Raw genomic sequence first — 56,561 nt, 5'->3', positions numbered from 1 at the left:
TTAGGGATCGACTGATAAATATCGTCGAGACGGTTTTCCCGCGCCGTATCGCGCGCCTCCACCGGGAAGCCGTTGGGTGCAGAAATGCTGGCAAATTTGTCCCATGGTGCAGAAATCCGCGCCTTTTCGCCCTGAATCACCATCTTCTGATCTTCGCCGTGATGCACCACCGAAGCGGTCAGCTGCGTCAGCGCGCCCGAGTCATATTTGAAAATTGCCGCCGAGAGATCTTCCACTTCGGCATTATCGTGAGCGGCATTCGTGATCATCGAAACCACTTCAGACGGAAAACCGAGCATCCACTGGATAGCATCGATATGGTGAACCGCATGGTTGAGCGTGCAGCCCCCCGCCTCTTTCTCCCAGGTACCACGCCACCACAAATCATAATAGGAGTGACCGCGCCACCAGAAGGAATCCACCTGTGCATGACAGACTTTGCCCGCTTCGCCGGAATCGATGACTTTTTTCAGCCGCCAGAAGGCATCGGTAAAGCGGTTCTGCGCGATAATAGACAGCGTTTTTCCGCTCTCTTTTGCCGCCAGAATCATGGCATCGCATTCCTGCAACGACGCCGCCATCGGTTTCTCGCACAATACGTGTTTGCCGGCTTTCAGCGCATCAATGGAAATTTCCGCATGTACGTATGGCGGAGTGCAGATATCAAACACGTCGATATCCGGATCGTTGAGGATCTCCTGATGGCTGGCATACACTTTCGCCGCCGCGAGACCGTAATGCCGTTTTTTCTCCTCTGCTTTTTCGGGATAAATATCGACCAGTGCGACTATCTGACAACGGTCAGCAAACTCTAAATATCCCTGAATATGATTGTGTGAAATATTACCAGTACCGATAATTGCTATTCTCAACATTATTTCATTCCTGATTTCAGACTGACGGGCAGCCGTCACCTTGCTGATTTAATGACGATTTTAATTAATCCATTATTAAATCAGGCGCGGATAAATACTTTATTTCTTTTCTGATACGAATTGGATTGAGAATAGTAATGACATTTTTTTCCAACAACCGGTATTTGTGACAGGAATTGCAGCGTGGCGTTTTGGATTTGATATGATGATGAATAGCTGATGATTTACAAACAGTTAACTGTGGTAATAAGTCCATAAGCTAATGAGGCATTGATCACAAAATGACAGGAAAATTAAAAATCAGGCAAATAGCCGAGTTAACGGGGCTTTCTCCCAGCACCGTTTCCAGGGTATTAGCAGGTAAAGCGAATGTCAGCCCGCAGGCAAAAGAGAAGGTATTTAACCATGCACGAAACATGGGTATCTTGCGTGACATTCCGGCCAGCCGGTTGTTAATGAATACCCTGTTAATTTGCGCTCCACCGGCGGCATTCTCTCCTCATGAAGATCTCTACTATTATGAAGCCATTCAGGAAATAACGGCTGAGGTCACCCGTTTCGATATCCACGTTCGTAAATGCGCGCTGGAAGTCAACGAACCGGATATCGCCAACTTTATGCAGGCGCTTAATCAGTCAGACGTGGATGGCATTATTATTATCGGCATCGACGACGTGATGCTCTACCGGCTGGCGGCAGAATCGAATAAACCGGTGGTGATGATCAACGCCAGGGACAACGAAATGCGCCTTGATTGTGTGTCGGCAGATCACTATTCCCTTGGCTACAGTGCCGCTAATTATCTGTTTCAGCGCGGCCACCGGCCGGTTTTACTGTTCACCGATCTGCGCAGGGAAACCATGATGCAGCGGCTGGATGGTTTTAAGCGTGCCTGTCTTGAGCATCATGTGGTGTTCGACGAAGCCACACATCTGCTGATTAATCATGGCAATGGCAAAGAACAGGCGCGGGAAAGTGTTGAAAAGTATCTGAAAATGCATCAACGTGAATCACTGCCTTCCGCCATTATCTGCGGCAGTACGCCCATTGCGCATGCGACGCTGGAAGCACTGACGGCACTTGGCATAAAAGTTCCGGAAGACATTTCGCTGTTAAGTATGGATTTTGAACACGAAATGAAAGTGGCGTCGCCGATGAATTTCAGCGCGATGCTTCTGCCCTGCAGGGAACTCGGTACCGAGGCCGTCTACATTCTGCAAAGCCGCCTGATGCGCGCCACGGGAGCGAAATTCAATCTGCTGTTACAGGGAAAAATATACCCCGGCCAGTCGGTGGCCGATGTGAAATGGAAGCGCAAAGGGCTTTATCCGCAGCAGGCCTGACATGTCACGCAGGGAGGCAGATCGCAGGGCACATTCTCAGCATCGCACATCGGGTTCTCCTGCTAGACTTTTTGTCTTATCCTCAAAAACCGATGTGGAGCTTTCAATGTCAGATAACTACCAGCCACCGAAAGTCTGGACGTGGAATAAAGACGAAGTCAGTAAGTTCTCGAACATCAACCGCCCGGTAGCCGGTCCGACGCATGAGAAGACGCTGCCAGTGGGTAAACATCCGCTTCAGCTCTACTCTCTCGGCACGCCGAACGGCCAGAAAGTAACGATCCTGCTGGAAGAGCTGCTGGCGCTCAGCGTAAGCGGCGCGGAATATGACGCTTTTATCATCCGCATCAATGAAGGCGATCAGTTCTCCAGCGGCTTTGTGGATGTAAACCCAAACTCAAAAATCCCTGCCCTGCTTGATAACTCCGCCACCCCGCCGATCCGCGTGTTTGAATCCGGCAACATCCTGCTGTATCTGGCAGAAAAATTTGGCAAGTTCCTGCCAAAAGATCTCGCTGGCCGCACCGAAACCCTTAACTGGCTGTTCTGGCTGCAAGGCTCCGCACCCTATCTGGGCGGTGGCTTCGGGCATTTCTACCATTACGCGCCGGTGAAAATCGAATACGCCATCAACCGCTTTACGATGGAAGCCAAACGACAGCTAGACGTGCTCGACAGACAACTTGCAGATCATCGCTATATCGCGGGTGAAGAATATACCATCGCCGATATCGCTATTTTCACCTGGTACGGCAGCCTGGCCAAAGGCGGCTTGTACGAATCGGGCGAGTTCCTCGACATTGCTTCATATAAGCATTTCCAGCGCTGGGCCGATGAAGTCGCCAGCCGTCCGGCGGTGAAGCGCGGGCGGATTGTCAACCGCACCTGGGGCGAGACCGATGAACAACTCGAAGAGCGTCACGACGCGTCCGATTTCGACGACAAACTGAAGTCATAACCAGTTTGCAGAACGGAAAAAGGGCGGGATCGATTCCCGCCCTTTTCATTGAAAACTCGTTTACGCCAGATATTTGTTGAACCACGCCACCGTTCTGTCCCACGCCAGATCCGCTGCCGCTTTGTCATAACGCGGAGTGGAATCGTTATGGAACCCGTGATTGACGCCGGGATACACATACCCTTCGTACACTTTGTGATTAGCCTTGAGCGCCGCTTCATACGCAGGCCAGCCTTCCGTAATCGGTTTATCCAGCTCGGCATAATGCAGCAATAACGGCGCTTTAATGCGTGGCACGTCTTCGACTTTCGGCTGACGGCCGTAGAAAGGTGCTGCCGCGGCCAGCTCGGGATAGGCCACCGCCGAGGCATTTGCCACGCCGCCACCGTAGCAGAAACCGGTAATCCCGACTTTGCCGGTCGCCGTTTCATGGTGCATCAGAAATTCAATCGCGGCAAAAAAGTCGTTCATGAGTTTGGTTGGATCGACGCTCTTTTGCAGTTCCCGCCCCTTTTCATCATTGCCGGGATAACCGCCGACGGAACTCAGCCCGTCCGGCGCAAGGGCGATAAATCCGGCCTTCGCCACGCGGCGCGCCACGTCTTCTATATAGGGATTCAGCCCGCGATTTTCATGCACCACCACCACACCCGGCACTTTGCCGGTGGCTTTTGCCGGACGCACCAGATATCCGCGCACGCTGCCGTGCCCCTGCGGCGAGGGATACTGGATATACTCGGCCACAATGTCCGGATCGGTGAATTCCACCTGCTCGGCGTAGGCGTAGTTCGGCGTCATCAGCGTAGTGAGCGCCGCAGCCGATAATCCACCGACCACAAATTTGGCCGAAAGATCGAGAAATTCCCGCTTGGTCATTTTGCCGTGCACGTAGAAATCAAAGTATTCGAGGAGTTCAGGAGGAAAGTCTTTGGCTGTCATTCGCGTCATCTTCAGGCTCCACTCAGTGCAAAAGAAGCCTGAATAATGACCTGACTTTGGCGATTTTGTAAACTAATTGTGAAATAACAGACCGGTGGCGTAGAGGAACCGCAGACATTTTCGCTGCGGGAGATGCTAAACTGCAGGGAAAAAAGGGGGGCATGATGAGCAATAATCTTAGGGAACCGGTGAAAATACACTTTGTTGAATGGAACTCAGAATACGAAAAAATGATGACTTCCGCGCTCAAAAAAGACTTCAACGTCGTTGAGATTTATCGCGTCAAACAGCATTTTAAATCTGTGCATAAATTGCTGCCGGGAAAAACGCTAAAGCGCTGGCATCGAAAACTGCAAATCGCGATAAAATTCCGGCACATTGCCGATGACGACATTGTTATTTCTAATGCTTACAGCGCCTTCCTGATGCTGGATCTGATTGCTCCTCTGCGCTGTAAAAAAATACTCGTACTGCGAGACTCCGTTGTAGCCCTGACATCCAAACGACGACGCCTGAAATTACTTTCTGATAATGAAAATTATCTGGACAGAGTGAGTTCTGTTTTCGACGTCATATACAGTTTCGATCCGCAAGATTGTCTTAAATATAATCTTTCGTACGTGGATCAGTTTTTACCTTTCACTCTCAGTAAAATCCGTGCCCACGCTGAAGAACCGCAGAAAATTTGTTCCCCACCCTCGTGTTTCTACGTGGGGGGATACGACCGTTATCGTGCAGAATTGCTTCGGGAACTGGCCCCCTTGTTGCAAAAAAATCATTGCCATCCCGATTTTTATCTGGTTGACGGCGACGAGAACAATTCCGACTATCCTTCTGTTTGCGTTAATAAAAAACTGACCTATCAGCAAAATATTGAAAAGCTCCAAAAGTCCTCCATTGTTGTGGAAATTAATAAACCTGGGCAAACCGGATTAACGTTACGCGCGCTGGAAGCAATGGCATTTAATAAAAAGCTGATCACAAATAATGTATCGGTAAAGACGCATGATTTTTATCACCCGGACCGGATATTCATTTGGGGGGAAGATAATGTCGAACGGATAACTGATTTCATTGAGGTCATCCCCCCCGGGATTGAGAGGGGGCTGTTAGATAAATATTGCGCAGATGGGATGCTAAAAACACTGGTTGGATCTGCGCTAAAATAAACCTTATTTACCGTTGCAGTTGAAGAATAAAGGAGACCCTATGAACAACACTCTCGCAGGTCTGAGTAAAGAAGAAATGGATAAAGTGAGTACCGGGCTGGCTGCCGGTACGGTGGCGGTGCGTGAGCGCAACAACCTGCCGGTGAACGCCGATCAGGTGGAGATGGAACAACCGGAACATCTGCGCACCTACTTCCGCGAACGTTTGGCGCACTATCGCCAGCAACCGGCAAAAAAGTAAACTTCTCTGCTCACTTCTTCAGGGTGAAAATAGTCGCGGTAAAAAAGTCGATAATCGCCTCTTTCAGATGCGTTGCGGCCTCACACGGCGGCGTTTCGCTCTGATGGAGGCTGATTCCGATATCCCCTGCCGCAGGCAGTTCCTCCAGGACCTGCAATGATTCAGGCTTTCCGAAATCAGTACGCAACGTCACCCCCAAACCTGCCGACATCGCCGCCCAGATCCCGCTCAGGCTACGGCTGGTAAAAGCAATGCGCCAGGAAATTCCCGCGCGGTCCAGCGCCGCCGTTGCCGCACTGCGCATCAGACATGGCGCCTCAAAGACCAGCAGCGGCAAGGGATCTTTGCTCGCCAGATAGTGGCTCAGCGGAAAGTTCTTCGCGCCTACCCAGCGTAAAGGCACGCGCCCAAGGGACTGGCTTGACGGGAAAAGCGGCGCGTCGTTTGTCTGCCAGCACACGGCCAGATCGAATTCATTGTGACGAATACCGTCGAGCAGTTGCCGGTTACGGGTAATGCTGGCAGAAACCTGCACCTGCGGATGCGCGCGGGTAAAGTTACCGAGGATCGCCGGTAACAGGGTTTCGCCGAAATCCTCCTGCATCCCCACATTCAGGCTTCCGCCCAGCGCGCTCGCCAGCAGTGCGGCGCTGGCCTCATCGTTCAGGCTGAGGATCCGCCGCGCATAGCTCAGCATCACTTCACCGCGTTCAGTGGGTATCAGATGCCGCCCTGATTTTTGTACCAGCTCCGTTCCCGCCTGCTGTTCGAGTTTTTTTAGCTGAGCGCTGACCGCCGAAGTCGAACGCCCCAGGCGGTCAGCGGCCAGGACAAAACTGCCGAGCTCAATCCCGGTGACAAAACTTCGCAACGCTTCAGCATCAAATGTTATCGGTCTTCTCGCCACATTCATCATCCCGTTTTAATGTATCAATGCTGCTGATATTTTCGATTTTACGGATAATCATAACGTCTTAGCTTCTTTTCACATCCATAAAAGGAGCCTGATATGAGCACAATTCCCTTTCCAATGAAGCCACCTGAAAACATGGTGCGCCTGACGCCAAAGCTGGCAGAACTGACCGAACAGGTGCTGTTTGGCGATCTGTGGAACAGACGCGAGCTGTCACCGCGTGACCGCAGTCTGATCACCGTTGCCGCTCTGGTAGCGCTGAACCGCGCTGAACAGTTGCCATTCCATCTGGAACTGGCGGTGAAAAACGGAGTCACGCACAGCGAAATGGGCGAACTGATCACCCATCTGGCGTTTTATGCAGGATGGCCTGCCGCCGCCTCGGCGCTCACCCGCTTTGCTGCGCTAAGTGAAGAATAAACAGAGGTTTTTTTATGCCGTTTACCCGAATTTCACTGCCTGCACATCGTCTGGAAGAGTGGCAGGCTGCGATCTCAGCCGTCCTGCAAAACGCGCTGGTGTATACCTTTTCAGTACCAAAAGACGACTGTTTCCAGCTGTTTGAACCCGCCAGCCCCAGCCAGAGAGTCATTCATCCGGGTTATCTGGCGGGTAACGATTGTTTACGTTCTGAGGATTTTTTGCTGTTTCACATCACCGCAGGCAAACCGCGCAACTCGTATCAGAAGCAGGCGTTGTACCGTCATCTGACCGAAAACCTTCACGTTACGCTTGGGATCTCGCCGGCCGACGTAATGATTGTCGTGAGCTTTACCCAACCGGAAGACTGGTCATTCAGCCATGGAGAAATGTTTCAGATAACATAGAAACAGGAAAGGCTGCCCGAAGGCAGCCTGAATCAGGTTTATTATCAGATTACGCGTCCAGAATCACATCGGCCATTGGCGGGATGTACCCGTAATCGTATTCGCCGACCACAAAAGTCTGTTCACCTTTCAGTTTGATTTTCACGGTCGGCGCTTCTGTGCCGCCGATGCGATAATCCATCCCGGTAGTGGCCTTATCAACCGGTACGCTGTCGATAAAAGACGTTACCAGACCGTTGGGCATCACATAGTGAGAATAAGTCTGGTATGGCTGAGATGGCGGGTTGCCGAGCACCAGACCGGAACCGTTCAGAGGCACATAAGGTCCGAAAAGTTCATCACTCACGAAACCGTAAACGCCGTCCGGACCGGTGACTCCCTCACCATAAGTGAATTTATGGCTGATGGTGAACAGGTAATATTTACCGTCCTGGAACACAAAGTGCGGGCGTTCGGTCTGATCATTAACGCCCACGGCGGTCAGCAAAGGGGGCAGCAGCGTCCAGCTGTCGCCATTCTCATCAGCCGCTTGCGCGATCCCAATGCAGGCGGTCTGATAGCGGGAGTTGCCGACATCTTCATAACCCGGCGGCACATCGCCGATCTCTTCCGGCCCGACCACGTGGGAACCGCGATCCCCCGCCACATTTCCTTCAAACAGCATATACAGCTTGCCGCTTTTCGGGTCACGGAACGGGAACGGGTCGCGAAAGCCCCAGTACGGGTTTTGCGTTTCGGTTTGATAAATTTTACCGTCGGCTTCAAACAACGGTTTTACCGAAATAAAATCTGCGACGTCGACACCCTGATTATGGGTAATCACGCGGCCACGGACTTTAACAATCGTCGCACCCGGTGTGACTGCCGTGTAATATAAATCCACTTCGCCCTTATTATTCACTAATACCGGCGAACCAGCCCATTCACGTACGGTTGGAGAAACACCTTCCGTCATAACACGGCCACCAAATACCCAATCCTTACCGGTATTAGAATACCAATAGCAAATTTTTGCGCGCCCGTGTCGGTTATTCCAGTCCAGCGTTATATCGTAATTCCCGTTGGCATCAATATTGGCGGGATCATTAGGCTGACGCTCAGCCGTCAGGGTAAAGATGACTGACCAGCCATCTACGGAAAGCACATTACCGTCAATATCGCGCAGCGGCATGGTATCCCAGATAAAGACCTCATTACTCATCACCGGGAAATCACCGTTCACCAAGGGCTGCGTGGTGGTCGGGTCATTCTCATTCACTTTGAGCGCATCAGCACGCGTCCAGACACTCGGTTTTTTCGCCGCCAGCGTTTTTAAACCACTTTCAGTTACATTATTCATAAACCACCTCATCATTATAAAATTAAAAAGACTTCAATTAAGTAACTTGCCGGTTTCACTGCGCTCATTTATATTCAAGACCGAAGCGTTGCCGACAAATCCAATACTGAAGCCAGTCACAGATTTGATAAAGTGATTGACGTCCGCTGGTAACTCACAGGACGTACTGATTAATAAATGCCTATTTTTTAAAATAAAAAAACCCTGACCTCATGCCAGGGTTTTACATTATTTTTAAGTTAAGATATTTATTATCGCGCCACTATCCCCAGCTTTTTCATTCGGGAGAGCAGTGTCGTACGCTTAAGCCCGAGACGCTGTGCTGCACCGCGCGGGCCGGCAACGACGCCGTTCGTTTCTTTCAGGATTGCGATAATGCGCTCACGTTCATCCTCTTCGCTGAGCGGTGTTTCGGGTTCTGGCCTCACCAGCTGAGCCGCCACTACCGGCAAGGTGATTTGCGGATAGTTCAGCTCAGGGAGTTGAAGATCCAGCACGGTGCCACGGGTCAGCAGGACGGCGCGCTCAATGACGTTTTCCAGTTCGCGCACGTTACCCGGCCACGGCATGCGGCTCAGCAGGCGCAAGGTTTCCGCCGGAATACTGTCGATGGTGCGCTTCATCCGTTTGGCGATTTTATAGGTGAGGAATTTTACCAGCTGCGGGATATCTTCCGGGCGTTCGCGCAGCGGCGGAATGATAATCGGGAACACGTTCAGGCGGTAAAACAGATCGCTGCGGAATTCTTTGTCAGCGACCATCTGCTGCAAATCGCGATTGGTTGCGGCGATCATTCGCACGTTCACTGAAATCAGTTTATTGCCGCCCACGCGTTCGAACTCTTGTTCCTGCAGGATCCGCAGCAGTTTGGGTTGCAGCTCAAGCGGAATTTCACCCACCTCATCAAGAAACAAGGTGCCTTTGTCTGCCAGTTCGAAACGCCCCATTCGTTGCGCAGTCGCGCCGGTAAATGAGCCTTTTTCATGGCCGAAGAGATCACTTTCCATCAGCCCTGCAGGCATCGCGGCGCAGTTCATTTTCACCATGCGCTGATCGCGGCGGTCGCCAAGATTGTGGATAGCCCGGGCGATCAGCTCTTTGCCGGTGCCGGTTTCCCCGAGGATCAGCACCGAGCAATCGCTTTTCGCCACGATCTCCACCTGTTTCAGCACCGCTGACATACTCTGGCTGCGTCCGACAATGTCGCTGAAATCCGGGTTGTTGCTGTTGATCTGCTCGGTCAGATACAGGTTTTCGTGTTGCAGTTTTTCCTTCAGGCTTTTGATTTCCTGATAAGCCAGCGCGTTATCCACCGCAATGGCTATACGTTCGGCGATTTGCTGCAACACCCGCAGATTGGCGGAATTGAAATTGTCCGGCTGGCACTGTGCCAGCTTAAGCACGCCCAGCGTTTTATGGCCGAAACGTAACGGCAGAATGCACAACGTTTTGGTTTGCTCGCGCCACAGAAGATGGAACAGCGTGCTCTCGTCGTTCTCCCCTTCGCTATCTGGCCGCAGGTTAGTCAGCAGCATCTCACCGCTTTTCATCACCTGCTGTTCCACGGTTCCGGCCAGCGCCATCCGCGACTGTTCGCGTTCTGCAACATGCGTCTGCACGTAATGCGTGGCATAAACGCTCGCCTGTTCACTCTCTTTTTCGCCATCGCACAGCACAATGCTGATGGCGTTGATGTGGAAGAAATGATGAATAGTTTTTGCGATTTCGCCGGTCAGTTCGTCCAGATCTAATTTTGAAAGTACGGCATTGGTGATATCCACCAGGATCCGAAAATCATCGCGTTCGTGGCGCAGCAGGGAGTGCTGAAACAGCGCATTTTCGCGCAGCTGGATCTGTTCCACCGCAATCGCGGCCAGCATACAGAGTTCATGCAATCCGGCTTTATCTTCCTCACTGAACGGATGTTCGTGCTGACGGGTAAATTCGCAGCCACCGAGCAGGCCGGAGGAGGCCAGCAACGGCACCAGACAGTAGTCGGTAAATGCCGGATAAAGATTCAGCGCCGTCAGCTGCGGATAACGCAGATTGAGCGCCTCACTACGCCAGACCTGCATTTTCGGGTTATTGAGCAGAGCATGCACCGGCCCGGTTGCCAGCAGAGTTTCATCTTCATAGCTGACCGGCTGATGATGCGGGTCGATCCCATAAAAACTGACGCGGTCGCTGTTGTTATCGAACAACACCAGCGTGACGGCTTCGGCGATACCGGCGCTTTGCACCACCTGCGTCAGGGTTTCCAGCAGCGATGTCATGGTCTGTTGCAGCAGCAACGTACGCGTCAGTTCCAGTAATCCTTTATGTTTTGTGATGCTCATTGTTGCACTCTGCATAGCGTTAGCTCTGGGAACCTGTTTTTTGAAAAAAGAAGATGAGTAACATGATTCTGGGTAACAGGAATTTCATCGAAGGGGCGATAAGCAAAAATTCTACCCCTTTCGTCGCAGACCACTCCCTGATGAGATCAACAAATACGAGGTAATGGCTCCGCATGAGGCAACATCAGCTGCCGGACAACACCCAGCGCCCCGCGTAAACAAACCTGCGGATGTTCAGTCACTTCACCGATAGTGGCTGCATCAGTCCCTAAATGATGGTCGCGCAGGATGTTCAGCACAGCGTCTTCTGCCTGCGGGGCGACCGCCACCACCAGCTTGCCTTCGTTGGCAAAATTCAAGGGCTCCAGCCCGAGCAGTTCGCAAATCCCGCGTACGGCCTCTTTGACCGGTAAGGCATTTTCGTCGATGCAAATCCCGAAACCGCTGGCATCACTGAATTCATGCAGGATGGCGTTCACGCCGCCGCGCGTTGCGTCGCGCAGAGCATGGACACCCGCCAGCATACGCAGTGGCGCAATCATCTGTGCCAGTACGGCGCAATCACTTTGCACACCGAGATCCATCCCCAACTGTTCGCGAAGGTTCAGAATTGCTGCACCGTGATCGCCAAGCGTACCGCTGACGATCACTTTGTCACCGGCCTGAACAGATTTCGCAGCCCACTTCACCGCCGTGGGTATCACGCCGATCCCGGCGGTATTGATGAAGATTTTGTCGGCTGCGCCGCGTTGCACCACTTTGGTATCGCCGGTGACAATCGCGATGCCCGCTTCCCTGGCAGTCTGCGCCATGGTGCTGACGATTTTCTGTAAATCGCCGAGTGGAAAGCCCTCTTCCAGAATAAATCCGCAGGAAAGATAAGCCGGTGTCGCGCCGCTGACCGCCAGATCGTTAGCCGTACCGCAAACCGCCAGTTTGCCGATATTGCCGCCGGGAAAGAAAATCGGATCGATGACGTAGCTGTCGGTGGTAAATGCCAGGCGATCGCCCTGACGGCTGAGATCGGCGAGGCTAATCCGCGCACCGTCTTCCCGTTCATTGAGCCACGGATTATCAAATGCGGCCAAAAACATCCGTTCGATTATCTGTTGCATCGCCCGTCCGCCGCTGCCGTGCGCCATTGTCACCACGTCATTGCTCACGCTCATCCTGCCACCTTCTGATTTTCTTCAAATTGCACGTATTGAGTTTCCTGATGCCGGTACTGATACCAGGCGGCGCAGGCACCTTCTGAGGACACCATCAGCGCGCCGAACGCGTTATGCGGGGTGCAACCGGCGCCAAACAGCGGGCACTGATGCGGTTTACAGCGCCCGGTCAGTACTTCGCCACAGCGTGCGCGAGGATCATCACAAACCGACTGCACCTGAGGATTAAAACGCCGTTCGGCATCAAAAGCCTCATAGGCGACGGTCAGTTGTATTCCTGAGTTCTCAATCAGCCCCAGCCCGCGCCATTCGCTGCTGCCGGAAAGCACAAACACCTCCCGCATCGCCTCCTGTGCCAGCAGGTTACCCTCTTGCGGCACCACCCGACGGTATTGGTTTTCGGTTTTACACGATGCCTCGCAAACTTGTTCCACCAGCATCAAAACGCTCTGCAATATATCCAGCGGTTCGAAGCCACTTATCACCAGCGGCTTGCCGAACTGTTCATTGATGAAGTGATAGGGCGAAGTGCCGATCACCATGCTGACGTGGCCTGGCGCGAGAAACGCATCGATGCGCACGTCGTCCTGTTGCAGCAGGCTGCGCAACGTCGGGATCAGGCTGATGTGCTGACAGAACACGCTGAAATTTGTCAGTCCTTCGCGGCGCGCCTGTTGCAGCATGACGGCAGTTACCGGCAGTGTGGTTTCAAAACCGAGGGCGAAAAACACCACGCTGCGCTGCGGATTTTCACGCGCCAGTTTCAGCGCATCGAGCGGCGAATAAACTACGCGCACATCCGCGCCGCGTTCGCGCGCTGTCAGCAGCGAGCCGCGCTTCCCAGGCACGCGCAGCGCATCGCCGAAGGTGCAGAAAATCACCTGCGGATGAGCAGCGATTTCACAACAGGCATCGATCCGTCCCATCGGTAAAACGCATACCGGACAGCCCGGCCCGTGAATAAATTCCAGCTGCGGCGGCAGCAGTTTATCCAACCCGAACTTGAAAATAGCGTGAGTATGGCCACCGCAGACTTCCATGATCTGCATCGGTTTTTCGGCGGTGTAAGGCAATTGCGCCGCCCGCTGATGCAAACGTTCGATCAGCGTTTTAGCGAGTTTGGGATCTCTAAATTCATCGACAAACCGCATTATCTTGCCTCTCCTTTGCCAAGAAACAGCGCGACGTCGGCTTCCACTTCTTCCATGTCATGTAACGCTGCCAGCGTATCCCGTGCCTCCTGTTCATCCAGCTTACTGAGCGCAAAACCCACGTGGATTAATACCCAGCAGCCGATCAACGCGTCCCGTTTCCCTTCACATACCAGCGCAATATTTACTTCACGACGCATTCCGCACACTTCTGCCCAGGCATGATCGGGCTGCTGTTCGTGCAGCGCGACAATTTGTCCCGGAATGCCTATGCACATCGCTGCTGCTCCAGCCACGCCAGCCATTGTTCCATGCCCTCGCCGGTGGTGGCCGAAAGCTGAATGACTTCAATTTGCGGATTCACCTGACGCGCATTGGCAATGCAGGTGCCAACGTCAAAAGTGACGTAAGGCAGAAGGTCGATTTTATTGAGAATCATCAGCCGCGACGCGGCGAACATATGCGGATACTTCAGCGGTTTGTCTTCGCCTTCGGTGACGGAAAGCACCGCGACTTTATGACGTTCCCCCAGATCGAAACTGGCAGGACACACCAGATTGCCGACGTTTTCGATAAACAGCAGGCTGTTATTTTTCGGTGCCAGCTGATGAACGGCATCGTGCACCATCTGCGCATCAAGATGGCAGCCTTTACCGGTATTGACCTGGACAGCCGGAACGCCCGTCGCACGGATGCGATCGGCATCGTTGGCGGTTTGCTGATCGCCTTCCACCACCGCGCACTCAAACTGCGCGGCCAGCCGGGTGAGCGTGCTGGTCAGCAACGTCGTTTTACCTGAGCCGGGGCTGGACACCAGATTCAGCGCCAGAATCGACGCCTGCGCAAAATGCTCGCGGTTATGAGCGGCGATATGATTGTTTTTCGCCAGCACGCCCATTTCGATATCAATCAGGCGACGCGGCGCGAACGGCAGCGCATGCGAATGATCGTGAATGTGAGAATGAGAATGCGGGGAAGCGTCGTCAGAAGAGTGATGATGAAAATGTTCGCTGCTGACGCCTTCAATCCGAAGCTCGCCGCTGGCACAACCACAGGTACTGCACATAGTTTTCTCCCCGGGCACATCGTGCCCGTTATTCGATTTCAATACGTTTGATTTTCATGCCATCGTCGGCAATGACCCGTAGATTGCGGCCTCCGCACTGCGGGCAGAGCAGCACGCCGGGGCTGAGCAAGCGGATATCCTGCTGGCAATCGTGGCACCAGCTAACGGCGGCGGGCGTCGCAAGATGCAACTCGCAGCCTTGTGCCAGCGTTTCGCGGCAAGCCAGTTCAAAGCAAAATGTCAGCGCCTCTGGTTCAACGCAGGAAAATGCGCCCACTTCAAGCCAGACGGCAGTAATTCTGCGCGCATTATTTTGCCGGCCAAATTCCTGCATGATTTCCACGGCATTCTGGCACAGGGTTATTTCGTGCATGATTTCCGCTCTTTTTGGAAAGTGATGAAAAGTGTTTGCAATATTAATGCCAGAGTTTTTAACGCGAATTAAATCCGTGACTGACGTTAAATTCACGTCCCGACATATATGTCGAAATAAGGTGTCATCGACATGTCATTTCTTTGCCTGCAGAAGACATTAAAAAGTTATTAACGCATCAAACTGTTGATTTTAAATCTGTTATATCAAAATTTATGTAACTGGCACGCTTTATGCCAATAGAGCCTTATGCGCCGTATTTTCGTCGTCATCTGACATTTCGAAATGGCACCCATAAAGAACTCAATAACGGGTAAACACCATGAGCACTCTCAGCGAACTGACCAGCAAAGCGGATTACATTGCCAGCAAAAATAATCACCTGAAATCGCAATGGCACACCTATCAGAACAGCCTGATTCAGGCGATCACCACGTCGAATAAGAAAATAAATCATGAGTTTACCTGTAGTGAAGAACAGGACATCCGCTTCACATTGTTTAACCATTTCTCAGTCAGCATCCATCTGAGCGACGATTTTTACAGTCAGGATGTTATCTACAGTCTGAATATGACCCCGGCCAGTGAAGAGCCTGATTTCAAAGCCTTCGCCCACGCCAAACTGAGTGAAGACGGGCGTCTCGACGGCACCGTGGATATCCGCGATAAAAATGCCGTACAGGAACATTACCTGAATAAAATTTCCGCCATTTATCAGTGCCTGTTTGACTCCCTGCATAACAATCAGCCCGTTTTACCGCAATTAGAAAAATTATTAATTCAGGCGTAAACATTCGCCTGAATACATTTTCACAGCATGGCGAAAATGAAATTAAACATCGCCAAACTGCCGTTGAGTTAATGCAATTCATTCTGACATAAGTGTCGAAATGTCATTTTAAGTGCCGATTTCGTCATCTTTGACGAAATAGAGAGGAGACTTCATGAGCCGCACCGCCGTTGCCATGAATCAATATGTGATCGCCGATCCAAAGCTCTGCATCGGCTGCAATACCTGTATGGCCAGCTGTTCGCAGGAACATCAGCGCCACGGCTTACAGTCTGCACCGCGTTTGCAGGTGATGCGTAACCGTCTGGATTCCGCGCCGGTGATGTGCCACCAGTGTGAAGATGCGCCCTGCGCGCAGGTGTGTCCGGTCAATGCCATCACCCGCGAGAATAACGCCATTCATCTCAATGAAAGTCTGTGCGTCAGTTGCAAGCTGTGCGGTATCGCCTGCCCGTTTGGGGCCATCACGTTTTCCGGCAGTACGCCCGTGGATATCCCGAGCAACTGCAATACCTCAAAAGCGCTGCCCGCCCCTCGTGCGCCGCGCGCTGTCAGCCCGTTTCTCGACTGCGTTCCCGGCATCCGCGCCGTGGCGGTGAAATGCGATTTGTGCAGCTTCAGTCCGGACGGTCCGGCGTGCATCACCACCTGCCCGACGCAGGCGATCACTCTGGTCACCGCCGGTCTCTCTGAGCGCGCCAGCCAGCAAAAACGCCTGAACGCCATGAACGTTTTTCCGGCAGAACTTCCTGTTGAACTGACGACCTTCACCGCCCCTGACGCGGAGGCAGAATTATGATTCCTTTATTGGCTCTTACGCCCGCCTCTCTGCTGACGCTGGCGCTGTTGATCTGGCTGCTGAGCGGCATAGTGAGCTCGCTGGTGGCGGCTTTCGCCCGACTGAGCAGCCTGATATCCGGGGCGGGCGGCATGCTGGCTTCGCTGGCGGTCATTATCGCCGCGTTGCAGATTTTGCACAGCGGGCCAGCACAAAGCATCACCTTACCGGCGCTGCACTTTGCTGCCGAATTCAGCCCGCTCAACGGCCTGTTACTGCTGGCGATGGCGGTTCCGGCGCTGTTTTGTAGCCTGTATGCCTGCGCGTGGCTTAACGGCGTGAACAAGCGCAAGCGCGCGCGCACCGGGCTTTTGTGTAATCTGCTGCTGGCGGCGTTAACGGCGGCGGCAGTCTCAGCCAATGCCGCTCTGCTGATTTTGGTGATGGAGCTGGCGGCGCTGTGCGCCTATTTCCTGATCGTGCAAACCGACGATGTAAAAAGCCGTCGTGCCGGTCTGAATCAGTTTCTCTCCGGTCGTCTCGGCACACTGTGCCTGATTCTGGCCTTCGCCCTGCTGCATCACACCAGTGGTAGCGTGAATTTTGACGTGCTGCGCCATACAGAATTTAACCCTGGCGTGAAATCCCTCGCCTTCCTGCTGGCGTTGATCGGTTTCGGGCTGTACGCCGGGATCATTCCCCTGCACGGCTGGGTACCGCAATCACATTCGAGCGCACCGGCTCACGCCGCCGCGTTGTTCTCTTCCGCCCTGATGAAAATTGGCATCATGGGCGTCATAAAAGTCGGTCTGGATCTGCTCGGTGCACCACCACTCTGGTGGGGCCTGATGGTGTTGCTTCTGGCAATCCTGACCGCGTTTATTGGCGGGTTGTACGCCCTGATGGAGCACGATATCCGCCGTCTGCTGGCCTATCACACGCTGGAAAACGTCGGGATTATCCTGCTCGGCGTCGGCGGCGCGATGGTCGGCGTGACGCTGAATCTGCCGGTGCTGGCATCTCTCGCACTGCTGGCCGGTTTGTTCCATCTCTTCAACCACGGCCTGTTCAAAACCGCGCTGTTCCTCGGTGCCGGTGAAATCGAAATGCAGACCGGCATCAAGGATATGGAAAAGCTTGGCGGGATGGCGCGTCTGATGCCGTGGACGGCCGTGGCGATGCTGATTGCGTTGATGTCGATGGCCGCGCTGCCGCCGCTGAACGGCTTCGCCAGTGAATGGCTGCTCTATCAGTCGCTGTTCCAGCTGAGCGGCAGTCATGCGTTTATCGCTCGTCTGCTCGGGCCTCTTCTGGCGGTCGGGTTGGCGCTGACCGGCGCACTGGCGCTGATGTGTATCGCCAAAGTGTTCGGCGTGACCTTTCTCGGCGCACCGCGCAGTCAGGCCGCCGCCGATGCCACACCGGCACCGCTTCCGATGACCCTTGCCAGCGTGTTACTGGCGCTGCTGTGCGTGATTTTTGGCGTCGCATCGCCGTGGCTTATTCCGCATTTCTCCGCCGTGGCAGCGTCGGTGCTTAACGCGCCATTGATGCCGTTCGCCCGTCAGGGCGCGGCGGCGACCGGCACTTCCGCCGTATCTGCGCCGATGATAGCCCTGCTGCTGCTGGCGATGCCGGTGTTGCCGTGGCTTATCGCCACTCTGTTGCGCGGCCAACGTCTGCCGAACCGGTTGCGCGGCGATGCCTGGGCCTGCGGCTACGGGCATTCACCTGACATGGTGGTGACTGCGACCGGTTTCGCCCAGCCGCTGCGCGTGATGTTTGCGCCGCTGTACCGTCTGCGTCAGCGCGCTACGCCTGCTGCACTGGTGGCCGCGCTGCATCAGGGCTGGCTCGGTGCTTTCTGCCGCCGTCTGGCTTTCATCGAACTGGCCGTGTTGCTGGTCGTGGCTTTCGCCTGAGGAACTGATGATGAATTTTCCCGTTTTGATGAGTAACACGCTGTGGCCGTTGGCGCTGATTCAGGCTATTACGCTGCTGGCGGTTGCACCGCTGTTCGCCGGATTCAGCCGCGTGATGCGCGCCAAAATGCATAACCGGCAAGGGCCGGGCGTGTTACAGGAATATCGCGATATCGCCAAATTGCTGCAACGGCAAAGCGTAGCGCCAGCGGCCTCCGGTGCAGCGTTTCGCAGCATGCCTTATCTGCTGACTGGCGGCCTGCTGGCTATCTCCACCGCCTTGCCGGTGGTGACGCTGGCGTCGCCGATGGGCGCGGCGGGCGATCTGATCACGGTCATTTATCTCTTCGCTATCGTGCGTTTCGTGTTTGCCATCGCCGGTCTGGATACCGGCAGCCCGTTCACTGGCATCGGCGCCAGCCGTGAAGCAGTGCTCGGCGTGCTGGTCGAGCCGATTTTGCTGCTCGGCCTGTGGGTAGCCGCGCTGGTCGCCGGTTCAACGTCCCTCGGCGCGATTGCTGACTGCGTGCGCCACTGGCCGGTCTCTTCTTCCTTAACGCTGATTTTGGCCGGTCTGGCCTGTGCTTTCGCCACTTATATCGAAATGGGCAAACTGCCGTTTGATATGGCGGAAGCCGAGCAGGAGTTACAGGAAGGGCCGCTGACCGAATATTCCGGCGCAGCACTGGGCGTGCTGAAAATGGGGATCAGCCTGAAGCAGCTGGTGGTGTTGCAGCTGTTCCTTGGCCTGTTTTTCCCGTTCGGGCTGGCACAACACCTGACGCCTCTGACGCTGCTCGTCGCCGCGATGCTGTGCCTGCTGAAACTGCTGATTGCCGTTTTTGTCGTCGCGCTGCTCGAAAACAGCGTTGCCCGTCTGCGCTTTCTTAAAACTTCCCGCACCACCTGGGCGGGCTTCGGGCTGGCGTTTCTGGCGCTGGTGTCCTGGCTGGTCGCAGGCTGACCTGACATTTTTCTTGTCCCGCTGCGGCGGGAAGAGGCTTAGTAATGAGTGATTTCAATACCGCGTTAAACCAAAATCCGGTCGGTAAGCATTATCTGGCGGCGCTGGCGAAACAGTTTCCGTCGGCGATTTTAGGCAGTGAATGGCAAACCGACACGCAGGCAACCGTGACCATCAAGCTGAACGCCCTGCCGGAAGTGGTTGAGTGGCTTTACTACCAACAGGGCGGCTGGCTGTCGGTACTGTTCGGCAATGACGAACGCACACTGTGTGGTAATTACGCACTGTATTACGTGCTCTCGATGGAGCAAGGCGTGAAGTGCTGGATTACAGTACGCACCGAAGTGGATCCGGTTTCGCTGGAATTCCCGTCCGTGACGCCGCGAGTGCCTGCCGCGGTCTGGGGCGAGCGCGAAGTGCGCGATATGTACGGCCTGCGTCCGGTCGGGTTGCCGGATGAACGCCGTCTGGTGCTGCCCGATGACTGGCCTGACGATTTATATCCGCTGCGCAAAGATGCCATGGATTATCGCCAGCGGCCCGCGCCGACCACTGACGAAGAAACCTATCCGTTTATTTCCGAAGCCAAAGAAGGCAGCAAAATCGTGCCGATTGGCCCGCTGCACGTCACCTCTGACGAACCCGGACATTTCCGTCTGTTTGTCGATGGCGAGGACATTATCGACGCCGACTACCGCCTGTTCTACGTTCACCGCGGCATGGAAAAACTGGCCGAAACCCGCATGGGCTACAACGAAGTGACGTTCTTGTCGGATCGCGTCTGCGGCATCTGCGGCTTTACACACAGCGTGGCCTACACCTCATCGGTGGAAAATGCGATGGGGATTGTGGTGCCGGAACGCGCGCAGATGATCCGCTCAATTTTGCTGGAAGTCGAACGTCTGCACAGCCACCTGCTGAACCTCGGGCTGGCCTGCCATTTCGTCGGGTTTGACTCCGGCTTCATGCAATTTTTCCGCGTGCGTGAGCAATCCATGAAAATGGCCGAAATCCTCACCGGCGCGCGCAAAACCTACGGTATGAACCTGATCGGTGGCATGCGTCGCGACATTCTCAAGGACGACATGATAGCCACCATTGCGCTGGCGGGCAGCATGCGCCGTGACCTGCATGAGCTGGTGGACATTCTGCTCAGTACGCCGAATACCGAACAGCGCAGCGTCGGCGTCGGCCTTCTTGATCCGCAGGTTGCGCGCGATTTCAGCAACGTCGGTCCGATGGTACGCGGCAGCGGCCACCGCCGCGATATGCGTCAGGATCATCCTTACGCCGGTTACGCCAAACTGCCGTTTGAAATTTGCAGCGAAACCGGCAACGACGTGTATTCCCGCCTGAAAGTGCGCATCCATGAAGTGTTCAACTCCCTGAATATGATCGAGTTCGGCCTGCAAAGCCTGCCGGGTGGCCCCCTGGCGGTGGAGGGCTTTAACTATATTCCGCATCGCTTTGCACTGGGCTTTGCCGAAGCGCCACGCGGCGATGACATTCACTGGAGCATGACCGGCGACAACCAGAAACTCTTCCGCTGGCGCTGCCGCGCGGCGACCTACGCCAACTGGCCGACGCTGCGATACATGCTGCGCGGCAACACCGTGTCCGACGCGCCACTGATCATCGGCAGTCTCGATCCTTGTTATTCGTGCACCGACCGCATGACGGTGGTGGATGTGCGTAAGAAAACGACCATCGTCGTGCCTTACAAAGAGATCGAACGTTACGGCATTGAACGTAAAAACTCGCCGCTTTAAGGAGCCGCCCAATCATGCTGAAACTGATTAAAAAAGTTCTGAAGACCGGCAAGGCGACAGTGGGTTACCCGTTCACACCGCTGGATCTGGCCCCGAATTTTCGCGGCAAACCGCAGTACGACGCGCAACAGTGTATCGCCTGCGGTGCCTGTGCTAACGCCTGCCCGTCCAACGCGCTGACCATGACCACCGCCGAAGACGGCAAAAGCATCCGCTGGTCACTGTTTTTAGGACGCTGCATTTTCTGCGCCCGCTGTGAGGAAGTCTGCCCGACGGCGGCCATTAAGCTTTCGCAGGAGTTCGAGCTGGCGGTGTGGCGCAAAGAAGACTTATACGAAACTGCCGATTTCCCGGTTTGCCACTGCCGTGAATGCGGCAAACCTTACGCCGCGCAAAAGGAAATCGACTTCGCGCTCAGCCTGCTACAGGAAAATGGGGCTCTGAGCGACAGACAAATCGCTGACCGCCGGGCGCAGTATGAAACCTGCCCGGCCTGCAAAAAACTGCACTGTCTTTCATCCACCGACCGGATTGATATCGGCCGTCATATGACCACGGAGGCGCAGCCATGAGCCAGACACTGATCGGCCCGCGTGACGAAAATGGTCTGCCGGTGCCCGTCACACTTGACGAAAGCATCGCCAAACTTAAATCCACCCTGCTCACCCGCATCCGCCGCTCCGCCTATGTGTATCGCGTGGACTGCGGCGGCTGCAACGGTTGTGAAATTGAGATTTTCGCCGCAATTTCACCGCTGTTTGATGCTGAACGCTTCGGGATCAAAGTGGTGCCGTCGCCGCGTCACGCCGATATTTTGCTGTTCACCGGCGCGGTGACACGCGCCATGCGTGTCCCGGCACTGCGCGCCTGGGATTCTGCACCGGATCCAAAAATCTGCATTTCTTACGGTGCCTGTGGCAACAGCGGCGGCATCTTCCACGACCTGTATTGCGTCTGGGGCGGTACCGACAAAATCGTGCCAGTGGACGTTTATATTCCCGGCTGCCCGCCGACGCCCGCCGCCACGATTTATGGTTTTGCGATGGCGCTCGGCCTGCTCGATCAAAAAATAAAAGGCCAGCAGCACGATGAAGAAGCGGCCCTTCCGGCGGCGTTGCTGCACCCGGATTTGCCACAGCCGCTGCGCGTATTACTCGATCGCGAAGCGCGCCGCATGGCTGGTTATCGCTATGGTCGCCAGATTGCCGACCGGTTTATGCAACTGGTCGCCGCCCCCGGCCTGCAACCGGTGGATGAGCGCGTGTCGGCATATCTTGAGGAACAGGGAGATATGCGTCTCAATGAAATCGTCGGCAACCTGCAACAGATTTATCAGCAGGTACTGCGCGGGGAGATTCGCCTGTGATGACCCCGGCCAACGACCAGCGTTACGCCCGACACCAGACCATGGCGGGCGTGAAAGCAGAGAAAAACAAAGTGATTTTCTATTCGCTGAGCAGCAAGTTCGTCGATGAGAAAAGCGCGCAGAAACGCAGCTCGCAAAAAGTACAGGAGGTGATTTATTACAGCCTGGCGATCGGCCATCACCTGGGGGTAATCGACTGCCTGAAGTCACGCCTTGAATGCCCGCTCGACGGCTACAGTCAGTGGATGGAGTGCCTGACGGAAAACAGCGAGGCGCGTCGCAAACTGGCCGGTGTGCAGCGCTTTGGCGAAATCAACATCGACAGTAACCACACCCATTCTCTGGCGCTGGCGCTGCGCGATGCCCGTGAAAAGATGAACACGCAGCAGCAAGGGTGGAGCGACGCACTGATTGCGCTGCTTCAGCAAATCGAAAACGACCCCGCCATGTACCTGATGGTCAGGAGATACGATGCCTGATACCACTTCGCGCTTCGCCCTGCTGTGCGTCGGCAACAGCATGATGGGTGATGACGGCGCGGGCCCACGGCTGGCAGAAATTTGTGCGGAACAACCGCTGAGCGGCTGGACGGTGGTGGACGGCGGTGCCGCGCCGGAAAACGACATCGGTTTTTTACGTGAACTGCGCCCGGATTATCTGGTGATTGTCGATGCCACTGACATGGGGCTGGCACCCGGTGAGATGCGCATCATCGATGAAAATGACATCGGTGAGATGTTCATGATGACCACCCACAACTTGCCGCTGACGTTCCTTATTCAGCAACTACGCGAGGACATTCCGCAAATCACCTTTGTCGGCATCCAGCCGGACGTTGTGGCGTTTTATTACCCGATGAGCCCGGTGGTGGAACAGGCGGTTAGCCGCTTGCATCAGCTCTTACCCCGACTGGAAAGCGGGCTGGGCATCGCCCCTTACAGAGCGGATATAGCCTGACGCCGGCTTTCGACACAACTGTCGAGGTAGTGACGAAACGGACAGGACGTCAGCGACACATTTCGTCACTGCCAAAACATCACTCTCTAAATCATTGAATATAATCAGTAAAAATTAACCACCGCAACTGGCACGGTTTATGTATAGCCAGTGCAGCAATGTCGTCAGGCCGGTGTCATCCGGCTTCATAAGAAAATCCGGAATCAGGAGAGTTGAAGATGAACCGGTTTATTATCGCCGACCCTAAAAAATGTATCGGCTGCCGTACCTGTGAAATCGCCTGCGTCATGGCTCACAGTGAATCGCAGGATATCTCCCTGCTCAACGCCGCCACGTTCGCGCCGCGCTTGCACGTGATTAAAGGCGTTAATCTGAGCACCGCCGTGATGTGTCGCCAGTGTGAAGATGCGCCCTGCGCCAATGTCTGTCCGAACGGCGCCATCAGCCGCGTCGGCGACCGCGTTCAGGTGATGCAGGAACGTTGCATCGGCTGCAAAACCTGCGTCGTCGCCTGCCCGTACGGCGCGATGGAAGTCGTCACCAAGCCGATTTTCCGCCAGAACGGCGCGGCCATGACCGCCACCTCTGACAAAGCCGAAGCGCATAAATGCGACCTGTGCCATGCCCGCGCTGGCGGCCCGGCCTGCATGGAGATCTGCCCGACCAAGGCGCTCTATGCCATCGATCGCAATCACTTACAGGAAATGAACGCAGAAAAACGCCGCCGCGCTGCGCTCGATAGCACCTCCCCCCTGCTGTTTTAACCTCGAATAGAGGAAGGAAGAACATGAAAAAAGTCACCACTGTCTGCCCATACTGTGGGGCGGGATGCAAAATGAATCTGATCGTGGATAACGGCAAAATTATCCGCGCAGAAGCCGCCAATGGCGTGACCAATCAGGGCGAACTGTGCCTGAAAGGCTACTACGGCTGGGATTTCCTCAATGACACCAAACTGCTGACCCCGCGCCTGACGCAGCCGCTGATCCGCCGTCAGAAAGGCGGAAAATTCGAAGCCGTCAGCTGGGATGAAGCCATCCGTTACACCGCGCAGCGCCTGAAAGAGATCAAACAAAAACACGGCCCGCGTTCGATAATGCATACCGGCTCCTCCCGTGGTACCGGTAATGAAACCAACTATGTGATGCAAAAATTCGCCCGTGCGGTGATAGGCACCAACAACGTCGACTGCTGTGCCCGAGTGTGTCACGGCCCATCTGTTGCCGGTTTGCAGGCCACGCTCGGCAACGGCGCGATGAGTAACTCCATCGGCGATATCGAAAACTCCAAATGTCTGCTGGTGATTGGTTATAACTGCGCCGATTCGCACCCGATCGTCGCCCGCCGGGTGATCAAAGCCAAAGAGAAAGGTGCGCAGATCATTGTCTGTGATCCACGCCGTATCGAAACCGCCCGCATCGCCGATCAGCATCTGCAAATCACCAACGGCTGCAACATGGCGCTGGTTAATGCGTTTGCCTATGTGCTGATCGAAGAAAATCTGTATGACCACGATTACGTCGCCAAATACACCGAAGGTTTCGAGGAGTATCGCAAAAACGTGGCGAATTATTCGCCGGAAGCGGTGGCAAAGCAGACCGGTGTGACTGCCCAGCAAATTCGTCAGGCGATGCGGACTTATGCTGCCGCGCCTTCAGCCACCATCATGTGGGGTATGGGCGTGACGCAGTTTGGTCAGGCGGTGGATGTGGTGAAAGGTCTGGCGGGTCTGGCGCTGCTGACCGGTAATCTGGGACGCGCGAACGTCGGCGTTGGGCCAGTGCGCGGGCAGAATAACGTGCAGGGTGCCTGTGATATGGGCGTGCTGCCCAACGAATTCCCCGGTTACCAGTCAGTTACCGATCCGAAAGTGCGTGCGAAATTCGCCGATGCCTGGGGGATCGACGTGAACCAGATGGATCCGGAGATTGGTCATCGCATCACGGAGATCCCGCATCTTGCGCTGGAAGGCCACGTCAAAGCCTATTACATCATGGGCGAAGATCCGTTGCAGACCGAAGCGGACTTGAGTCTGGTACGCAAAGGTTTTGAAGCGCTGGAATTTGTGGTGGTGCAGGACATCTTCATGACCAAAACTGCCGAACAGGCCGATGTGATCTTGCCTGCCACCTCATGGGGTGAGCACGGCGGCGTGTTCTCCTGTGCGGATCGTGGTTTCCAGCGTTTCGAGAAAGCCATCGAGCCGAAGTACAACGTGAAGCGCGACTGGGAAATCATCAGTCTGCTGGCGACCGAACTCGGTTATCCGATGCATTACAACGACAACCAGGAAATCTGGGACGAAATGCGTGAGCTGTGCCCGCTGTTTTACGGCGCGACCTACGAAAAAATGGGCACGCTCGGGCATGTACAGTGGCCGTGTACCACGCTGGAAAGTCCGGGAACGCAGTACCTGTATCAGGACAATCGTTTCGATACGCCAACCGGCAAGGGCCAGCTGTTTGCTGCACCATGGCGTGCGCCAGCTGAAGTGCCAGACGGTGATTATCCGCTGGTTCTCTGTACCGTGCGCGAAGTTGGTCACTACTCCTGCCGCTCCATGACCGGTAACTGCGCCGCCCTGCAAACGCTGGCCGACGAACCGGGTTTTGTGCAGATGCATCCACAAGATGCGCAGGCGCTGGGCATTCGCGATCAGCAACTGGTGTGGGTTGCCTCACGCCGTGGCAAAGTCATTTCCCGCGCCAACTATAACGAGCGCATCAACATTGGCGCGGTTTATATGACCTATCAGTGGTGGATCGGCGCCTGTAATGAACTGACGCAGGAAAATCTGGATCCGATATCCAAAACGCCGGAAACCAAATACTGCGCGGTCAACGTCGAGCAAATCGCCGATCAACGCTGGGCTGAAGACTATGCTCAGCAAACCTACAGCGATATGAAAGCGCGTCTGCGCAGTGCCGTTGAAGATGTGATCCCGGTGGTTGAGGTGTAGTTTTTTGCTCTTTGTCCTTTGGCGAGGGCGGGTTTGGATGGGGTGACAGCATTAATACGGCATCGTCTGCTATACCCCCTCCCCGCCTCCCCCTTCGCAGGGGGAGGCGCTAAAAGACAACTCTGAAAGTGGCCGGTCGGCACCCTCCCCTGCGAAGGGGAGGGTTGGGGGGTATTAAGGTCAATCACTAAGTTGAAGTGTGTTTTGACCTTCCCGCCATTCCTGAAAAACTCAGAGGTTTTATGTCTGATTCTTTACTCATCCGCATCAATGGCAAGGTTCAGGGGGTCGGTTTTCGGCCCTTTATCTGGCAACTGGCTGACCGTTTACGGCTTCGTGGCGAAGTCAGTAACGACAGCGCGGGTGTGGAAATCAGACTGCTTCAACCCGTCAATATCGATATTTTTATCGAACAATTACAACGCGACTGCCCGCCGCTGGCACGAATCGACAGCATGACTCTCGCCCCTTTCGACTGGCAGAGCCCCCCGCAAAACTTCACCATTACCGGCAGTCGAAAAGCGCAGATGGATACTCAGGTAGTGCCCGACGCCGCGACTTGCCCGGAATGCCTGAAGGATATAAATCAGCCCGGCGATCGTCGCTTTGGCTACGCCTTTACTAACTGCACCCATTGCGGCCCGCGCTTTACCCTGATCCGCGCGATGCCCTACGACCGCCCGTCTACCAGCATGGCGGAATTTCCGCTGTGCCCGGCGTGTCAGCAGGAATATCAAAACCCGGCCGACCGGCGCTTTCATGCGCAGCCCGTGGCCTGTGCACACTGCGGTCCGCAAGTCAGCGCCACGTTGCAAAATGGCCAAACCGTGGCACAAGGTCAGGCGGCCATCGAACAGGCAGTGATTGCGCTGCGCGCCGGAAAAATCGTCGCCATCAAAGGGCTCGGCGGCTTTCATCTGGCCTGTGATGCCACAGAGCAGGCCGCCGTGATGCGGCTGCGTGAGCGGAAACATCGCCCGACAAAACCGCTGGCCGTCATGCTGCCGGACATCGTCTGGCTGGCGCGTTGCAGCGACGAAAGCCCACAGTTTGCGCTGCGGGAAGTGTTGCAGTCTCCCGCCGCGCCGATTGTACTGACGCCGCAGAGTGCGATCACACCACTTTGCGCGGCCATTGCGCCGGAACTCGATGAAGTCGGCCTGATGCTGCCCTTTACGCCACTGCACCATTTGCTGATGCAGGCCTGCCAGACGCCGCTGGTGATGACTTCTGGGAATTCCGCAGGCTGCGCTCCTGCATTAACCAACGCGGATGCACTGAGCCAGCTCGACGGCATCGCCGATCTGTGGCTGCTGCACAACCGCGATATCGTCCAGCGCGCTGATGATTCGCTGGTGCGCCTGACGCCTCAGGGCATCGAAGTATTACGCCGCACCAGAGGTTATGTCCCTGATGCTTTGTCGCTCCCACCGGGTTTCATCGCGCCGCCGCCGGTACTCGCGCTGGGTGGCGATCTCAAAAATACCTTTTGCCTGGTACGCAGCGGTCAGGCAGTGCTTAGCGCACACTTTGGCTCGCTGGCGCATCGCGATATTGCCCTGCAACAGCAACAGGGACAGACACACTTTCAGCATCTCTATGCCTGTACGCCGGCTGTCATCGCGCGCGATGCACATCCCTCATACATCAGCCATGTTAACGCCGACACCACCGCAACACGGGTGATTGACGTTCAACATCATCACGCGCATATCGCCGCCTGCCTGGCAGAACACCGCTGGCCGCTGGACGGCGGAAACGTCATCGGCCTGGCGCTTGACGGTCTGGGATACGGTCAGAAAGGTGAACTGTGGGGCGGCGAATGTCTGAACGTGAATTATCTGCGCTGTGAACATCTGGGCGGATTACCGGCGGTAGCGCTGCCCGGCGGCGACCGCGCTGCGCGGGAACCCTGGCGTAATCTGCTGGCACAGTGGATGGCGTTCGTGCCCGGCTGGGAACAACTTCCCGAGGCACAGGCGCTGCTGGTGCATCCGTGGCAGCCGCTTGCTAAGGCGATCGCCGCCGGGATTAATTCACCACTGGCCTCATCCTGCGGGCGCTTATTCGACGCCGTTGCGGCCGCCCTCGGCTGCGCGCCGGAAAAACTCAGCTGGGAGGGCGAAGCCGCCTGCCGCCTGGAAGCACTGGCGCGGCGGGCATATGGCGTAAAACATCCGGTCACCCTGCCGCTGCTTCATACAGACAAGGGGACGTTTCTCGATTTGGCGGTCTTCTGGCAGCAGTGGCTCGGCTGGCAGGCGACACCGGCGGAGCGGGCTTTTGCCTTTCATGACGCGCTGGCCCAAGGCTTTGCTGCCCTCGCCCGCTATCACTGTACGAAAACCGGCACCCGCACGGTCGCGCTCGGCGGCGGCGTGCTGCATAACCGCTTGCTGCGCCAGCGTTTATACGAGGCGTTAGCACCGCTGCACGTATTAATGCCGCTCGCCTATCCGGCAGGCGACGGCGGGCTGGCGCTGGGTCAGGCGGTTGTCGCCTGTGCCCGTCTTCAATCTGTTTGCGAATTAACTGAATGATAAATAAGGATCCCCATGATTAACCGCGTGTTTTTTCATACCCATCGCCGTGCCTTCTGGCTTTTTATAGGGCTCGTAGCTGTCAATCTGCTGGCCTGGGGCTGGGCGCTGGCGGCGTTTCGCCATAATGCAGCACTGATTGCGGCGGCGCTGCTGGCCTACGGTTATGGCCTGCGGCACGCGGTAGATGCCGACCATATTGCAGCGATCGATAACGTCACCCGTAAGCTGATGCAGCAAGGCCAGCGTCCGGTGGCGGTTGGGGCGTTTTTCTCACTCGGCCATTCGAGCATTGTGGTCCTGGCCTGCGTGGCGATCGCCGCCACATCGCTGGTATTCGGCGATAAAATCGGCTGGCTGCACGATTACGGCAGCACCATCGGCACGCTGGTCTCGGCGTTATTTTTATTGATGATGGCGCTACTGAATGCATTGATCCTGCGCGATGTCTGTCGTCGTTTTCAGCAAGTGAAACAGGGTAAAACCTTCACAGGCAAAGAGGAATTGCACCAGATTCAGGGCGGCGTGATGAGCAGGCTATTCAGCTTCGCTTTCAATATGGTGAATAAGAGCTGGCAAATGTATCTGGTCGGATTTTTGTTCGGGCTGGGCTTTGATACCGCTACGGAAATCGGTCTGCTGGGGATTTCAGCGGCGGGCGCGTCTTCCGGGATGTCGGTATGGAGCATCATGGTGTTTCCGGCGCTGTTCGCCAGCGGCATGGCGCTGATTGATTCACTCGATAACTTTGTGATGGTCGGTGCCTACGGCTGGGCGTTCGACAAGCCAGTTCGTAAGCTCTATTACAATATGACCATTACTGCCACCAGCGTGGTGATTGCGCTGTTTATTGGCGGACTGGAAGCGCTGGGACTGATGGCCGATAAGCTCGAACTGCACGGCGGAGCGTGGTCGGTGGTTGAGCAACTGAACGACAATATGGGCAGCGTCGGTTACGCCGCGGTGGCCGTGTTTGTGGTGTTCTGGGGGATCTCGGCGCTCAATTATCGCCGCAAAGGCTACGATAATCTGGCGGTCTGATGCCGTTATGCATCACCCGGTAAAGTGATCTGTTTTTCCAGACGCAACGTGCCACCGTCAGTGACGGTAATCATGATTTGCGTTTTGCTGCCTGGCGTTACCGAAAAACGCATACGTCCCAGCGACTGAGGCTGATTGGCAGAGAGGTTGACGTTGCTGCTCTGTTGGCTGGTACTGTTTCCGGCACCGCCTTCCTGCGAGACCGACACCGCTACTTTACAGGCACAGGCTTTGGTGAGATTGACCATCGGCGTTACGACATAACTTTGTGCATCGCTGTGGGTATCGAACCAAAGCTGATTCGACATGACAGCGGCGATCAGGAGTAAGTGCATATTTTTATCCTCAGACTCGTCGTTAAAACAGTCGAAAAAAAACAGGGCTAGTGCCCTGTTTTTAACTCCTCCAGCAACGGAGGGAGTGAAATTAGTTTTGAGACGCGTACGCCAGGTTAGCCGTACCGACCTGAGTGATACTGGTCAGAGAACCATTGGCACCCTGAGAAGCCTGCGCATAGTTGCCTGAACCATTCTGGGAGACCAGAACCTTACTGCCGTTTGCGCTTTGCGCCACGTTAGTACTGTTATAGTCACCTTTCTGAACCACGCTGATCAGGCTGCCATCACCGGTCTGATTGGTGCCGGAACTGTTTCTGTATCCATCCTGATTAACCGCAGTCAGCGATTTTTGAGCCCCTGCCTGAGTGGCATTCGCGAGATTTGCAGTACCCTGCTGGTAAATCTGAATTTCAGAATTCCACTGGGTCGCCGTAAACGTCGGCACTGTTGATGGAGGAGTAGACGGACCGCCACCACCACCACCGCCGTGATTGCTACCGGTTGCGAATGCACTGCCACTGACGACTAAAGCGGAGACTGCCACAATTTTCCAAAGTTTCATGATGCTACCCCATTAGTTAAATATCGGATGTCATAAGAACGTATGTTTTTAATGCTGTGTCACTCTAATCGCCATTCCTGACGAGTTTTGTACAACACCGCTGGTCTGGTTCGTACCATTCTGGCGTATCTCAGTTACACTCCGACCTTTTTGCAGAATGTAAGCCGTGTTACCAAAATTTTGTTGCGTAATGGATGAATTCCCGCCGCCGGTTTGCGATATATAGGCAAAATTATCGTTGCCGCTTTGAGAAATATCCGCGTTATTTCCATTACCTCTTTGTTTTATCAACGCGGTATTGTCTGAGCCCGACTGCCGGATAACGCTGGAACTGCCATTACCCGTTTGATTGCTGTAGGCCGCATTACTATTACCGTTCTGATAAATCATTGATGTATTCCCTGATGAACTTCCCGCACCGGTATAATATTGTTCGGCGCTGCCGGAGTTTATCTCCGGGAAAGCCATATCATATTGTTGTGCGTGGACGGCCCAGGATGCTGAAAGTAACGCCAGGGTCAATAAAATCTTTTTCATTGCGTCACCCTGTATTAAAGCCGGAAACCAATTTCTTGCTGACCGGTTTTATTGCTGTTGACGAATTGATTATGGAGTTAACGGCAAATAAGAAACTCACCCACACGGCGTATTTTAATTTTACAGTTCATCAAAAAGTATGAGTTGCCCTGTCTCATGCGGATTGACCAGACGATTTCGGCTAAAGGTCAATATCGCTAATCTGCCGTATGGCATTAATCCTAAAGTAACGAGAAAGAGTCGTTTAAATAATCACACAAATGCAACTATTCTTAATGTTTAGGGAACGTTCCCTTTTCAAATAAAGCGATCTGCACCACACTTCCGACGCATAGCAGGGATGACAAAACCCCATTCCAACGCCACTTCCAGCGCTTTTCACCCCATTTCATGAGGTTCTCCTACCCGCCACCTAAGTTAAATCGATTATTAACAGGGGCGGTATTTGCGTTATTAAAGAAGAAACATGCAGTGTATTGCAGTTTCAGGAGAATTTTTCTGGCCAGCATAAGGTTAAAATTACAGGCTTAACAACGGCAAACGTTAAGATTATGTAAACCCAGTTACTTAAATTTAATTTAACAGGCTCACAGAGAATATTCGCAATACATTAGGAAAACTTCATACATTTAGTGTTACATTTTGAAACACAAATGAGCCTTGCGTAAGAGGGGCCAAACGCTAAATTGAGTCTGTACCGCACATAAAACGACCTGAATTATTATGTGCACCAGGTTGTGTTTATTTTGTCTTTTTAGATATACACAGCAAACAACCAGCTATAGATTTAGCAAAATAAGTTATCGGCCTATTTTCTGCATCCCTATAACGGATGGCAGCAGGCCGTGGCGATAAAAATCAGGGCAGGGTTTGATTATGCTTAATGAAGCGGCGATCAATAATAATATCCTTTTATTAGTGACAAAACCGTCATTACAGGCCAGTGCTTTATTGCAACAATTGAAACAGCAACTTTGTGTCAACACGCGACTTCACAACATTCATAAATCCTTAGAGGATCAATATCTTCATCAGACATTAATTCTCTTCGATATGATGGAAGCCGATCGTCGCACGATTGATCACTGGCAATCAGCATTACATCATTATAACGATAGCGTGAAGTTATTATTATTAAACACGCCTGACGAATATCATTTTCGGGAAATTGAAACCTGGCCCCGGATAAGCGCAGTATTTTATCTCTCGACCGATGAAAACAATCTGGTGGAAGGAATTAAAAGCGTGATCCGCGGAGAGTGCTACTTCTCGCAGGGCTTCGCCAGCTATCTGATCAACCAGTCCGGTGCCTTTCGCCACCTGCATTCTGAGGACACAGGACTGACCCATCGTGAAAAAGAGATCCTTAATAAATTACGCGTCGGCGCCTCGAACACTGAAATCGCCCGGTTGCTGTTTATCAGTGAAAACACCGTGAAGACGCATCTCTATAATTTATTTAGAAAAATCTCGGTTAAAAACCGCACTCAGGCGGCGTCCTGGGCCAACGACAATCTCAAGCGCTGACATCATGACACTTTGCAGGAAGACCTTCTGGCTGTGGCTGGCGCTGCTCTGCGCCTCCTGCCTGCATGTTCAGGCAGCAGATGTGAAAGACCCCGGCCTGATTACTGACCACACGGTAACCTCGGTCGGCCATGATTTTTATCGCGGTTTTACCGATAAGTGGGATCGCAACTACCCGGAAACCATCACTATTTCCGAAAGACCCAGCGCGCGCTGGGGCAGCTGGATCAGCATCAAAATAGGCCAGGACACGCTCTATCAGACGCTGTTGTTCCCAAACCGTCGCAATTTTAATCAGGACGTCAACACCGCCATAGATGGCGTCACCGAGGCGCTTTCACGTCGCCAGTTAGACAAGGCGTTACTTGGCACCGGGGATCTTGCCCATGATGAATTTTAATGCACAGCCTCTTGTAAGGAGAGCATCGTGAATATTCCAGTTTCAGTCCCCCGCTCGGTGATGCTGCTGGCGTTGCTGACGGCGTCCCCACTTTCCTGGGGCGGCAATATGGTATTCCAGTTTGTGAATCCGAATTTTGGCGGTAACCCGAATAACGGCTCGTTTTTACTCAACGAGGCGCAGGCGCAGAACTCGTATAAAGACCCTGACAGCTATGACTTTGGGTCATCAGGCACCTCGGCGCTGGATAACTTCACGGCATCGATTCAGTCGCAACTGCTGGGCAGCCTGATGGGCAACATCAATCAGGGCAAACCGGGGCGGCTGGTGACGCAGGACTTTATAGTCGATATCCAGAATACCGACGGGCAGCTGGTGATGAATGTCACCGATCGCCAGACCGGCAAGGTATCCACCATTCAGGTTCAGGGTTTGTCTTCTACGACGAACTAATACCGAAGAACAAAATCCCCAAAATAATTCGATATGAAATCGAAATAAGAAGGGAAAAATGGGAATCAGATCATGCGCAATTATTTATTACTCATCGCAGTTTTTGTGTTGAGCGGGTGCCTCACAGCAGCACCTAAAGAAGCCGCAAGACCGACATTATTACCGCGTGCGCCCAGCTACACCGACCTGACACATCTCCCTGCCCCGCAAGGCCGGATCTTTGTCTCTGTGTATAACATTCAGGATGAAACCGGGCAGTTTAAACCGTATCCGGCGAGTAACTTCTCGACGGCTGTGCCGCAGAGCGCCACGGCGATGCTGGTCTCCGCGCTAAAAGATTCGAAATGGTTTATCCCGCTGGAACGTCAGGGGCTGCAAAACTTGCTCAACGAACGCAAGATTATCCGCGCTGCGCAGGAAAATGGCAGCGTCGCCATCAACAACCAGCGACCGCTCTCTTCGCTGGTGGCAGCGAACATTTTGATTGAAGGCTCAATCATCGGTTATGAAAGTAATGTGAAATCAGGGGGAATTGGCGCGCGTTACTTCGGGATCGGCGCCAGCACCCAATACCAGTTGGACCAGATAGCCGTGAACCTGCGCGCTGTCGACGTCAATACCGGGGAAGTTCTGTCGTCAGTGAATACCAGTAAGACGATATTGTCATATGAAGTGCAGGCCGGGGTGTTCCGCTTTATCGACTATCAGCGTCTGCTTGAAGGCGAACTGGGCTATACCACCAACGAGCCGGTGATGCTTTGCCTGATGTCAGCCATTGAATCCGGGGTCATTTATCTGGTCAATGACGGCATCGATCGCAATCTGTGGCAGTTGCAGAATCCTTCAGAGATCAATTCACCGATTCTGCAACGCTACAAGAACACTATTGTCCCTGCCGAATCCTGATGAGAGGCAGTTGGCGAAAGATAGCCGCTGGTTGAGGCGGCTATCTTTCTTTTTTAACGTCAGGCTTTATTTTCCTCCGTTTTCACCACCTGCCGGTAATTATTGACGCGTTTTTTGTCCTCAAGATTGAAATCAGGATCGAGATAAATACTCACCCGTTTAATCAGTAACGCGTCAAACTCAAACACCGTACAAAAATGATGACTGCCGGTTTGTGACGTCGGCCAGCGATCGCCGTTTTGCATCACCCCGCGCATCTGGCCTTCCAGCACGAGGGTATCGCCATCACAGACAAACCGGAACTCATCTTGAATGTGCTGAATTTTGTCGATCTCCAGCGCGAAACGCTTACCTAACTCTCCCAGTGAGGATTTGCCCTGAGCGGTGCCAAACTTAGGAAAGAACAGCTGCACGTCTTCCGCAAAAAGATCTAATAAGGAAGCATCTGCCTGATCCAGTTTGGCGTAAAAATTCTTCACAACGTCGATACGTTTATCTTTCAATTGTTGTTCTGTCATTTTCACCTCGAATTCTCTCCCCCAGCCTCAAGCCTAGTGACTGTCGCTGAATTTGCCAGTTATGCAGCCTGGGTCACAAAATGACAGCCGGGCCAGATTAAAGAGTTTTCTGCACTCCTTCGCGGAACCCATTACACTGGCAGCACTTTTTAATTTACTTGCCCTTACATCTTGGAGAGTCACGGATGTCTCAGTTCACCCGCGCAGGTAGCGTTATGCCACCTGTTCCCTCTGCCGCCCGCGCATTGATCCTCGCGATTTGTGTACTCCAGGGGCTGTTGCTGTATTTCTTCCTTTCGTACCACGCATCACCCGCGCTCGAATCCCTTAGCCATAATATTTACGGCCAGACGATGGCATTTACATTACCGGTGCTGGTTTCTTTATCGGTGGTGCGACTGAATGATCGTCGTTTTTGGGGCTGTATCGCAGTGCTCACGCTGCTGCTGGCGGGCATGTCGGCATGGGTTCAAAGTAACAGCACGGCAACGCCGGCGGACTCGCTGCTCCTGCCTTTCTATCTTTCACTGATCCTGCTTATCTATTTTGTGCTGCCGTGGTTGCAGGTGCAGTCTTTCCCGTCGGAGACGCGCTACCGCTATGCCAATCTGGCCGCCTGCTACTCGCAAAACACGCTGTGCCTGATGTTCACCCTGCTGCTGATGCAGCTGACCGTGGGCGTGCTGGCTCTGTGCAGCGCGTTGTTCCGGCTGATCGGCATTGACTATTTCCACGAGCTATTCTTCAACACGCCGCTGTTTATGTGGCTGCTTTACGGTGTATTGCTCGGGATTAGTATTGTCACCTGTCGCACACAGCCGTCGCTGATGAATGTCACTAAAAATATCATCCGCCTTATCCTGAAATGTCTGCTGCCGCTGGTGGCGTTCGTTGCACTGATCTTCCTTTGCACTCTACCGTTTACCGGCCTGAGCGCCCTGTCGACGGCCTGGTCAGCCGCCAGTCTGCTGACAGTGATGGCGATGAGCATTCTGATACTGGTCAACGTGGTGCGGGAAACGGACAGTCCGATGAAGCCTTATCCGCGCATCATACGCCTGATGGTCAATGCCGCTATTCTGCTGCTGCCGGTGTATACCGCGCTGGCGATGTACGCGACCGGGCTGCGCATCGCGCAGTACGGCTGGACGCCGCAGCGCATGTGGGCGGTACTGACCATCGGTGTGACGCTGGCGGCCTCGGTTTGTTACAGCCTGTCGGTTATCGATAAACGCCCCGAGTGGTTGCCGCACATTACGCAGTTCAACAAACCGCTTTCGCTGCTGGTAGTGCTGCTGCTGATCGCCGTAAACAGCCCGCTGCTCGATCCTTATCGCATCAGTGTGAATAATCAGATTGCCCGTCTAGACGAAGGAAAAACCCAGGCGAAAGATCTCGATCTGCGCATGCTGCGCTTTGACACCGGTCGTCGTGGAAATGAGGCGCTGAAAAATTTACAGCAAAACCAGGCGTTTATGACCGATCCACGCCTGATGGCAATATTGAAAAATACGATTTCTCAGACGTCGCGCTGGGGATCTTACGGCGTGGAAGATGCCGCTCAGGCGGCAAAAAATTATCGTCCGGAAAACGCGAAGAAAATGTTTCAGCTGGCGAAAGGCTCGGTTTCACCCGAGGATGCCTGGTGGAACAGCCTGCCGGAGCTGGAGAAATACAGCAGCACGTTGCGCGATTGTCTTGGCCTGCAGGGCGCATGCATCCTGAATACGCTCGAGCTCAATAATGACAAACAGAAAGAAATTTTCCTGTGTAATACGCTCAATACCGTTTCCATCAACTGCCGTATTTACGCCAAACAGGCAGGCAAATGGCAGCAAGCCGGCGAGCTGTATCTTTATGATGATAAGGATAAAAACGGGCTGATTCAGGCTCTGCGCAACGGTGAAGTGAAACCGGTCCAGCGCAGATGGGCGGATGTGCAGATTCAGGGAAAACGTCGGGTGATCCATTACAGCAGCGAAAACGAGTAATTCTTTATGTTATACACCGGCAGGCACCCGCCTGCCGGTTTATCAAAATTAAGGCGTCATGCGTAACAGCGTATCGTCTTTACGAACGTAATGATGATAAATCGCCGCCAGCGCGTGTAAGCCAATCAGGTAATAACCGCAGTTCGCCAGAAACTCATGCGTTGCTTTCACCGCACTGCGCGTATCGGGATCCGGCGTCACAAACTGCGGCACCTGCCAGCCCAGTAAAAACCACTCTCTTCCGCCAAACTCCAGCGTCAGCACGCCCAGCACCGGTAAAGACAAAAACAGCAGATATAAAATGCCATGAACGGCGTGCGAAGCGGCATTTTGCCAGCGCGGCAACGGTGGCGTAACCGGAGGCGTGGCGTGGCGGGTGCGCAGAAAAATACGCGCAAACATCAGCAGCCAGACGCAAATCCCAAAATTGAAGTGCAGCAGCTTTACCAGCGGCTGATTATCTTCCGGGAAATAATCGCGGGTAAGCATCGCGGCGTAGGTCAGGATAATCATCAGCAACGTCGCCCAGTGCAGGCTTATCTGAGACAGCGAATAACGGGTTTTCATAGTCATTTCCTGGGCAGTGAACACAATAAATACAGGGGTATCGGAGTGAGTATAGGGCGGAAAGATGCAGACTTTATGAAAACAAAAGATAAAAAACCGGGACCAGCCCGGTTTAGTGCAGAAGGGGTAGCTTACGGATGGGCTGCCGGATCCTGTTCCAGGGGAGATTCTCCGGCGGTTTTCTTCGGCGGCAGCAAACCGTCTGCGCGGAACATTGCTTTGATGCCGCGAATCGCCTGACGGATCCTGTCCTGATTTTCGATCAGCGCGAAACGCACGTGGGTATCGCCATAATCACCAAAACCGATGCCCGGTGACACGCAGACTTTGGCCTCTGCCAGCAGACGTTTGGCGAATTCCAGTGAACCTAAGTGAGCATACGCCGGCGGGATTTTCGCCCAGACATACATCGATGCTTTCGGGTTTTCCACCATCCAGCCCGCTTCGTGCAGACCGCGTACCAGGACGTTACGACGCTGACGGTACTGCTCGGCGATATCTTTCACACACTGCTGATCGCCTTCCAGCGCGGCAATCGCGGCGACCTGCAACGGCGTAAAGGTGCCGTAATCATGATAACTCTTGATACGTGCCAGCGCGCTGACCAGCTCAGGGTTACCCACCATAAAGCCGATGCGCCAGCCCGCCATGTTGTAGCTTTTCGATAACGTAAAGAATTCCACCGCGATATCTTTTGCGCCAGGCACCTGCATGATCGACGGTGCTTTCCAGCCGTCATAGACGATGTCGGCATACGCCAGATCGTGGATCACCAGCACGTCGTACTGTTTCGCCAGCGCAACGACGCGTTCGAAGAAATCAAGTTCCACGCACTGCGCCGTCGGGTTAGACGGGAAACCAAGGATCATCATTTTCGGGCGCGGGATGGTTTCGCGAATGGCTTTTTCCAGCTCAGCGAAGAAATCCACCCCCTCGGCCAGTGGCACAGAGCGCACTTGCGCACCGGCTATCACCGCACCATAGATGTGGATGGGATAACTTGGGTTTGGCACCAGCACGGTGTCACCGTGATCCAGCGTGGCCAGCATCAGATGCGCCAGACCTTCTTTCGAACCGATGGTAACGATGGCTTCGCTTTCGGGATCAATCTCCACCTGATAGCGATCCGCATACCAGCGGGAGATGGCGCGACGCAGACGCGGGATACCGCGTGAGGTCGAATAACCGTGAGTATCTTCACGTTGGGCAACCTGCACCAGTTTTTCAACGATGTGCGGCGGCGTCGGGCCGTCGGGGTTACCCATACTAAAATCGATGATGTCTTCGCCGCGATGGCGTGCAGCCATTTTCAGCTCAGCGGTGATGTTGAACACATAAGGGGGAAGACGATCAATGCGTGAAAAACGACGTGGTGAACGTGAGTCAGCCATAAATTCCTCGAGGATACGTAAGCGCCCGGACCGTCCGAGCGACGCTGGCCGCTTTGCGGCCTTCCACGAACATATCGCAGTCGCAAAAAACTGTCGAGAGAGTGAGCAACATTTTTTTAACTAAGGGCGCGGATCGCTTTTCAGCAGCCCCAGTAGCCAGTCGTTCTTCCACTCTTCCCCGATGCGGTAGCTGTCACGCAACAGCCCCTCCATCTGGAAACCACATTTCTCCAGCACGCGGCGCGAGGCGTGATTGCCTTCCAGCACGTTGGCCTGTAAGCGGTGAAAATCGCAGTGATCGAAGGCGAAATTCAGCACTTCACGCAGGGATTCCACCGCATAGCCTTTGCCCTGATGTTCAGGTGCCAGAATAAACCCCACCTCCGCCTGCTGATAGGGTCGCCAGTCGGGGAAGAATCCGGTCAGCCCCACAGCAGCACCGGTCTCTTTTTCGCGGATCAGTAAGCATAGCCAGAAATCACAGTAGCGATCCCAGTTACCCAGACGCTGCTCAAACCGGCTGTGGATCTGCGCAGGGGTTTCGAGATTACCGATAAAACGCATGACGTCAGGGGTCTGATACAACCGCAGGAAAAAAGCCCAGTCGTCGGCCTGAAGCGGCTGCATCACCAGCCTTGAGGTGGATAACGAAATCATGTCGAAAACTCCCTTGCAGTCTGATCACTGTCCCTGATTTTATCGTGCCATCACAGACTACGGAGGGTCTGTCCGGTGGTTAATCGCGGGCCTTTTACTTATAATAAACCACGAATTAATTTAGCGTGATTATACAATGTCGCGCAGAGAACCTGCCATGCAACACATGTTCGATATGCTGCTGGCGGTCTTTGACCGCGCAGCGCTGATGCTGATCTGCCTGTTCTTCCTCACGCGTACCCCGCTGTTTCGCAAACTGCTGCACAAAGAAAACGAAAACCACACTGCGCTTGAGCTGGCGGCGGTCACGGCAATTTTCTCGCTGTTTGCCATTTTCGGTACGCTCTCAGGTATCAACGTCGAAGGATCGCTGATTAACGTGCGAACCATCGCCATTATGTCCGGCGGGATCCTCTTCGGTCCGTGGGTCGGCATTATCACCGGCGTGATTTCCGGTACGCACCGATTTCTGATCGACATTCACGGCCCGACCTCCATTCCTTGTCTGATCACCAGCATTACCGCTGGGTTTCTCTCAGGCTACATCAATAAGAAAGTCAAAAAAGCGCTGCACTGGAAGGTGGGGATCCTCGCCGGAATGTTGTGCGAAACGCTGACTATGGTCCTCATTCTGCTGATGGCACGCCCTTTTTCACTCGGGCTGGATATCGTGATGAACATCGCCGCACCGCTGATCCTCGGTGCCAGTTCTATCGGGCTAATCGTACTGCTGGTACAAAGCGTCGAGGATGAAAAAGAGGTGATTGCCGCCCGGCAGGCAAGGCTGGCGCTGGATATCGCCAATAAAACGCTGCCCTATTTTCGTAATATAGGAGGCCGCGATATCAACGCCAACTCGTTAGCCAGCATCTGCCGCATTATCCGCGATGATATCGACGCCGATGCCGTAGCGATCACCGACAATAAAAACATTCTGGCGTACGTCGGGGTGGGCGCGGAAGAATACAATATCGGCCATGAAACGCTGAGTGACATGACCAAAGCCACGCTGGAAAGCGGCGAAATCACGGTCAGAAATAACGACGAAATGGACCGCACGCCGCAAATCCACTCACTAATTATCATTCCGCTGTGGGAAAAAGGGGAAGTGACCGGTTCGCTGAAAATCTATTATTGCGACCCGCACCGCATCACCTATTCACTGAAAGTCATGGCGATCGGGCTGTCGCAGATTATGTCGACGCAGATGGAAGTGTCCCGCACCGAACAGCTGCGCGAAATGGCGAACAAAGCTGAAATGCGCGCGTTGCAGAGCAAAATCAATCCGCACTTCCTGTTTAATGCACTGAATGCGATTTCCTCATCGATCCGTGCCAAACCTGACGTCGCACGCCAGCTGGTGATCAATCTCTCCCGTTATTTGCGTTACAATCTGGAGCTGAACGACGAGCTGATCGACCTGCGCAAGGAACTGCATCAGGTGCAGGATTACATCGCCATCGAACAGGCGCGTTTTGGCAGCAAACTGACGGTTATCTACGATATTGATGATGATATTTCGGTGAAAATTCCCAGCCTGCTGATCCAGCCGTTGGTGGAAAATGCCATCGTGCACGGCATTCAAAAATGCAGCGGCAAAGGCGTGGTGGTGATTTCAGTCAAGCACCATGCAAAGGGGATCTGGGTTTCTGTGAAAGACACCGGCCACGGGATTAATCAGGAAACCATTGACCGCGTGGCGCGTAATGAAATGCCGGGCATTAAAATTGGACTGCTGAATGTGCATCACCGCGTCTCTTTACTGTATGGTCAGGGGCTGGTGATCCGCCGTCTGGAACCAGGCACCGATATTTCGTTTCTGATAACCCAATCCCCGGCAAAAGTCACGGCAGCCCTCGAGAGCGATATAGCCTGACCCCGTCGAGGGAAGAACTCTTTACACATTTTACTGACGTCCGCTTTTCGGGCGTTCGCACGGGGGATAATTCCATGAACGCTATTATCGTCGAAGATGAAGTGCTGGCTCAGGAAGAGCTAAGTTACCTCATCAATACGCACAGCAGCATCAAAATTGAAGCCACGTTTGACGACGGGCTGGACGTGCTCAAATATCTGCAAACGCATGAAGTAGATGCGATTTTTCTTGATATCAGCATACCTTCTCTCGACGGCGTACTACTGGCGCAGAACATCAGTAAATTCGCCCATAAGCCTTACATCGTGTTTATCACCGCCTACAAAGAACACGCTGCCGAAGCCTTTGAAATCGAGGCGTTCGATTACATTCTCAAGCCGTATCACGAGTCGCGCATTGTAACCATGCTGCAAAAGCTGGAATCGCATTTTGCGCGCGATAAGCAGAGCGTGAATAAGCCGGAAGACGTTCAGCCGGCTCAGGGCAGCGCCACCCGCATGAGTCACAGTATCAATCTGATTAAAGACGAACGCATTATCGTCACTGACATCAACGATATTTATTACGCCGCCGCGCAGGAAAAGGTGACGCAGGTATATACCCGCAAAGAAGAATTCACCATGCCGATGAATATTACAGAGTTGTGCAACCGCCTGCCGGAAGAGCATTTTTTCCGCTGCCACCGGTCGTATTGTGTGAATTTGTCAAAGATCCGCGAGATCGTGCCGTGGTTTAACAACACGTACATTTTGCGGTTAAGCGATCTGGATTTTGAAGTGCCGGTGAGCCGCAGCAAAGTGAAAGAGTTCAGGCAATTAATGCGTTTTTAATAGGATTTCCTCCCCTTCTCAGGGGAGGAAATAAAATCAGATGGTCATACCCATCGACTGCCTCAGATATGCTCCTGAGCCTAGCAGTCCAGGCTGATCGTGGGTGATCAGGAACACCGGAATATCCATCAGGTAATCTTTGAAGCGGCCTTTATCTTCAAACGCAGCGCGGAAACCTGACGCTTTGAAGAATTCGAGGAAGCGCGGAACGATGCCACCCGCGATGTACACACCACCGAACGTGCCCATGTTCAGCGCCAGATTGCCACCAAAACGTCCCATGATCACACAGAACAGCGACAGGGCGCGGCGGCAGTCGACGTTTTCATCTGACAGCGCCAGCTCAGTCACGTCTTTGGGTTTGAAGTTCTCGGGGATGCGGTTATCGGATTTCACAATTGCACGATACAGATTCACCAATCCCGGACCAGAGAGAATACGCTCGGCAGAAACGTGTCCCATTTCAGTACGCAGTTGCTCGAGGATGATATCTTCTTCTTCACTGTTTGGCGCGAAATCCACATGACCGCCTTCGCCCGGCAGGCTCAGCCATTTTTTATCGGCATGGATCAGGTGCGCGACGCCAAGACCGGTGCCTGCGCCGTAGATGACCGACGGTTTGCCATCCACCGCTTTCTTACCGCCAAACTGCAACAAATCTTGTTCTTTCAACATCGGGATTGCCATGGAAACGGCGGTGAAGTCGTTGATGACTTCCAGATGCTGCAGGCCGAGGCTTTTTTTCATTTCGGCAATGGAGAACGCCCACGTATGGTTGGTCATCGCCACCCAGTCACCGGTGATCGGACAGGCAATAGCAATACACGCATCCTCAACCTCCTGATGCTGCTGCGAGAGATACTCACGCACTGCCGCTTCGAGGCTATCGTAATCCAGCCCGGAAAAGGTTTGTGACTGTGAAATTTCGCCGCTGTCTAAAGCGCAAAGCGCCAGACGGCAGTTAGTGCCCCCGACATCGCCCACCAGGGAGTATTTGGTCATGTTATTCTCCACGAAAATAATGTAGTTATACTGCGCACCCGCGTCAAAACGGCTGGGCCAGAGAGTACGCTGCCAGACGTCACGATGTAAGCGGTATTCATCAATGATTGCGACTGGCTAAAGCCTGCTAACAAGGCTATACAAGGTAAAAGTGCTTACATAATCGTGTGGGCAAAATAGCCGTATTTGCTATACGCTGCAACGCAGTTTTGAACCAACGTACATTTATGCGGCATGTCACGCAAAATAATGTCGAAGATCCGCAACCCGACCGCGCTTAGATTCATCGGAACTATCAGATAAGTATAACTATAAGGAAATATTTGCATGTTTCATCCCCGCGCCAGAATCATGCTGGCTTTTGCCCTGCCTGCTCTCATTATCGGCGTGTTATCGAGCCTGATTCTGGTGGCGGTCATGATGATTGCCGGAGCGCTGCAAACTTTGCTGTGGCAGCACATTCCCGCCGTACTGCACCTGAATACGCAGTCTGCCAGCTGGACGTTGTTCATGCTGACAATGACCGGGATCGGCGTTGGCGCGCTGATTAAGTATATGCCAGGACACGCCGGGCCGGATCCAGCGGCGGAATCGCTGATTGGCGCGCCAGTCACGGTGAATGCCTTACCCGGTCTGGCACTGGCGCTGATGCTCGGTTTAGCGGGCGGTGTCAGCCTCGGCCCTGAATATCCGATTACGGTGATCAATATCGCGCTGGCCGCAGCCTTTGGCGCGCGGTTTATGCCGAAAGTGCCGACCACCGACTGGGTGATTCTGGCAGCAGCGGGCACCATCGGTGCGCTGTTTGGCACACCGGTTGCCGCAGCGCTGATATTCTCGCAATCGCTCGGCACCAATAAAGACGTGCCGCTGTGGGATCGTCTTTTCGCACCGCTGGTCGCGGCAGGCGCAGGGGCGATCACCACCGATCAGTTCTTCGAACCTGATTTCTCCCTGAGCATTCCCGCATATGACAGTTCCCGTCTCATCGACATTTTCAGCGGTTCCGTTGTGGTGCTGATCGCCGTCGCGCTGGGGATGATCGCCGTCTGGCTGTTCCCGCACCTTCACCGGCTATTCAACAGCATCCATAATCCGGTGCTGAGACTGGGTATCGGCGGGTTTGTGCTCGGCCTGCTGGCGCTGATTGGCGGGGAAATCACGCTGTTCAAAGGGCTGGATGAAATGAAGGAACTGGCGCACTCCAACCAGCTGTTTGAGATGGGGCCGCTGCTGGCGATCACCCTGACCAAACTTGCGGCCTTAGTGGTCGCGGCGGCCTGTGGTTTTCGCGGCGGGCGCATCTTCCCGGCGGTGTTTGTCGGCGTCTCGCTCGGCCTGATGCTGCATCAATACGCGCCAGATGTGCCGGCGGCGGTGACGGTTTCCTGCGCTGTGATGGGCATGGTGCTGGTGGTCACGCGCGACGGCTGGCTCAGTTTGTTTATGGCCGCCGCCGTGGTGCCGGGGCTGAAATTACTGCCGCTGCTGTGCATCGTGATGCTGCCAGCCTGGCTGATGCTGGCAGGGAAACCGCTGATGCTGGTGGCAAAACAGCAGTTGCGCCGCCAGCCGCCAGATCCTGAGTCGTAATATTTAAGTACCGTCGTTGAGAGAGAACTCCGCCGCCGCCAGCGCATGAATGGCGGTGGTGTCGAAGACCGGCACGCTGGCGTCTGCGACACCGACCAGCAGGGTGATTTCAGTACACCCGAGAATAATACCTTCAACGCCCTGCTGTTCCAGTTTGCCAATGATCCGCCGGTACTCTTCCCGTGACGCGTCATTAATGATCCCCAGACACAACTCTTCGTAGATGATCCGGTGGACAATTGCGCGGTCGGCTTCATCCGGCGTCACGACCTCAATCTGATGAATATCCTGCAAACGCCCGCGATAGAAATCCTGTTCCATGGTGAAACGGGTGCCAAGCAGGCCGATTTTTCGCAGCCCCTGCCCTTTAATTTTTTCTGCCGTCGCATCAGCGATATGCAGTAACGGCAGGCCGCCGATGCGTTCGATATCTTCCGCCACTTTATGCATGGTGTTGGTACAGACCACAATCACTTCTGCCCCGGCGCGGGCCAGCGCATTGGCTGCATTACCGAGGAGTTCGCCCGCCTGCTGCCAGTCTCCGGCCATTTGCAGTTTTTCAATTTCATAGAAATCGACGCTGTAGAGAAACAGTTTGGCTGAGTGTAAGCCGCCGAGCTGCTGCTTTACGTGTTCGTTGATCATACGGTAATACGGCACGGTGGATTCCCAGCTCATGCCGCCAATCAGCCCTAAGGTCTTCATGTTCGCCCCTGAATGTGTGTGATGTGCAAAACCATAACCGACAAAAAGCCCGCAAACAAAGGAAATGTCTGCGGGCTTTTCGGTATGACATCACTGCGCCGATCAATGCTTCGCCGGGCAATCCTGCATTGTCTGACGACGGCTTATCCAGCGATGACGCAGGGTGTCGTAGATCCAGTTGTACGCCACGGTGTACGGCAGGAAGAACAGGAAGAACCCGATTTCCAGCATGAATGCGTCCAGCAGGCTGATACCCAGCCACAGCGCGGCAATCGGCAGACCGATAAGGATAAAGCCGCCTTCAAAGCCCAGGGCGTGAGCCACACGGATTTTAAACGTCCGCACCACGCGCGATACAGGCCAGAACCGGTCAAAAATGGTGTTGTAGACGATGTTCCACACCATCGCCGTGGTCGACAACATGATGGCCAGCGCGCCCATTTCCCAGACCGGTTTATTTAACAACCAGGCTGCCGCCGGGGCTGAGATCAGCACGGCCAGCGTTTCGAAGCCCACCGCATGAAAAATGCGCTCGCCGTAGGTTTTCTGAGAAATGTTCCGTGTTTGCTTAGACATAAAAACCTGCCTGATTCCTGAATGTTAATGGGTGACGGTTGTCACAGGCAGGCAGTATCATCATAAAATGAGATAGATAAAAGATAGTAAGTATCGATAAAATAGATACTTCAATATTTAGGAGACTGATCATGCGTTATTCGCCGGAAGCCCTGATGGCCTTTGTGGAAGCCGCCGACGCCGGATCCTTTTCCGCCGCCGCCAGAAAGTTGCGCAAAAGCCAGTCCACCGTCAGTACCGCCATCGCTAATCTGGAAGTCGATTTAGGCGTGACGTTGTTCGACCGCCAAAGCCGCCATCCGGTGCTGACACCCGCCGGACAGCGCGTGCTGAGCCACGTTCAGGCGATCCTTGCCGCCAGTGAACGCCTCGACGAACTGGCGGTGCGGTTATCCACCCAGGTGGAAACGCGCCTGACGTTTGTCCTTTCAGATACGTATCAGCCCACCCATCACGAAGCGCTGCTGCGCCGGTTCGAACGGCGTTATCCCGATATCGAATTTGAGTGCCAGATAGCGGAAGACCAGGACGTCATTGATCTGTTGCAGTCGGGCCGCGCCCATATCGGCATGGTGGAAGTTCAGAAGAGCTATCCGCCGGACATCGGTGTGGCGCGACTGCCGGAGCAGACGGATATGTCTATTTTTTGCAGCAAAAACCATCCGCTGGCAAAGATCCCGCAGCTGCAACCCGAGCAGTTACACACCTTCCGCGAACTGTGTCTGCAACCTTACAGCCGCCGGGAAATGCCGCGCGCACAGGGACAGATCTGGTCTGCACCGAGCTATCTGATGCTGCTGGAAATGGCGGAACAAGGATTTGGATGGGCGACGTTACCCCACTGGCTGGTGCAGCAGTTCGGGCATGACAAGCTGATCGCCCTTCCACTTCGCGGCTGGCCCAAAAAAATTTCGGTGGATGCGGTCTGGAGCAAGAATAATCAGCCCGGACCGGCGGGAAGCTGGTTCATCGACCAGCTGACTGACCCGCCGTCGCCGGATGCGGACTTACTGCCCTGAGTTACGCTTCGCCAGCGATTTGGTGACAGAATCGAGCAACTCAGGAATGTCCATTTTCGGCAAGATCACCTCAATCCACGCCATCCGCCGTTCGGCGCTGGCCTGTTCAATTGCCGCTTTCAGCGCCTGCGGGGAATCTGCCCGCGCGCTGAATACGGTTTTACCGCCGAACGCCGCCGGAAACTGCGTCCAGTTCCACTGCGCGATGTCGTTGTAGCGCTGCGTCTCACCGTGGATCGCCCTTTCTACCGTATAGCCTTCATTGTTGATCACGAAAATCACCGGCGGCAGTCCGTAGCGGATCGCTGCGCCTAAGCCCTGAAGCGTCAGCTGCGCCGAGCCATCGCCGATAAGCAACACCACACGGCGATCCGGCACCGCAATCTGCACGCCAAACGCGGCAGGCAGCGTAAAACCGATCGACCCCCACAATGGCTGGACGACAAACTGGCAATCCTGTGGCAGCGTCAGCGCCGCCGCGCCGAAACAGGATGTGCCCTGCTCGGCTACCAGCACGTCGCCGGGCCGGAGGAAGGCCTGAATCTGTTGCCAGAAGGCATGCTGATCGAGCGTGCCATCCGCCGGTTGAGGAAGCGTCATGCGCTTCACGGCATACGGCGGCCACAGGGAGGCCAGTTCAGCCGTCAGCCGGTGCAGCACGCTGACGGTTTTGGCGACCGGCAGGTGATGGAAGATCTGATTACCGACGCGGGCGGAAAACGGCTGGAGATCGATACATTTTTCGGCGGGAAGTTGCTGGGTGAAACCGGCGGTGATGGTGTCAGTGAATTTAACGCCAACGGTAATCACCACGTCAGCGCCTTCAATCGCCTCTTGGGTGGAAGCAGCGCTGGCAGCGCCGGAGTATGTACCGGCAAAATTCGGCTGCTGTTCGTTGAATAATCCTTTGCCCATCAGCAGCGTTGAGTGCGCCATCGGCACTTCTTCCATCCACTGTTCCAGTGCGGCCTGCACGCCAAAACGGTCGGCGAGAAAATCCGCCAGCAGGGCAACGCGTCCTGCACGACGAAGTTGAGCATCGGCGGCCGCCACGAAGGCTTCCAGCGAAGACGCCGAAAACGCCGGTTGCCGTGCAGGGACGGCGTGCGCCCGCGTGCTGACCGGCATGGCGGCGACATCGCTCGGCAACAACAGATAGCCGGGACGCGAAGTGTAGATCACTTCCTCAATAACGCGGTCGATTTCGGTCAGCGCATTTTCCGGGGTCAGCGAGCCGAGTGCCACACTCACCGGCTGCGACATGCGCATGAAATGGCTGAAATCGCCGTCGCCCAGCGTGTGATGCAGTAATTCACCTTTACGCTGTGCAGAAAGTGGTGGCGCGCCCACGATGTGGATCACCGGAACATATTCGGCATAACTGCCCGCAATGCCGTTCAGCGCGCTGAGTTCACCGACGCCAAAGGTGGTCAGCAGCGCGGCTATGCCTTTGGTGCGGGCATAACCGTCCGCGCCATAGGCCGCATTGAGCTCGTTGGTGCAGCCAACCCAGGTAATTTGCTGATGGTTGATGACGCTGTCGAGAAATTGCAGATTGTAATCGCCCGGCACGCCAAACAGTTCGGAGATACCGCTAAAGGACAAGCGATCTAAGAGATAGTCACCTACGGTGTATACATTATCCATGACGATCCTCTGTTAAATAGAATGCAAACAGTTAATCCCACTAGCCTAAGTATTACGCCAAAACAGGGAATAGGATATTTATTATCCGAAATAAGACGTGGCAACGCAGAGTTACAGCATTGCACTGAGATCTTGCAACGGTGCAGATTCAGCAATAAAAGTAATGGACGATGATAATAACTCCGCTTTTCAACGGAAACGGAAAGTAAGGATTGTTCTGGTTGTGATCGGAGTAGCTGGAATTGCGAGTGAAAACGCATACACTAAAACAGCATTTACCTCATCCTTACATTATTTCTACCTCAATCAGAAAGGTTCTTATGCCGTATCTTGCCAGTCAAAACCGTTACGAAAAGATGGAATATCGTCGCTGCGGCCATAGCGGCCTGAAACTGCCCGCCGTTTCCCTCGGCCTGTGGCACAACTTCGGCGATAACGCGCATTTTGAGAATGGCCGCAAACTTATCCGCCATGCTTTTGACCACGGGATCACCCACTTCGACCTCGCCAACAACTACGGGCCACCTCCGGGTTCGGCAGAGCAGCATTTTGGCCGCATTTTGCAGGAAGATTTGCTGGCGTACCGCGACGAGCTGATCATCTCCTCAAAAGCCGGTTACACCATGTGGGACGGCCCTTACGGCGACTGGGGTTCCAAAAAATATCTGGTCGCCAGCCTGAATCAGAGCCTGAAACGTATGGGCCTGGACTACGTGGATATCTTCTATCATCACCGCCCGGATCCCGACACACCGCTGGAAGAAACCATGGCCGCGCTGGATTTGATCGTGCGTCAGGGCAAAGCGCTGTACGTCGGGCTGTCCAACTATCCGGCTGACCGCGCCAAAGAAGCGTTTGAAATCCTGAAACAGCTCGGTACGCCATGCCTTATCCATCAGCCGAAATATTCAATGTTTGAGCGCTGGGTGGAGGCTGATTTGCTGGAGACGCTGGCAGATAACGGCGTCGGTTCAATCGCCTTCTCTCCTCTGGCCGGTGGCGTTCTGACTGACCGTTATCTGGCCGGCATTCCTGAGGATTCACGCGCCGCCAGCGGCAGTAAATTCCTCACTACCGATTCGCTTACTGAAGAAAAACTGGCGAAAGTCCGCAAGCTGAATGACATCGCGCAGGCGCGCGGGCAGAAGCTTTCGCAGATGGCGCTGGCGTGGGTGCTGCGAGGCGACCGCGTGACCTCCGTACTGATTGGTGCCAGCAAAACCAGTCAGATTGATGACGCAGTTGGCATGGTCGCTAACCGTCATTTCACGCAGGAAGAACTGGCGGCGATTGAAGCGATTTTAGTGTAAACGTTTACGCAAATGAGCAAAAAATGCGCCTTTATGGAGACTCAGTAAGGATTCCGTTAAGGCGCGTAAATCAATCAAAACAGGATTGCGACCAATAGAATAGAGGGCCCCTTAGCCTTATAACTGTCAGCATAAATTATAAGGAATCTGGGGGCATTATGATTAAGCCTTTACTGTTCGGTACATTATTGTTTGCACTGCTTCCTGCTGCGGCTCCCGCTGTGCAGGCCAGCAGCTTTAGCCTGAGTACTCCGGGGCTTTCAATCAATATCGGTGACCGCGACCGTCGTGGTTATTACTGGGATGGGTATGACTGGCGTGATGCCGGCTGGTGGAACAATCACCGCGGGCGTTACTACGGCGAACGCAGCCATCGCGGCTATTACTGGGATGGCGGCCGCTGGCGCGATCGCGGCTGGTGGGACAACCGCTCTCATCATCGTCCGCCTCCGCCGCGCTATTACGGGCGTCCGCACTATGATAATCATGGTCGCGGGCCGGACCGGGGTCATGGTCACGACAGAGGGCGTGGCCCGGATCGCGGACATGATGACCACCGGGGTCATGGCGATCACCGCCATTAATCCGCGAAGAGTTGAGATAAAAAAACGGGACAGTTTGCGCTGTCCCGTTTTTTATTACGCCGTCGCTGCGGTTATTTCAGCATCCCGATCAGCAGATAAAGGTTAAGGCTGACAACAATCAGCACGATAAGCCGCCCCGCCCATTGAACGGTTCTGGTGTTGGTCATCTCGCCCATCAGGCTGCGGTTGCCGGTAAATGCCAGCAGCGGTAACAGCGCCAGCGCAATCCCGAAACTCAGCAACACCTGGCTCATCACCAGAATTCGTGTGGCGTCCAGCCCCATCAGGATGACGATAAAGGACGGCATCATAGTGACGACGCGACGCACCCAAATTGGGATATAGAACTTCACAAAGCCCTGCATGACCACCTGTCCGGCCAGTGTTCCGACGACGGTTGAAGACAACCCGGCGGCAACCAGACTCAGGCCAAACGTGGTGGCGGCGGCGTGGCCGAGTAAAGGTTGCAGCGTCAGATAAGCCTCATCCAGCTCGCTGATACCGCTGTGCCCGCTAAAGTGGAAAGCCGCAGCGGCGGTCGCCATCATGGCCAGATTCACGAAACCGGCGATGGTCATGGCGATACCGACATCCAGCTTGGTGGCAGAATAACGTTGCGCTTTCGACGCCTTGCCCCCGCGCTGGGTCAGCGAAGAGTGCAGATAGATGACGTGCGGCATAATGGTCGCCCCCAGCACACCGGCGGCCAGATAAACGGAATCACTGGTCGGCAGCGCCGGAATTAACATCCCTTTACCCAGCGCGACCATGCTCGGCTGCGAGAAGAATAGTTCGACAATGTAGGCGGCAGCCACGAACAGCAGAAGACCGGCGATCACCAGTTCCAGCGGCTTTTGTCCGCGCTTTTGCAGGGCAAGAATAATGAAGGTGGCGATGCCGGTCAGCACTGCGCCCTGAAAAAGCGATACGCCGAGCAGTAATTTGAAGCCGATGGCCGCACCGATAAATTCCGCCAGATCGGTGGCCATCGCAATGATTTCTGCCTGCACCCAGTAAGCCCAGACGGCGGGACGCGGGAAGCGATCGCGAATGTGTTCAGCGAGGTTTTTACCGGTGGCGATGCCAAGCTTGGCAGAAAGAAGCTGGATCAACATCGCCATCACGTTGGCCCAGACGATGACCCACAGCAGCTGGTAGCCGTAAGAGGCACCGGCCTGGATGTTTGTCGCGAAGTTACCCGGATCGATATAACCGATGGCGGCGATAAAAGCCGGTCCCATCAGCGAAAGCTTCATCTTTCTGGATGCGCGGCCTGAAGATTCGGTCCGGCTGTTCAACATAAAGTGTTAACCCCTACAATTATTGCGCTTACACAAATATCGTCTAAATGATAATGATTATCAAGTGCATTTAGATAAATTTGAGCGATGATTCTGATAGGCAGTAAGCGACGACGTGATAACTGTGTGGTTATTCGCCCGCCCGGCTTTCTCAATCCGGACGCGCGCGCTTTCCTAAAACAGAGGCTATTTGACCAGATTTAGAACGCATTACGGCACATGATAAAGCTAGCACAGGAAAGCAAACTGTGCCTATTTTTCTTAACATCTTGATTTTTTGTGTGGTGGAATGGGATTTGTTGCAATTCGTGTCTGCAATTTCTATATTTGCAAGCGACTTCACGTTTTAAATGTACGCGTTACATAGAATGTCCGTCGAAATATAGCCTGCCTCTAATTTGGAGCACCCATGTCTAACATTTTGCACTTTGTATTAGCGTTGGCCGTTGTCGCAGTACTCGCTTTACTGGTGAGCCGTGACCGTAAAAGTATCCGTTTACGGTTCATCGTTCAGCTGTTAGTGATCGAAGTCCTATTAGCCTATTTCTTCCTGAACTCCTCTATCGGTTTAGGTTTTGTGCAAGGCTTCTCAAACATGTTTGAGAAATTATTAGGCTTCGCTGCGGAAGGAACCGGCTTCGTATTTGGGGGCATGAGCGATAAAGGATTAGCGTTCTTCTTCTTGAAAGTCTTGTGTCCGATCGTGTTCATTTCTGCACTGATCGGTATTTTGCAACACATTCGCGTACTCCCTTTCGTCATCCGTATCATCGGTACGGTACTGTCGAAAATTAATGGCATGGGAAAACTGGAATCTTTCAACGCCATCAGTTCCCTGATTTTGGGTCAGTCAGAAAACTTTATCGCGTATAAAGATATTCTGGGCAAAATGTCTGAAAAACGTATGTACACCATGGCCGCTACGGCAATGTCGACAGTTTCTATGTCGATCGTGGGTGCGTACATGACCATGCTGGAACCGCGCTACGTTGTCGCTGCGCTGGTGCTCAACATGTTCAGTACCTTTATCGTGCTGTCACTGATCAACCCGTATAAAGTGGATTCAGAAGAAGACCTGCAGATCGGTAACACGCATCAGGGCCAGAGCTTCTTTGAAATGCTGGGGGAATACATCCTCGCTGGTTTCAAAGTCGCTATCATTGTGGCAGCCATGTTGATTGGTTTCATCGCACTGATTTCCTGCCTGAATGCGCTGTTCGACGTGGTATTCGGTATCACCTTCCAGGGTGTGCTGGGTTATGTCTTCTATCCGTTTGCATGGATGATGGGCGTTCCTAGCCACGAAGCCTTGCAGGTCGGCAGCATGATGGCAACCAAACTGGTTTCCAACGAATTCGTTGCGATGCTGGATTTGCAGAAAGTTGCTACAGAGTTGTCACCACGCAGCGTCGGTATCCTGTCCGTGTTCCTGGTGTCCTTCGCTAACTTCTCCTCGATTGGTATCGTGGCAGGGGCTATCAAAGGCCTGAACGAACATCAGGGCAACGTGGTTTCACGCTTCGGCCTGAAACTGCTGTACGGCTCAACGCTGGTGAGCGTGTTGTCTGCTTCTATCGCGGGTCTGGTACTGGCGTAAGTAAGCGAACGACAGAACGACAAGAAAGGCGCTTCGGCGCCTTTTTTTATGCCTGCAATGGGGGAAATACCGGGAGTAAAGCACGCAAAAGTAGGGAAATGCAGAAAGCAAAAAACCCGCCGAAGCGGGTTTCTTTAATATTTGGTGGAGATAAGCGGGATCGAACCGCTGACCTCTTGCATGCCATGCAAGCGCTCTCCCAGCTGAGCTATACCCCCACACGAGGTACTTCTTTTTTCACTTCACGTTCACATCTCTGTTTCCCTTTGAGGAAACGACCAACTGACTCTGGAAAGGAAGTTGGTGGAGATAAGCGGGATCGAACCGCTGACCTCTTGCATGCCATGCAAGCGCTCTCCCAGCTGAGCTATACCCCCAATTCAAACCAGTAAAAACCGGTGAACGGGGCGCATGATATGAAACCGTGTCTACCCTGTCAACGGCTAAATCCGTTTATGTAACCAAGCGCTGAAAAAGCCGCCAAATACCCCATTTGGCTGGAAAAAACCCTCTGCCCTTAAGCAAATAATCAGCAGGATGCTTTGTTTTATCATCTCCCCGGCAGCCCGCACTGTGACTAGCTTTATGATCAGCCTACACATTTCTTTAACAAGCAGGATTTAATGATTAATGAAATGTTAGCAGACTATTAAAATCGCCTTGTTTTGAGAGAAATCTCAGAATAGACTGCTCGCGCAATAATCATAATCCATTACTTCGAGCAATCTCATGTCCTTGTATTCACCTAAAGAAATCGCATCCATCGCTGTTACGGCAGGCGTTAATAAAAGCCATTCCTCCGTGTTGAATTTGTTAATTTTGGGTTTCCTGGCGGGCGCATTCATCGCCACCGGTTTCCTGCTGGATCTGCACGTAATAGGGACGTTACCTGCATCCTGGGGTTCTTTCAGTAATCTGTTGGGCGCGGCCGTATTCCCGGTCGGCATTATTCTGACCGTCTTAGCAGGGGGAGAACTGCTGACCGGAAATATGATGACCTTACCGATTGCCTGGTTCGCCCGTCAGATAAGCCTGTTCGCCGTGCTGCGTAACTGGTTCTGGGTCACACTGGCTAACCTGCTGGGCAGCCTGGCCGTGGCGTACTTTTTCGGCCATGTGTTGGGGCTGACCGAAGGCGTATTCCTGAGCAAAACGGTGGCCACTGCGACTGCGAAAGTGAACGCCGATTTTATGCACGCGTTCATTTCTGGCATCGGCTGCAACTGGCTGGTGTGTCTGGCGATCTGGCTGGCTTTCGCCAGTAAAGAACTGGGCGGTAAAGTGATCGGGATGTGGTTCCCGGTGATGGCATTCGTGGCGATCGGCTTCCAGCACGTGGTGGCAAACATGTTCATCATTCCTGCCGCGATTTTTGCCGGTGCGCTGAGCTGGTCTCAGTACTTCCCGAACTTCGTTGCCGTATTCCTCGGTAACGCGGTCGGCGGTGCGGGCTTTGTCGGTCTGATGTATTTTCTGGCTTACCGCCCTACCGTGGCCGCGCCTGCGACCGAACAACGTTAATCCTCGTCCTTTAACGTAATAAAAAAGCCAGCGCGGGAAACCGGCTGGCTTTTTTTACGTCTGAACGATGGAATTACTGCTGTTGCGTTTCACGCTCAGCAATAAAAGCCAGCGCCATATCGATACGCGCCAGCACACGGCTCTGCCCGATAGCGTGAACGGTGACGTCCACACCAGGAGACTGGCCCGCGCCGGTGACGGCTACGCGCAGCGGCATGCCGACTTTACCCATCCCCACTTCCAGCTCATCCGCCGTGCCCTGAATGGCATGGTGAATGTTTTCAGCCGTCCAGTCAGTGATGGCAGCCAGTTTAGCGCGAACCACTTCCAGCGGCTGACGGGCAACCGGACGCAGGTGTTTCTTCGCCGCATCGGCATCAAACTCTGCAAAATCTTCGTAGAAGTAACGGCAGGATTCCGCCATTTCTTTCAGGGTCTTGCAACGCTCGCCCAGCAGGGTCACGATTTCAAACAGCTGCGGGCCGTTGCGGGTTTCGATACCAGCCTGCTCTACGTGCCACAACAGGTGCGTTGCGACATATTGCGGGTCCATCGAGTTGATGTAGTGATGGTTCAGCCATTGCAGTTTTTCAGTGTTAAACGCACTCGCAGACTTGCTGACGTTTTCCAGTGAGAACAGCGCTTTCATTTCATCGCGACTGAAGATTTCCTGATCGCCATGAGACCAGCCCAGACGAACCAGATAGTTCAGCAGCGCTTCCGGCAGATAACCATCATCGCGATACTGCATCACGCCGACCGCACCATGACGCTTGGACAGTTTTTTGCCATCGTCACCCAGAATCATGGAAACGTGCGCGTAAACCGGTACTGGTGCGCCCAGTGCTTTCAGGATGTTGATCTGACGCGGGGTGTTGTTGATATGGTCTTCGCCACGGATAACGTGGGTAATTTCCATATCCCAGTCATCGACCACGACGCAGAAATTATAAGTAGGAGAACCGTCGGTGCGGCGGATGATCAGGTCGTCCAGTTCGTCGTTGCTAAATTCAATCGGCCCACGGATCTGATCATCAAAGATAACAGAACCTTCCTGCGGGTTACGAAAACGCACGACGCACGGCTCATCAGCGGCGTGATGTTCGTGGCTATCGCGGCAACGGCCGTCATAACGAGGCTTTTCGTTATTCGCCATCTGATGCTCACGCAGCTCTTCCAGACGTTCTTTAGAACAGTAGCATTTATAGGCGGTACCGTTTTCCAGCATTTCGTCAATCACGCTGTTATAGCGGTCAAAACGTTTGGTCTGGAAATACGGGCCTTCATCCCAGTCCAGATTCAGCCAGTTCATGCCATCCATAATCGCGTCGATCGCTTCCTGAGTGGAACGCTCGAGATCGGTGTCTT

55 protein-coding genes and 2 tRNA genes (2 of these 57 cut by a window edge) are annotated in these 56,561 nt (G+C 54.0%); 32 read left to right on the top strand and 25 right to left on the bottom strand.

The genetic code is table 11. The annotated features are described in order from the left end of the window. Positions 1 to 875: the 5' portion of a Gfo/Idh/MocA family protein gene (locus ACMHLI_RS09400; protein WP_413529232.1), read on the bottom strand. Its footprint begins 301 nt before the window's first position; only the first 875 of its 1,176 coding nucleotides appear in the window; the start codon lies at positions 873 to 875; the stop codon falls past the left edge of the window. Positions 876 to 1,156: 281 nt separating this feature from the next. On the opposite strand from ACMHLI_RS09400, the gene ACMHLI_RS09395 reads away from it, so the two are divergent. Together ACMHLI_RS09395 and yghU are read left to right on the top strand one after the other, a co-directional pair. After that, a complete protein-coding gene (locus tag ACMHLI_RS09395; RefSeq protein WP_413529231.1) occupies positions 1,157 to 2,218 on the top strand; it encodes a LacI family DNA-binding transcriptional regulator in 1,062 nt (353 codons plus the stop codon). Between the two features lie 106 nt (positions 2,219 to 2,324). Then, positions 2,325 to 3,176, top strand: coding sequence for a glutathione-dependent disulfide-bond oxidoreductase (yghU, locus tag ACMHLI_RS09390; RefSeq protein WP_413529230.1), 852 nt, complete (start codon positions 2,325 to 2,327; stop codon positions 3,174 to 3,176). A 60-nt stretch (positions 3,177 to 3,236) separates the two neighbouring features. On the opposite strand, the gene yghX is transcribed toward yghU, so the two are convergent. Beyond that, entirely contained in the window at positions 3,237 to 4,124 is an 888-nt protein-coding gene (yghX, locus tag ACMHLI_RS09385) for a YghX family hydrolase (RefSeq protein WP_413529229.1), read from the bottom strand. Positions 4,125 to 4,276: 152 nt separating this feature from the next. Here yghX and ACMHLI_RS09380 point away from each other — a divergent pair, with 152 nt between their 5' ends. Then, entirely contained in the window at positions 4,277 to 5,284 is a 1,008-nt protein-coding gene (locus tag ACMHLI_RS09380; RefSeq protein WP_413529228.1) for a hypothetical protein, read from the top strand. Positions 5,285 to 5,324: 40 nt separating this feature from the next. Further along, on the top strand, positions 5,325 to 5,525 hold the full coding sequence (locus ACMHLI_RS09375) for a DNA polymerase III subunit theta (protein ID WP_413529227.1): 201 nt from the start codon (positions 5,325 to 5,327) through the stop codon (positions 5,523 to 5,525). 10 nt (positions 5,526 to 5,535) lie between these two features. Here the strand turns inward: ACMHLI_RS09375 and ACMHLI_RS09370 are convergent, their stop codons facing one another. After that, positions 5,536 to 6,432, bottom strand: coding sequence for a LysR substrate-binding domain-containing protein (locus tag ACMHLI_RS09370; protein ID WP_413529226.1), 897 nt, complete (start codon positions 6,430 to 6,432; stop codon positions 5,536 to 5,538). Positions 6,433 to 6,534: 102 nt separating this feature from the next. Here ACMHLI_RS09370 and ACMHLI_RS09365 point away from each other — a divergent pair, with 102 nt between their 5' ends. Further along, positions 6,535 to 6,858: a carboxymuconolactone decarboxylase family protein gene (locus ACMHLI_RS09365; protein WP_413529225.1), complete on the top strand. Its 324-nt coding sequence runs from the start codon at positions 6,535 to 6,537 to the stop codon at positions 6,856 to 6,858. Between the two features lie 14 nt (positions 6,859 to 6,872). Next, positions 6,873 to 7,265 (top strand): tautomerase family protein, encoded by a 393-nt coding sequence (locus ACMHLI_RS09360; RefSeq protein ID WP_413529224.1) that lies wholly within the window; start codon positions 6,873 to 6,875, stop codon positions 7,263 to 7,265. Between the two features lie 49 nt (positions 7,266 to 7,314). Here the strand turns inward: ACMHLI_RS09360 and ACMHLI_RS09355 are convergent, their stop codons facing one another. The 7 genes from ACMHLI_RS09355 to hypA form a co-directional block, all read right to left on the bottom strand. After that, complete coding sequence (locus ACMHLI_RS09355) at positions 7,315 to 8,604, bottom strand: glycoside hydrolase family 68 protein (RefSeq protein WP_413529223.1); 1,290 nt, start codon at positions 8,602 to 8,604, stop codon at positions 7,315 to 7,317. Positions 8,605 to 8,855: 251 nt separating this feature from the next. Beyond that, complete coding sequence (flhA, locus tag ACMHLI_RS09350) at positions 8,856 to 10,940, bottom strand: formate hydrogenlyase transcriptional activator FlhA (protein WP_413529222.1); 2,085 nt, start codon at positions 10,938 to 10,940, stop codon at positions 8,856 to 8,858. A 146-nt stretch (positions 10,941 to 11,086) separates the two neighbouring features. Next, positions 11,087 to 12,109, bottom strand: a complete 1,023-nt coding sequence (hypE, locus tag ACMHLI_RS09345; RefSeq protein ID WP_413529221.1) for a hydrogenase expression/formation protein HypE — start codon at positions 12,107 to 12,109, stop codon at positions 11,087 to 11,089. Beyond that, positions 12,106 to 13,260 (bottom strand): hydrogenase formation protein HypD, encoded by a 1,155-nt coding sequence (gene hypD, locus ACMHLI_RS09340; protein WP_413529220.1) that lies wholly within the window; start codon positions 13,258 to 13,260, stop codon positions 12,106 to 12,108. The genes hypE and hypD overlap by 4 nt, the downstream gene beginning before the upstream one ends. Then, positions 13,260 to 13,538: a HypC/HybG/HupF family hydrogenase formation chaperone gene (gene hypC, locus ACMHLI_RS09335; protein WP_413529528.1), complete on the bottom strand. Its 279-nt coding sequence runs from the start codon at positions 13,536 to 13,538 to the stop codon at positions 13,260 to 13,262. The genes hypD and hypC overlap by 1 nt, the downstream gene beginning before the upstream one ends. Next, a complete protein-coding gene (hypB, locus tag ACMHLI_RS09330) occupies positions 13,529 to 14,326 on the bottom strand; it encodes a hydrogenase nickel incorporation protein HypB (RefSeq protein WP_413529219.1) in 798 nt (265 codons plus the stop codon). Before hypB ends, hypC begins: the two co-directional genes overlap by 10 nt. A gap of 28 nt (positions 14,327 to 14,354) precedes the next feature. Then, positions 14,355 to 14,699: a hydrogenase maturation nickel metallochaperone HypA gene (gene hypA / locus ACMHLI_RS09325; RefSeq protein WP_413529218.1), complete on the bottom strand. Its 345-nt coding sequence runs from the start codon at positions 14,697 to 14,699 to the stop codon at positions 14,355 to 14,357. Between the two features lie 322 nt (positions 14,700 to 15,021). On the opposite strand from hypA, the gene hycA reads away from it, so the two are divergent. The 13 genes from hycA (at position 15,022) to ACMHLI_RS09260 (ending at position 29,785) form a co-directional block, all read left to right on the top strand. Beyond that, positions 15,022 to 15,489: a formate hydrogenlyase regulator HycA gene (gene hycA, locus ACMHLI_RS09320; RefSeq protein WP_112168302.1), complete on the top strand. Its 468-nt coding sequence runs from the start codon at positions 15,022 to 15,024 to the stop codon at positions 15,487 to 15,489. Positions 15,490 to 15,664: 175 nt separating this feature from the next. Next, the gene (locus ACMHLI_RS09315) at positions 15,665 to 16,288 is read left to right on the top strand and encodes a 4Fe-4S dicluster domain-containing protein (protein WP_413529527.1); all 624 of its coding nucleotides are present in this window, start codon (positions 15,665 to 15,667) and stop codon (positions 16,286 to 16,288) included. Continuing rightward, positions 16,285 to 18,189, top strand: a complete 1,905-nt coding sequence (locus ACMHLI_RS09310; RefSeq protein ID WP_413529217.1) for a proton-conducting transporter membrane subunit — start codon at positions 16,285 to 16,287, stop codon at positions 18,187 to 18,189. The genes ACMHLI_RS09315 and ACMHLI_RS09310 overlap by 4 nt, the downstream gene beginning before the upstream one ends. Positions 18,190 to 18,199: 10 nt before the next feature. Further along, the gene (locus ACMHLI_RS09305) at positions 18,200 to 19,153 is read left to right on the top strand and encodes a respiratory chain complex I subunit 1 family protein (RefSeq protein ID WP_413529526.1); all 954 of its coding nucleotides are present in this window, start codon (positions 18,200 to 18,202) and stop codon (positions 19,151 to 19,153) included. A gap of 44 nt (positions 19,154 to 19,197) precedes the next feature. After that, positions 19,198 to 20,922, top strand: a complete 1,725-nt coding sequence (locus tag ACMHLI_RS09300) for an NADH-quinone oxidoreductase subunit C (RefSeq protein WP_413529216.1) — start codon at positions 19,198 to 19,200, stop codon at positions 20,920 to 20,922. 14 nt (positions 20,923 to 20,936) lie between these two features. Continuing rightward, positions 20,937 to 21,494, top strand: coding sequence for a formate hydrogenlyase complex iron-sulfur subunit (locus ACMHLI_RS09295; RefSeq protein ID WP_413529215.1), 558 nt, complete (start codon positions 20,937 to 20,939; stop codon positions 21,492 to 21,494). Beyond that, entirely contained in the window at positions 21,491 to 22,288 is a 798-nt protein-coding gene (locus ACMHLI_RS09290) for an NADH-quinone oxidoreductase subunit B family protein (protein ID WP_413529214.1), read from the top strand. The genes ACMHLI_RS09295 and ACMHLI_RS09290 overlap by 4 nt, the downstream gene beginning before the upstream one ends. Then, the gene (locus ACMHLI_RS09285; protein WP_413529213.1) at positions 22,288 to 22,767 is read left to right on the top strand and encodes a formate hydrogenlyase maturation HycH family protein; all 480 of its coding nucleotides are present in this window, start codon (positions 22,288 to 22,290) and stop codon (positions 22,765 to 22,767) included. The genes ACMHLI_RS09290 and ACMHLI_RS09285 overlap by 1 nt, the downstream gene beginning before the upstream one ends. Then, on the top strand, positions 22,760 to 23,245 hold the full coding sequence (hycI, locus tag ACMHLI_RS09280; RefSeq protein WP_413529212.1) for a hydrogenase maturation peptidase HycI: 486 nt from the start codon (positions 22,760 to 22,762) through the stop codon (positions 23,243 to 23,245). Before ACMHLI_RS09285 ends, hycI begins: the two co-directional genes overlap by 8 nt. 218 nt (positions 23,246 to 23,463) lie before the next feature. After that, entirely contained in the window at positions 23,464 to 24,009 is a 546-nt protein-coding gene (hydN, locus tag ACMHLI_RS09275; RefSeq protein WP_056774212.1) for an electron transport protein HydN, read from the top strand. Positions 24,010 to 24,032: 23 nt separating this feature from the next. Continuing rightward, positions 24,033 to 26,204, top strand: coding sequence for a formate dehydrogenase subunit alpha (fdhF, locus tag ACMHLI_RS09270; RefSeq protein ID WP_413529211.1), 2,172 nt, complete (start codon positions 24,033 to 24,035; stop codon positions 26,202 to 26,204). 242 nt (positions 26,205 to 26,446) lie between these two features. Next, positions 26,447 to 28,744: a carbamoyltransferase HypF gene (gene hypF / locus ACMHLI_RS09265; protein ID WP_413529210.1), complete on the top strand. Its 2,298-nt coding sequence runs from the start codon at positions 26,447 to 26,449 to the stop codon at positions 28,742 to 28,744. Between the two features lie 15 nt (positions 28,745 to 28,759). After that, a complete protein-coding gene (locus ACMHLI_RS09260; protein ID WP_413529209.1) occupies positions 28,760 to 29,785 on the top strand; it encodes a HoxN/HupN/NixA family nickel/cobalt transporter in 1,026 nt (341 codons plus the stop codon). Positions 29,786 to 29,790: 5 nt separating this feature from the next. Here ACMHLI_RS09260 and csgC read toward each other — a convergent pair whose 3' ends face one another. The 3 genes from csgC to ACMHLI_RS09245 form a co-directional block, all read right to left on the bottom strand. Beyond that, positions 29,791 to 30,120 (bottom strand): curli assembly chaperone CsgC, encoded by a 330-nt coding sequence (csgC, locus tag ACMHLI_RS09255; protein ID WP_413529208.1) that lies wholly within the window; start codon positions 30,118 to 30,120, stop codon positions 29,791 to 29,793. A gap of 91 nt (positions 30,121 to 30,211) precedes the next feature. Further along, a complete protein-coding gene (csgA, locus tag ACMHLI_RS09250) occupies positions 30,212 to 30,685 on the bottom strand; it encodes a curli major subunit CsgA (protein ID WP_413529207.1) in 474 nt (157 codons plus the stop codon). Positions 30,686 to 30,733: 48 nt separating this feature from the next. Next, a complete protein-coding gene (locus tag ACMHLI_RS09245) occupies positions 30,734 to 31,222 on the bottom strand; it encodes a curlin (RefSeq protein ID WP_413529206.1) in 489 nt (162 codons plus the stop codon). 876 nt (positions 31,223 to 32,098) lie between these two features. Here ACMHLI_RS09245 and csgD point away from each other — a divergent pair. The 4 genes from csgD (at position 32,099) to csgG (ending at position 34,508) form a co-directional block, all read left to right on the top strand. Next, complete coding sequence (gene csgD / locus ACMHLI_RS09240) at positions 32,099 to 32,749, top strand: biofilm master transcriptional regulator CsgD (RefSeq protein WP_413529205.1); 651 nt, start codon at positions 32,099 to 32,101, stop codon at positions 32,747 to 32,749. Positions 32,750 to 32,753: 4 nt separating this feature from the next. Further along, positions 32,754 to 33,149, top strand: a complete 396-nt coding sequence (gene csgE, locus ACMHLI_RS09235; RefSeq protein ID WP_413529204.1) for a curli production assembly/transport protein CsgE — start codon at positions 32,754 to 32,756, stop codon at positions 33,147 to 33,149. A 60-nt stretch (positions 33,150 to 33,209) separates the two neighbouring features. After that, positions 33,210 to 33,602 carry a curli production assembly/transport protein CsgF gene (gene csgF / locus ACMHLI_RS09230; RefSeq protein ID WP_413529525.1) on the top strand — a complete coding sequence of 131 codons (393 nt, stop codon included), beginning with the start codon at positions 33,210 to 33,212 and terminating at the stop codon, positions 33,600 to 33,602. 72 nt (positions 33,603 to 33,674) lie between these two features. Further along, positions 33,675 to 34,508, top strand: coding sequence for a curli production assembly/transport protein CsgG (csgG, locus tag ACMHLI_RS09225; protein ID WP_413529203.1), 834 nt, complete (start codon positions 33,675 to 33,677; stop codon positions 34,506 to 34,508). A gap of 59 nt (positions 34,509 to 34,567) precedes the next feature. Here the strand turns inward: csgG and ACMHLI_RS09220 are convergent, their stop codons facing one another. After that, complete coding sequence (locus ACMHLI_RS09220) at positions 34,568 to 35,026, bottom strand: nuclear transport factor 2 family protein (RefSeq protein ID WP_413529202.1); 459 nt, start codon at positions 35,024 to 35,026, stop codon at positions 34,568 to 34,570. Between the two features lie 185 nt (positions 35,027 to 35,211). On the opposite strand from ACMHLI_RS09220, the gene ACMHLI_RS09215 reads away from it, so the two are divergent. After that, complete coding sequence (locus ACMHLI_RS09215) at positions 35,212 to 37,017, top strand: DUF4153 domain-containing protein (RefSeq protein WP_413529201.1); 1,806 nt, start codon at positions 35,212 to 35,214, stop codon at positions 37,015 to 37,017. 48 nt (positions 37,018 to 37,065) lie between these two features. Here ACMHLI_RS09215 and ACMHLI_RS09210 read toward each other — a convergent pair whose 3' ends face one another. From ACMHLI_RS09210 to ACMHLI_RS09200, 3 genes are all read right to left on the bottom strand, one after another. Beyond that, a complete protein-coding gene (locus tag ACMHLI_RS09210) occupies positions 37,066 to 37,584 on the bottom strand; it encodes a cytochrome b (RefSeq protein ID WP_413529200.1) in 519 nt (172 codons plus the stop codon). 131 nt (positions 37,585 to 37,715) lie between these two features. Further along, a complete protein-coding gene (gene alaC / locus ACMHLI_RS09205) occupies positions 37,716 to 38,975 on the bottom strand; it encodes an alanine transaminase (RefSeq protein ID WP_413529199.1) in 1,260 nt (419 codons plus the stop codon). A 120-nt stretch (positions 38,976 to 39,095) separates the two neighbouring features. Continuing rightward, positions 39,096 to 39,632: a GNAT family N-acetyltransferase gene (locus ACMHLI_RS09200; protein WP_413529198.1), complete on the bottom strand. Its 537-nt coding sequence runs from the start codon at positions 39,630 to 39,632 to the stop codon at positions 39,096 to 39,098. Between the two features lie 157 nt (positions 39,633 to 39,789). Between ACMHLI_RS09200 and ACMHLI_RS09195 the strand changes: the two genes are divergently transcribed. Next, the gene (locus ACMHLI_RS09195) at positions 39,790 to 41,508 is read left to right on the top strand and encodes a LytS/YhcK type 5TM receptor domain-containing protein (RefSeq protein ID WP_413529197.1); all 1,719 of its coding nucleotides are present in this window, start codon (positions 39,790 to 39,792) and stop codon (positions 41,506 to 41,508) included. A 74-nt stretch (positions 41,509 to 41,582) separates the two neighbouring features. Continuing rightward, positions 41,583 to 42,338, top strand: coding sequence for a LytR/AlgR family response regulator transcription factor (locus ACMHLI_RS09190; protein ID WP_413529196.1), 756 nt, complete (start codon positions 41,583 to 41,585; stop codon positions 42,336 to 42,338). Between the two features lie 36 nt (positions 42,339 to 42,374). On the opposite strand, the gene glk is transcribed toward ACMHLI_RS09190, so the two are convergent. Continuing rightward, entirely contained in the window at positions 42,375 to 43,340 is a 966-nt protein-coding gene (glk, locus tag ACMHLI_RS09185; RefSeq protein WP_413529195.1) for a glucokinase, read from the bottom strand. A 327-nt stretch (positions 43,341 to 43,667) separates the two neighbouring features. Here glk and ACMHLI_RS09180 point away from each other — a divergent pair, with 327 nt between their 5' ends. Further along, positions 43,668 to 44,933 carry an ion channel protein gene (locus tag ACMHLI_RS09180; protein ID WP_413529194.1) on the top strand — a complete coding sequence of 422 codons (1,266 nt, stop codon included), beginning with the start codon at positions 43,668 to 43,670 and terminating at the stop codon, positions 44,931 to 44,933. 3 nt (positions 44,934 to 44,936) lie between these two features. Here the strand turns inward: ACMHLI_RS09180 and ACMHLI_RS09175 are convergent, their stop codons facing one another. Further along, positions 44,937 to 45,638, bottom strand: coding sequence for an aspartate/glutamate racemase family protein (locus ACMHLI_RS09175; RefSeq protein ID WP_413529193.1), 702 nt, complete (start codon positions 45,636 to 45,638; stop codon positions 44,937 to 44,939). Positions 45,639 to 45,740: 102 nt separating this feature from the next. Continuing rightward, entirely contained in the window at positions 45,741 to 46,214 is a 474-nt protein-coding gene (locus tag ACMHLI_RS09170; protein ID WP_413529192.1) for a multidrug/biocide efflux PACE transporter, read from the bottom strand. 131 nt (positions 46,215 to 46,345) lie between these two features. Between ACMHLI_RS09170 and ACMHLI_RS09165 the strand changes: the two genes are divergently transcribed. After that, positions 46,346 to 47,233 (top strand): LysR family transcriptional regulator, encoded by an 888-nt coding sequence (locus ACMHLI_RS09165; RefSeq protein ID WP_413529191.1) that lies wholly within the window; start codon positions 46,346 to 46,348, stop codon positions 47,231 to 47,233. On the opposite strand, the gene ACMHLI_RS09160 is transcribed toward ACMHLI_RS09165, so the two are convergent. Beyond that, complete coding sequence (locus ACMHLI_RS09160; protein ID WP_413529190.1) at positions 47,222 to 48,880, bottom strand: alpha-keto acid decarboxylase family protein; 1,659 nt, start codon at positions 48,878 to 48,880, stop codon at positions 47,222 to 47,224. The two genes, ACMHLI_RS09165 and ACMHLI_RS09160, sit on opposite strands and share 12 nt — an antisense overlap. Positions 48,881 to 49,200: 320 nt before the next feature. Between ACMHLI_RS09160 and mgrA the strand changes: the two genes are divergently transcribed. Continuing rightward, positions 49,201 to 50,190, top strand: a complete 990-nt coding sequence (gene mgrA, locus ACMHLI_RS09155; protein WP_413529189.1) for an L-glyceraldehyde 3-phosphate reductase — start codon at positions 49,201 to 49,203, stop codon at positions 50,188 to 50,190. A gap of 158 nt (positions 50,191 to 50,348) precedes the next feature. Then, positions 50,349 to 50,774 carry a DUF2502 domain-containing protein gene (locus ACMHLI_RS09150; RefSeq protein ID WP_413529188.1) on the top strand — a complete coding sequence of 142 codons (426 nt, stop codon included), beginning with the start codon at positions 50,349 to 50,351 and terminating at the stop codon, positions 50,772 to 50,774. A 71-nt stretch (positions 50,775 to 50,845) separates the two neighbouring features. Here the strand turns inward: ACMHLI_RS09150 and ACMHLI_RS09145 are convergent, their stop codons facing one another. Next, positions 50,846 to 52,075: an Nramp family divalent metal transporter gene (locus tag ACMHLI_RS09145; protein WP_413529187.1), complete on the bottom strand. Its 1,230-nt coding sequence runs from the start codon at positions 52,073 to 52,075 to the stop codon at positions 50,846 to 50,848. A gap of 409 nt (positions 52,076 to 52,484) precedes the next feature. On the opposite strand from ACMHLI_RS09145, the gene ACMHLI_RS09140 reads away from it, so the two are divergent. Further along, complete coding sequence (locus tag ACMHLI_RS09140) at positions 52,485 to 53,672, top strand: NupC/NupG family nucleoside CNT transporter (RefSeq protein ID WP_413529186.1); 1,188 nt, start codon at positions 52,485 to 52,487, stop codon at positions 53,670 to 53,672. Between the two features lie 142 nt (positions 53,673 to 53,814). Here ACMHLI_RS09140 and ACMHLI_RS09135 read toward each other — a convergent pair. Together ACMHLI_RS09135 and ACMHLI_RS09130 are read right to left on the bottom strand one after the other, a co-directional pair. Next, a tRNA-Ala gene (locus ACMHLI_RS09135) sits at positions 53,815 to 53,890 on the bottom strand. A gap of 83 nt (positions 53,891 to 53,973) precedes the next feature. Then, positions 53,974 to 54,049: transfer RNA gene (locus tag ACMHLI_RS09130), tRNA-Ala, on the bottom strand. 352 nt (positions 54,050 to 54,401) lie between these two features. Here ACMHLI_RS09130 and ACMHLI_RS09125 point away from each other — a divergent pair. Then, complete coding sequence (locus ACMHLI_RS09125) at positions 54,402 to 55,193, top strand: formate/nitrite transporter family protein (RefSeq protein WP_413529185.1); 792 nt, start codon at positions 54,402 to 54,404, stop codon at positions 55,191 to 55,193. A gap of 73 nt (positions 55,194 to 55,266) precedes the next feature. Here the strand turns inward: ACMHLI_RS09125 and gltX are convergent, their stop codons facing one another. Beyond that, a protein-coding gene (gene gltX / locus ACMHLI_RS09120) for a glutamate--tRNA ligase (protein ID WP_413529184.1) crosses the window boundary here: on the bottom strand, positions 55,267 to 56,561 show its 3' portion. Its footprint extends 124 nt past the window's final position; the window shows 1,295 of its 1,419 coding nt (coding positions 125-1,419); its start codon lies beyond the right edge, outside the window — the gene reads right to left on this strand; its stop codon occupies positions 55,267 to 55,269.

This window comes from Rahnella inusitata (genome assembly GCF_965118895.1).
GTDB classification, from domain to species: domain Bacteria; phylum Pseudomonadota; class Gammaproteobacteria; order Enterobacterales; family Enterobacteriaceae; genus Rahnella; species Rahnella inusitata_A.
The sequence above is the reverse complement of the archived record's forward strand: the minus strand, read 5'-3'. Positions and strand labels throughout refer to the sequence as shown.

Bases quoted from the DNA above. Each gene is read 5' to 3' on its own strand.
- csgC (WP_413529208.1), bottom strand. From the start codon at position 30,120: ATGCACTTACTCCTGATCGCCGCTGTCATGTCGAATCAGCTTTGGTTC.
- csgA (WP_413529207.1), bottom strand. From the start codon at position 30,685: ATGAAACTTTGGAAAATTGTGGCAGTCTCCGCTTTAGTCGTCAGTGGC.
- ACMHLI_RS09310 (WP_413529217.1), top strand. From the start codon at position 16,285: ATGATTCCTTTATTGGCTCTTACGCCCGCCTCTCTGCTGACGCTGGCG.
- ACMHLI_RS09300 (WP_413529216.1), top strand. From the start codon at position 19,198: ATGAGTGATTTCAATACCGCGTTAAACCAAAATCCGGTCGGTAAGCAT.
- hypF (WP_413529210.1), top strand. From the start codon at position 26,447: ATGTCTGATTCTTTACTCATCCGCATCAATGGCAAGGTTCAGGGGGTC.
- ACMHLI_RS09365 (WP_413529225.1), top strand. From the start codon at position 6,535: ATGAGCACAATTCCCTTTCCAATGAAGCCACCTGAAAACATGGTGCGC.
- ACMHLI_RS09150 (WP_413529188.1), top strand. From the start codon at position 50,349: ATGATTAAGCCTTTACTGTTCGGTACATTATTGTTTGCACTGCTTCCT.
- ACMHLI_RS09175 (WP_413529193.1), bottom strand. From the start codon at position 45,638: ATGAAGACCTTAGGGCTGATTGGCGGCATGAGCTGGGAATCCACCGTG.
- ACMHLI_RS09295 (WP_413529215.1), top strand. From the start codon at position 20,937: ATGCTGAAACTGATTAAAAAAGTTCTGAAGACCGGCAAGGCGACAGTG.
- hypE (WP_413529221.1), bottom strand. From the start codon at position 12,109: ATGAGCGTGAGCAATGACGTGGTGACAATGGCGCACGGCAGCGGCGGA.
- fdhF (WP_413529211.1), top strand. From the start codon at position 24,033: ATGAAAAAAGTCACCACTGTCTGCCCATACTGTGGGGCGGGATGCAAA.
- ACMHLI_RS09305 (WP_413529526.1), top strand. From the start codon at position 18,200: ATGAATTTTCCCGTTTTGATGAGTAACACGCTGTGGCCGTTGGCGCTG.
- ACMHLI_RS09140 (WP_413529186.1), top strand. From the start codon at position 52,485: ATGTCTAACATTTTGCACTTTGTATTAGCGTTGGCCGTTGTCGCAGTA.
- hypD (WP_413529220.1), bottom strand. From the start codon at position 13,260: ATGCGGTTTGTCGATGAATTTAGAGATCCCAAACTCGCTAAAACGCTG.
- ACMHLI_RS09125 (WP_413529185.1), top strand. From the start codon at position 54,402: ATGTCCTTGTATTCACCTAAAGAAATCGCATCCATCGCTGTTACGGCA.
- hypA (WP_413529218.1), bottom strand. From the start codon at position 14,699: ATGCACGAAATAACCCTGTGCCAGAATGCCGTGGAAATCATGCAGGAA.
- ACMHLI_RS09160 (WP_413529190.1), bottom strand. From the start codon at position 48,880: ATGGATAATGTATACACCGTAGGTGACTATCTCTTAGATCGCTTGTCC.
- ACMHLI_RS09215 (WP_413529201.1), top strand. From the start codon at position 35,212: ATGTCTCAGTTCACCCGCGCAGGTAGCGTTATGCCACCTGTTCCCTCT.
- mgrA (WP_413529189.1), top strand. From the start codon at position 49,201: ATGCCGTATCTTGCCAGTCAAAACCGTTACGAAAAGATGGAATATCGT.
- glk (WP_413529195.1), bottom strand. From the start codon at position 43,340: ATGACCAAATACTCCCTGGTGGGCGATGTCGGGGGCACTAACTGCCGT.
- ACMHLI_RS09190 (WP_413529196.1), top strand. From the start codon at position 41,583: ATGAACGCTATTATCGTCGAAGATGAAGTGCTGGCTCAGGAAGAGCTA.
- ACMHLI_RS09220 (WP_413529202.1), bottom strand. From the start codon at position 35,026: ATGACAGAACAACAATTGAAAGATAAACGTATCGACGTTGTGAAGAAT.
- ACMHLI_RS09210 (WP_413529200.1), bottom strand. From the start codon at position 37,584: ATGAAAACCCGTTATTCGCTGTCTCAGATAAGCCTGCACTGGGCGACG.
- hycI (WP_413529212.1), top strand. From the start codon at position 22,760: ATGCCTGATACCACTTCGCGCTTCGCCCTGCTGTGCGTCGGCAACAGC.
- csgG (WP_413529203.1), top strand. From the start codon at position 33,675: ATGCGCAATTATTTATTACTCATCGCAGTTTTTGTGTTGAGCGGGTGC.
- ACMHLI_RS09165 (WP_413529191.1), top strand. From the start codon at position 46,346: ATGCGTTATTCGCCGGAAGCCCTGATGGCCTTTGTGGAAGCCGCCGAC.
- ACMHLI_RS09290 (WP_413529214.1), top strand. From the start codon at position 21,491: ATGAGCCAGACACTGATCGGCCCGCGTGACGAAAATGGTCTGCCGGTG.
- ACMHLI_RS09380 (WP_413529228.1), top strand. From the start codon at position 4,277: ATGATGAGCAATAATCTTAGGGAACCGGTGAAAATACACTTTGTTGAA.
- flhA (WP_413529222.1), bottom strand. From the start codon at position 10,940: ATGAGCATCACAAAACATAAAGGATTACTGGAACTGACGCGTACGTTG.
- yghX (WP_413529229.1), bottom strand. From the start codon at position 4,124: ATGACGCGAATGACAGCCAAAGACTTTCCTCCTGAACTCCTCGAATAC.
- ACMHLI_RS09145 (WP_413529187.1), bottom strand. From the start codon at position 52,075: ATGTTGAACAGCCGGACCGAATCTTCAGGCCGCGCATCCAGAAAGATG.
- ACMHLI_RS09360 (WP_413529224.1), top strand. From the start codon at position 6,873: ATGCCGTTTACCCGAATTTCACTGCCTGCACATCGTCTGGAAGAGTGG.
- ACMHLI_RS09200 (WP_413529198.1), bottom strand. From the start codon at position 39,632: ATGATTTCGTTATCCACCTCAAGGCTGGTGATGCAGCCGCTTCAGGCC.
- ACMHLI_RS09285 (WP_413529213.1), top strand. From the start codon at position 22,288: ATGACCCCGGCCAACGACCAGCGTTACGCCCGACACCAGACCATGGCG.
- hypC (WP_413529528.1), bottom strand. From the start codon at position 13,538: ATGTGCATAGGCATTCCGGGACAAATTGTCGCGCTGCACGAACAGCAG.
- csgF (WP_413529525.1), top strand. From the start codon at position 33,210: ATGCTGCTGGCGTTGCTGACGGCGTCCCCACTTTCCTGGGGCGGCAAT.
- csgD (WP_413529205.1), top strand. From the start codon at position 32,099: ATGCTTAATGAAGCGGCGATCAATAATAATATCCTTTTATTAGTGACA.
- ACMHLI_RS09395 (WP_413529231.1), top strand. From the start codon at position 1,157: ATGACAGGAAAATTAAAAATCAGGCAAATAGCCGAGTTAACGGGGCTT.
- ACMHLI_RS09180 (WP_413529194.1), top strand. From the start codon at position 43,668: ATGTTTCATCCCCGCGCCAGAATCATGCTGGCTTTTGCCCTGCCTGCT.
- ACMHLI_RS09195 (WP_413529197.1), top strand. From the start codon at position 39,790: ATGCAACACATGTTCGATATGCTGCTGGCGGTCTTTGACCGCGCAGCG.
- ACMHLI_RS09260 (WP_413529209.1), top strand. From the start codon at position 28,760: ATGATTAACCGCGTGTTTTTTCATACCCATCGCCGTGCCTTCTGGCTT.
- hypB (WP_413529219.1), bottom strand. From the start codon at position 14,326: ATGTGCAGTACCTGTGGTTGTGCCAGCGGCGAGCTTCGGATTGAAGGC.
- hydN (WP_056774212.1), top strand. From the start codon at position 23,464: ATGAACCGGTTTATTATCGCCGACCCTAAAAAATGTATCGGCTGCCGT.
- ACMHLI_RS09355 (WP_413529223.1), bottom strand. From the start codon at position 8,604: ATGAATAATGTAACTGAAAGTGGTTTAAAAACGCTGGCGGCGAAAAAA.
- ACMHLI_RS09375 (WP_413529227.1), top strand. From the start codon at position 5,325: ATGAACAACACTCTCGCAGGTCTGAGTAAAGAAGAAATGGATAAAGTG.
- ACMHLI_RS09315 (WP_413529527.1), top strand. From the start codon at position 15,665: ATGAATCAATATGTGATCGCCGATCCAAAGCTCTGCATCGGCTGCAAT.
- ACMHLI_RS09245 (WP_413529206.1), bottom strand. From the start codon at position 31,222: ATGAAAAAGATTTTATTGACCCTGGCGTTACTTTCAGCATCCTGGGCC.
- csgE (WP_413529204.1), top strand. From the start codon at position 32,754: ATGACACTTTGCAGGAAGACCTTCTGGCTGTGGCTGGCGCTGCTCTGC.
- yghU (WP_413529230.1), top strand. From the start codon at position 2,325: ATGTCAGATAACTACCAGCCACCGAAAGTCTGGACGTGGAATAAAGAC.
- alaC (WP_413529199.1), bottom strand. From the start codon at position 38,975: ATGGCTGACTCACGTTCACCACGTCGTTTTTCACGCATTGATCGTCTT.
- hycA (WP_112168302.1), top strand. From the start codon at position 15,022: ATGAGCACTCTCAGCGAACTGACCAGCAAAGCGGATTACATTGCCAGC.
- ACMHLI_RS09170 (WP_413529192.1), bottom strand. From the start codon at position 46,214: ATGTCTAAGCAAACACGGAACATTTCTCAGAAAACCTACGGCGAGCGC.